This is a genomic window from Streptomyces sp. NPDC054872, assembly GCF_053610705.1.
The window spans coordinates 8,641-61,919 of record NZ_JBSGYY010000034.1 but is presented as its reverse complement, the minus strand read 5'-3'; the positions used below and the strand labels follow the sequence as shown (position 1 = coordinate 61,919).

Annotated in this window: 60 protein-coding genes (1 of these 60 running past the window's edge); 35 read left to right on the top strand and 25 right to left on the bottom strand. The window is 70.3% G+C overall.

Annotated elements, in window-relative coordinates:
• The 6 genes from ACWGIH_RS32595 to ACWGIH_RS32570 all read right to left on the bottom strand — a co-directional run.
• On the bottom strand, window positions 1–1,381 hold the 5' portion of the coding sequence (locus ACWGIH_RS32595) for a sensor histidine kinase (RefSeq protein ID WP_453448843.1). It extends 26 nt beyond the left edge of the window; the window shows 1,381 of its 1,407 coding nt (coding positions 1–1,381); its start codon is at window positions 1,379–1,381; the stop codon falls past the left edge of the window.
• On the bottom strand, window positions 1,378–2,118 hold the full coding sequence (locus ACWGIH_RS32590) for a response regulator transcription factor (protein WP_453448844.1): 741 nt from the start codon (window positions 2,116–2,118) through the stop codon (window positions 1,378–1,380). The genes ACWGIH_RS32595 and ACWGIH_RS32590 overlap by 4 nt, the downstream gene beginning before the upstream one ends.
• A gap of 45 nt (window positions 2,119–2,163) precedes the next feature.
• Complete coding sequence (locus tag ACWGIH_RS32585; protein WP_453448845.1) at window positions 2,164–2,391, bottom strand: hypothetical protein; 228 nt, start codon at window positions 2,389–2,391, stop codon at window positions 2,164–2,166.
• Between the two features lie 35 nt (window positions 2,392–2,426).
• Window positions 2,427–3,446 carry a S1C family serine protease gene (locus ACWGIH_RS32580; protein ID WP_453448846.1) on the bottom strand — a complete coding sequence of 340 codons (1,020 nt, stop codon included), beginning with the start codon at window positions 3,444–3,446 and terminating at the stop codon, window positions 2,427–2,429.
• Between the two features lie 145 nt (window positions 3,447–3,591).
• Window positions 3,592–4,614 carry a LacI family DNA-binding transcriptional regulator gene (locus ACWGIH_RS32575; protein WP_453448847.1) on the bottom strand — a complete coding sequence of 341 codons (1,023 nt, stop codon included), beginning with the start codon at window positions 4,612–4,614 and terminating at the stop codon, window positions 3,592–3,594.
• Between the two features lie 23 nt (window positions 4,615–4,637).
• Window positions 4,638–5,462: a response regulator transcription factor gene (locus ACWGIH_RS32570; protein ID WP_453448848.1), complete on the bottom strand. Its 825-nt coding sequence runs from the start codon at window positions 5,460–5,462 to the stop codon at window positions 4,638–4,640.
• A gap of 233 nt (window positions 5,463–5,695) precedes the next feature.
• Between ACWGIH_RS32570 and ACWGIH_RS32565 the strand changes: the two genes are divergently transcribed.
• The 8 genes from ACWGIH_RS32565 to ACWGIH_RS32530 all read left to right on the top strand — a co-directional run bounded on the left by ACWGIH_RS32565 (window position 5,696) and on the right by ACWGIH_RS32530 (window position 10,901).
• Window positions 5,696–6,595 carry an alpha/beta hydrolase gene (locus tag ACWGIH_RS32565; RefSeq protein WP_453448849.1) on the top strand — a complete coding sequence of 300 codons (900 nt, stop codon included), beginning with the start codon at window positions 5,696–5,698 and terminating at the stop codon, window positions 6,593–6,595.
• On the top strand, window positions 6,589–6,843 hold the full coding sequence (locus ACWGIH_RS32560) for a MoaD/ThiS family protein (RefSeq protein WP_160505846.1): 255 nt from the start codon (window positions 6,589–6,591) through the stop codon (window positions 6,841–6,843). Before ACWGIH_RS32565 ends, ACWGIH_RS32560 begins: the two co-directional genes overlap by 7 nt.
• 8 nt (window positions 6,844–6,851) lie before the next feature.
• Window positions 6,852–8,036: a hypothetical protein gene (locus ACWGIH_RS32555; protein WP_453448850.1), complete on the top strand. Its 1,185-nt coding sequence runs from the start codon at window positions 6,852–6,854 to the stop codon at window positions 8,034–8,036.
• A gap of 138 nt (window positions 8,037–8,174) precedes the next feature.
• Window positions 8,175–8,924 (top strand): LmeA family phospholipid-binding protein, encoded by a 750-nt coding sequence (locus ACWGIH_RS32550; RefSeq protein WP_453448851.1) that lies wholly within the window; start codon window positions 8,175–8,177, stop codon window positions 8,922–8,924.
• 203 nt (window positions 8,925–9,127) lie between these two features.
• Entirely contained in the window at window positions 9,128–9,208 is an 81-nt protein-coding gene (locus ACWGIH_RS32545; protein ID WP_351007875.1) for a putative leader peptide, read from the top strand.
• Window positions 9,209–9,363: 155 nt separating this feature from the next.
• Window positions 9,364–10,209, top strand: coding sequence for a sulfurtransferase (locus ACWGIH_RS32540; protein ID WP_363213164.1), 846 nt, complete (start codon window positions 9,364–9,366; stop codon window positions 10,207–10,209).
• 52 nt (window positions 10,210–10,261) lie between these two features.
• Entirely contained in the window at window positions 10,262–10,549 is a 288-nt protein-coding gene (locus tag ACWGIH_RS32535; protein ID WP_453448852.1) for a DUF1416 domain-containing protein, read from the top strand.
• 91 nt (window positions 10,550–10,640) lie between these two features.
• Window positions 10,641–10,901, top strand: coding sequence for a DUF3099 domain-containing protein (locus ACWGIH_RS32530; RefSeq protein ID WP_190083710.1), 261 nt, complete (start codon window positions 10,641–10,643; stop codon window positions 10,899–10,901).
• Here ACWGIH_RS32530 and ACWGIH_RS32525 read toward each other — a convergent pair.
• Complete coding sequence (locus ACWGIH_RS32525) at window positions 10,895–11,257, bottom strand: DsrE family protein (RefSeq protein WP_453448853.1); 363 nt, start codon at window positions 11,255–11,257, stop codon at window positions 10,895–10,897. The two genes, ACWGIH_RS32530 and ACWGIH_RS32525, sit on opposite strands and share 7 nt — an antisense overlap.
• A gap of 263 nt (window positions 11,258–11,520) precedes the next feature.
• On the opposite strand from ACWGIH_RS32525, the gene ACWGIH_RS32520 reads away from it, so the two are divergent.
• The 3 genes from ACWGIH_RS32520 to ygfZ are packed head-to-tail and all read left to right on the top strand — an operon-like array spanning window position 11,521 to window position 13,574.
• A complete protein-coding gene (locus ACWGIH_RS32520) occupies window positions 11,521–12,093 on the top strand; it encodes an FABP family protein (RefSeq protein WP_351168407.1) in 573 nt (190 codons plus the stop codon).
• Window positions 12,094–12,124: 31 nt separating this feature from the next.
• Entirely contained in the window at window positions 12,125–12,574 is a 450-nt protein-coding gene (locus tag ACWGIH_RS32515; RefSeq protein WP_453448854.1) for a Fur family transcriptional regulator, read from the top strand.
• Between the two features lie 34 nt (window positions 12,575–12,608).
• The gene (ygfZ, locus tag ACWGIH_RS32510) at window positions 12,609–13,574 is read left to right on the top strand and encodes a CAF17-like 4Fe-4S cluster assembly/insertion protein YgfZ (protein WP_453448855.1); all 966 of its coding nucleotides are present in this window, start codon (window positions 12,609–12,611) and stop codon (window positions 13,572–13,574) included.
• 54 nt (window positions 13,575–13,628) lie between these two features.
• Here the strand turns inward: ygfZ and dtd are convergent, their stop codons facing one another.
• Window positions 13,629–14,066: a D-aminoacyl-tRNA deacylase gene (gene dtd, locus ACWGIH_RS32505; protein WP_453448856.1), complete on the bottom strand. Its 438-nt coding sequence runs from the start codon at window positions 14,064–14,066 to the stop codon at window positions 13,629–13,631.
• A 190-nt stretch (window positions 14,067–14,256) separates the two neighbouring features.
• Between dtd and ACWGIH_RS32500 the strand changes: the two genes are divergently transcribed.
• Both ACWGIH_RS32500 and ACWGIH_RS32495 read left to right on the top strand, forming a co-directional pair.
• The gene (locus tag ACWGIH_RS32500; protein ID WP_453448857.1) at window positions 14,257–14,877 is read left to right on the top strand and encodes an RsiG family protein; all 621 of its coding nucleotides are present in this window, start codon (window positions 14,257–14,259) and stop codon (window positions 14,875–14,877) included.
• A gap of 62 nt (window positions 14,878–14,939) precedes the next feature.
• Window positions 14,940–15,917 carry an asparaginase gene (locus ACWGIH_RS32495; protein ID WP_453448858.1) on the top strand — a complete coding sequence of 326 codons (978 nt, stop codon included), beginning with the start codon at window positions 14,940–14,942 and terminating at the stop codon, window positions 15,915–15,917.
• 140 nt (window positions 15,918–16,057) lie between these two features.
• Here ACWGIH_RS32495 and ACWGIH_RS32490 read toward each other — a convergent pair whose 3' ends face one another.
• Complete coding sequence (locus tag ACWGIH_RS32490) at window positions 16,058–16,243, bottom strand: hypothetical protein (protein WP_363213156.1); 186 nt, start codon at window positions 16,241–16,243, stop codon at window positions 16,058–16,060.
• Between the two features lie 213 nt (window positions 16,244–16,456).
• Between ACWGIH_RS32490 and ACWGIH_RS32485 the strand changes: the two genes are divergently transcribed.
• Window positions 16,457–17,362: a FadR/GntR family transcriptional regulator gene (locus tag ACWGIH_RS32485; protein WP_453448859.1), complete on the top strand. Its 906-nt coding sequence runs from the start codon at window positions 16,457–16,459 to the stop codon at window positions 17,360–17,362.
• Window position 17,363: 1 nt separating this feature from the next.
• Here ACWGIH_RS32485 and ACWGIH_RS32480 read toward each other — a convergent pair whose 3' ends face one another.
• A complete protein-coding gene (locus ACWGIH_RS32480) occupies window positions 17,364–17,552 on the bottom strand; it encodes a hypothetical protein (RefSeq protein WP_453448860.1) in 189 nt (62 codons plus the stop codon).
• A 125-nt stretch (window positions 17,553–17,677) separates the two neighbouring features.
• Here ACWGIH_RS32480 and ACWGIH_RS32475 point away from each other — a divergent pair, with 125 nt between their 5' ends.
• Window positions 17,678–18,571: a winged helix-turn-helix domain-containing protein gene (locus ACWGIH_RS32475; protein ID WP_453448897.1), complete on the top strand. Its 894-nt coding sequence runs from the start codon at window positions 17,678–17,680 to the stop codon at window positions 18,569–18,571.
• Complete coding sequence (locus tag ACWGIH_RS32470; RefSeq protein WP_453448861.1) at window positions 18,520–19,308, top strand: HAD family hydrolase; 789 nt, start codon at window positions 18,520–18,522, stop codon at window positions 19,306–19,308. Before ACWGIH_RS32475 ends, ACWGIH_RS32470 begins: the two co-directional genes overlap by 52 nt.
• Here ACWGIH_RS32470 and ACWGIH_RS32465 read toward each other — a convergent pair.
• Complete coding sequence (locus ACWGIH_RS32465) at window positions 19,299–19,493, bottom strand: hypothetical protein (protein WP_453448862.1); 195 nt, start codon at window positions 19,491–19,493, stop codon at window positions 19,299–19,301. The genes ACWGIH_RS32470 and ACWGIH_RS32465 overlap by 10 nt on opposite strands.
• A gap of 183 nt (window positions 19,494–19,676) precedes the next feature.
• On the opposite strand from ACWGIH_RS32465, the gene ACWGIH_RS32460 reads away from it, so the two are divergent.
• The gene (locus tag ACWGIH_RS32460) at window positions 19,677–20,555 is read left to right on the top strand and encodes a winged helix-turn-helix domain-containing protein (RefSeq protein WP_453448863.1); all 879 of its coding nucleotides are present in this window, start codon (window positions 19,677–19,679) and stop codon (window positions 20,553–20,555) included.
• Between the two features lie 321 nt (window positions 20,556–20,876).
• On the top strand, window positions 20,877–22,967 hold the full coding sequence (locus tag ACWGIH_RS32455; protein ID WP_453448898.1) for a phosphotransferase: 2,091 nt from the start codon (window positions 20,877–20,879) through the stop codon (window positions 22,965–22,967).
• Here ACWGIH_RS32455 and ACWGIH_RS32450 read toward each other — a convergent pair.
• Both ACWGIH_RS32450 and ACWGIH_RS32445 read right to left on the bottom strand, forming a co-directional pair.
• Window positions 22,948–23,694 (bottom strand): ABC transporter permease, encoded by a 747-nt coding sequence (locus ACWGIH_RS32450; RefSeq protein WP_453448864.1) that lies wholly within the window; start codon window positions 23,692–23,694, stop codon window positions 22,948–22,950. The genes ACWGIH_RS32455 and ACWGIH_RS32450 overlap by 20 nt on opposite strands.
• Window positions 23,687–24,661 carry an ABC transporter ATP-binding protein gene (locus ACWGIH_RS32445; RefSeq protein WP_453448865.1) on the bottom strand — a complete coding sequence of 325 codons (975 nt, stop codon included), beginning with the start codon at window positions 24,659–24,661 and terminating at the stop codon, window positions 23,687–23,689. The genes ACWGIH_RS32450 and ACWGIH_RS32445 overlap by 8 nt, the downstream gene beginning before the upstream one ends.
• Window positions 24,662–24,791: 130 nt before the next feature.
• Here ACWGIH_RS32445 and ACWGIH_RS32440 point away from each other — a divergent pair, with 130 nt between their 5' ends.
• A complete protein-coding gene (locus ACWGIH_RS32440; protein WP_453448866.1) occupies window positions 24,792–25,595 on the top strand; it encodes a TetR/AcrR family transcriptional regulator in 804 nt (267 codons plus the stop codon).
• A gap of 58 nt (window positions 25,596–25,653) precedes the next feature.
• Here the strand turns inward: ACWGIH_RS32440 and ACWGIH_RS32435 are convergent, their stop codons facing one another.
• A complete protein-coding gene (locus ACWGIH_RS32435; RefSeq protein ID WP_453448867.1) occupies window positions 25,654–26,382 on the bottom strand; it encodes a TetR/AcrR family transcriptional regulator in 729 nt (242 codons plus the stop codon).
• Window positions 26,383–26,530: 148 nt separating this feature from the next.
• Between ACWGIH_RS32435 and ACWGIH_RS32430 the strand changes: the two genes are divergently transcribed.
• From ACWGIH_RS32430 to ACWGIH_RS32420, 3 genes are all read left to right on the top strand, one after another.
• Window positions 26,531–28,606 carry a HelD family protein gene (locus ACWGIH_RS32430; protein ID WP_453448899.1) on the top strand — a complete coding sequence of 692 codons (2,076 nt, stop codon included), beginning with the start codon at window positions 26,531–26,533 and terminating at the stop codon, window positions 28,604–28,606.
• An 82-nt stretch (window positions 28,607–28,688) separates the two neighbouring features.
• On the top strand, window positions 28,689–29,003 hold the full coding sequence (locus ACWGIH_RS32425) for an ArsR/SmtB family transcription factor (protein ID WP_453448868.1): 315 nt from the start codon (window positions 28,689–28,691) through the stop codon (window positions 29,001–29,003).
• 29 nt (window positions 29,004–29,032) lie between these two features.
• Window positions 29,033–29,917, top strand: a complete 885-nt coding sequence (locus tag ACWGIH_RS32420) for an SRPBCC family protein (protein ID WP_453448869.1) — start codon at window positions 29,033–29,035, stop codon at window positions 29,915–29,917.
• Here the strand turns inward: ACWGIH_RS32420 and ACWGIH_RS32415 are convergent.
• Together ACWGIH_RS32415 and ACWGIH_RS32410 are read right to left on the bottom strand one after the other, a co-directional pair.
• Window positions 29,914–31,389, bottom strand: a complete 1,476-nt coding sequence (locus ACWGIH_RS32415; protein WP_453448870.1) for a peptidoglycan D,D-transpeptidase FtsI family protein — start codon at window positions 31,387–31,389, stop codon at window positions 29,914–29,916. The genes ACWGIH_RS32420 and ACWGIH_RS32415 overlap by 4 nt on opposite strands.
• A gap of 91 nt (window positions 31,390–31,480) precedes the next feature.
• Window positions 31,481–32,416, bottom strand: a complete 936-nt coding sequence (locus ACWGIH_RS32410; protein ID WP_453448871.1) for an NAD(P)-dependent oxidoreductase — start codon at window positions 32,414–32,416, stop codon at window positions 31,481–31,483.
• A gap of 131 nt (window positions 32,417–32,547) precedes the next feature.
• On the opposite strand from ACWGIH_RS32410, the gene ACWGIH_RS32405 reads away from it, so the two are divergent.
• Together ACWGIH_RS32405 and ACWGIH_RS32400 are read left to right on the top strand one after the other, a co-directional pair.
• The gene (locus tag ACWGIH_RS32405; RefSeq protein ID WP_453448900.1) at window positions 32,548–33,537 is read left to right on the top strand and encodes a helix-turn-helix domain-containing protein; all 990 of its coding nucleotides are present in this window, start codon (window positions 32,548–32,550) and stop codon (window positions 33,535–33,537) included.
• 11 nt (window positions 33,538–33,548) lie between these two features.
• The gene (locus ACWGIH_RS32400) at window positions 33,549–34,010 is read left to right on the top strand and encodes a pyridoxamine 5'-phosphate oxidase family protein (RefSeq protein WP_453448872.1); all 462 of its coding nucleotides are present in this window, start codon (window positions 33,549–33,551) and stop codon (window positions 34,008–34,010) included.
• Window positions 34,011–34,055: 45 nt separating this feature from the next.
• On the opposite strand, the gene ACWGIH_RS32395 is transcribed toward ACWGIH_RS32400, so the two are convergent.
• The 3 genes from ACWGIH_RS32395 to ACWGIH_RS32385 form a co-directional block, all read right to left on the bottom strand.
• A complete protein-coding gene (locus tag ACWGIH_RS32395) occupies window positions 34,056–34,472 on the bottom strand; it encodes a VOC family protein (protein ID WP_453448873.1) in 417 nt (138 codons plus the stop codon).
• Between the two features lie 10 nt (window positions 34,473–34,482).
• Window positions 34,483–34,935 carry a helix-turn-helix domain-containing protein gene (locus tag ACWGIH_RS32390; RefSeq protein ID WP_453448901.1) on the bottom strand — a complete coding sequence of 151 codons (453 nt, stop codon included), beginning with the start codon at window positions 34,933–34,935 and terminating at the stop codon, window positions 34,483–34,485.
• Window positions 34,936–35,018: 83 nt separating this feature from the next.
• Window positions 35,019–35,597 carry a hypothetical protein gene (locus tag ACWGIH_RS32385; RefSeq protein WP_453448874.1) on the bottom strand — a complete coding sequence of 193 codons (579 nt, stop codon included), beginning with the start codon at window positions 35,595–35,597 and terminating at the stop codon, window positions 35,019–35,021.
• Window positions 35,598–35,991: 394 nt separating this feature from the next.
• On the opposite strand from ACWGIH_RS32385, the gene ACWGIH_RS32380 reads away from it, so the two are divergent.
• The 3 genes from ACWGIH_RS32380 (at window position 35,992) to ACWGIH_RS32370 (ending at window position 37,540) form a co-directional block, all read left to right on the top strand.
• Window positions 35,992–36,435, top strand: a complete 444-nt coding sequence (locus tag ACWGIH_RS32380) for a helix-turn-helix domain-containing protein (protein ID WP_453448875.1) — start codon at window positions 35,992–35,994, stop codon at window positions 36,433–36,435.
• A 33-nt stretch (window positions 36,436–36,468) separates the two neighbouring features.
• Window positions 36,469–37,074, top strand: coding sequence for a hypothetical protein (locus ACWGIH_RS32375; RefSeq protein ID WP_453448876.1), 606 nt, complete (start codon window positions 36,469–36,471; stop codon window positions 37,072–37,074).
• A 124-nt stretch (window positions 37,075–37,198) separates the two neighbouring features.
• On the top strand, window positions 37,199–37,540 hold the full coding sequence (locus tag ACWGIH_RS32370; protein ID WP_453448877.1) for a DUF2516 family protein: 342 nt from the start codon (window positions 37,199–37,201) through the stop codon (window positions 37,538–37,540).
• A gap of 53 nt (window positions 37,541–37,593) precedes the next feature.
• Here ACWGIH_RS32370 and ACWGIH_RS32365 read toward each other — a convergent pair whose 3' ends face one another.
• From ACWGIH_RS32365 to ACWGIH_RS32355, 3 genes are all read right to left on the bottom strand, one after another.
• Window positions 37,594–38,934: a SpoIIE family protein phosphatase gene (locus ACWGIH_RS32365; protein ID WP_453448878.1), complete on the bottom strand. Its 1,341-nt coding sequence runs from the start codon at window positions 38,932–38,934 to the stop codon at window positions 37,594–37,596.
• A 266-nt stretch (window positions 38,935–39,200) separates the two neighbouring features.
• Window positions 39,201–40,250 carry an NlpC/P60 family protein gene (locus tag ACWGIH_RS32360; protein ID WP_453448879.1) on the bottom strand — a complete coding sequence of 350 codons (1,050 nt, stop codon included), beginning with the start codon at window positions 40,248–40,250 and terminating at the stop codon, window positions 39,201–39,203.
• Between the two features lie 216 nt (window positions 40,251–40,466).
• Window positions 40,467–41,264 carry a class I SAM-dependent methyltransferase gene (locus ACWGIH_RS32355; RefSeq protein ID WP_453448880.1) on the bottom strand — a complete coding sequence of 266 codons (798 nt, stop codon included), beginning with the start codon at window positions 41,262–41,264 and terminating at the stop codon, window positions 40,467–40,469.
• Between the two features lie 208 nt (window positions 41,265–41,472).
• Between ACWGIH_RS32355 and mshA the strand changes: the two genes are divergently transcribed.
• The 4 genes from mshA (at window position 41,473) to ACWGIH_RS32335 (ending at window position 45,508) form a co-directional block, all read left to right on the top strand.
• Window positions 41,473–42,819, top strand: coding sequence for a D-inositol-3-phosphate glycosyltransferase (mshA, locus tag ACWGIH_RS32350; protein ID WP_453448881.1), 1,347 nt, complete (start codon window positions 41,473–41,475; stop codon window positions 42,817–42,819).
• On the top strand, window positions 42,812–43,315 hold the full coding sequence (locus ACWGIH_RS32345; RefSeq protein WP_453448882.1) for a YbjN domain-containing protein: 504 nt from the start codon (window positions 42,812–42,814) through the stop codon (window positions 43,313–43,315). Before mshA ends, ACWGIH_RS32345 begins: the two co-directional genes overlap by 8 nt.
• Before the next feature lie 117 nt (window positions 43,316–43,432).
• Entirely contained in the window at window positions 43,433–45,151 is a 1,719-nt protein-coding gene (locus ACWGIH_RS32340; RefSeq protein ID WP_453448883.1) for a glycosyl hydrolase family 28-related protein, read from the top strand.
• A gap of 141 nt (window positions 45,152–45,292) precedes the next feature.
• Window positions 45,293–45,508, top strand: a complete 216-nt coding sequence (locus tag ACWGIH_RS32335) for a hypothetical protein (RefSeq protein WP_453448884.1) — start codon at window positions 45,293–45,295, stop codon at window positions 45,506–45,508.
• A 61-nt stretch (window positions 45,509–45,569) separates the two neighbouring features.
• Here ACWGIH_RS32335 and ACWGIH_RS32330 read toward each other — a convergent pair whose 3' ends face one another.
• On the bottom strand, window positions 45,570–46,331 hold the full coding sequence (locus tag ACWGIH_RS32330) for a phosphoglyceromutase (protein WP_453448885.1): 762 nt from the start codon (window positions 46,329–46,331) through the stop codon (window positions 45,570–45,572).
• 208 nt (window positions 46,332–46,539) lie between these two features.
• On the opposite strand from ACWGIH_RS32330, the gene ACWGIH_RS32325 reads away from it, so the two are divergent.
• Window positions 46,540–47,805, top strand: a complete 1,266-nt coding sequence (locus tag ACWGIH_RS32325) for an MDR family MFS transporter (protein WP_453448886.1) — start codon at window positions 46,540–46,542, stop codon at window positions 47,803–47,805.
• Here ACWGIH_RS32325 and ACWGIH_RS32320 read toward each other — a convergent pair.
• Window positions 47,795–49,783 carry an Ig-like domain repeat protein gene (locus tag ACWGIH_RS32320; RefSeq protein ID WP_453448887.1) on the bottom strand — a complete coding sequence of 663 codons (1,989 nt, stop codon included), beginning with the start codon at window positions 49,781–49,783 and terminating at the stop codon, window positions 47,795–47,797. The genes ACWGIH_RS32325 and ACWGIH_RS32320 overlap by 11 nt on opposite strands.
• A gap of 250 nt (window positions 49,784–50,033) precedes the next feature.
• Between ACWGIH_RS32320 and ACWGIH_RS32315 the strand changes: the two genes are divergently transcribed.
• Window positions 50,034–50,192, top strand: coding sequence for a hypothetical protein (locus ACWGIH_RS32315; protein WP_453448888.1), 159 nt, complete (start codon window positions 50,034–50,036; stop codon window positions 50,190–50,192).
• Between the two features lie 130 nt (window positions 50,193–50,322).
• Here ACWGIH_RS32315 and phoU read toward each other — a convergent pair whose 3' ends face one another.
• Window positions 50,323–51,003, bottom strand: coding sequence for a phosphate signaling complex protein PhoU (gene phoU / locus ACWGIH_RS32310; RefSeq protein WP_453448902.1), 681 nt, complete (start codon window positions 51,001–51,003; stop codon window positions 50,323–50,325).
• Window positions 51,004–51,286: 283 nt separating this feature from the next.
• Here phoU and ACWGIH_RS32305 point away from each other — a divergent pair, with 283 nt between their 5' ends.
• Together ACWGIH_RS32305 and ACWGIH_RS32300 are read left to right on the top strand one after the other, a co-directional pair.
• On the top strand, window positions 51,287–52,546 hold the full coding sequence (locus ACWGIH_RS32305; protein ID WP_453448889.1) for a sensor histidine kinase: 1,260 nt from the start codon (window positions 51,287–51,289) through the stop codon (window positions 52,544–52,546).
• Window positions 52,543–53,223, top strand: a complete 681-nt coding sequence (locus ACWGIH_RS32300; protein ID WP_018527980.1) for a response regulator transcription factor — start codon at window positions 52,543–52,545, stop codon at window positions 53,221–53,223. The genes ACWGIH_RS32305 and ACWGIH_RS32300 overlap by 4 nt, the downstream gene beginning before the upstream one ends.
• Window positions 53,224–53,279: the final 56 nt, after the last annotated feature.

Genomic DNA, 53,279 nt, shown 5'->3' with positions numbered 1-53,279 from the left:
CCCCCGGCAGGCGGACCGTCGCCACGGTCCCGCCGCCCTCAGCGGGCCGGAGCTCCACCTGGCCGCCCGCCTGGTGCACGGTGCGGGCCACGATGGACAGGCCGAGGCCCGAACCGGGGAGGCTGCGGGCCGACGGGGAACGCCAGAACCGGTCGAAGACGTGCGGGAGTTCGTCGGTGGGGATGCCGGGGCCGTGATCGCGGACGGTCAGCGCGCCTTCCTTCAGGGCCACCTCGACGGCGGAGCCCGGGGGCCCGAACTTCACCGCGTTGTCCAGGATGTTCACGATGGCCCGCTCGAGGGCCGCCGGCTCGGCGCGTACGTACCAGGGGGCGAGGTCCGCCTCGAAGGTCAGCTCGGGGCCGCGCAGCCGAGCCCGTTCGAGGGCCGCGTCCACGATGTCGTGCAGGGCGACGACCTGCACCTTTCCGCCCTGTCCGCTGTCCGTCCGCGACAGCTCCTGCAAGTCGCCGATCAGCGCCGCCAGTTCGGTCATCTGGGCCGTCACGGACGCGAGCAGCGCCTTGCGGTCGTCGGGCGGAATGGCCCGGCCGGTCTCCTCGCTGCGGGCGAGCAGCTCGATGTTCGTACGGAGCGAGGTGAGGGGAGTGCGCAGCTCGTGGCCCGCGTCGGCGATGAGCTGCTGCTGGAGGTCGCGGGACGAGGCGAGCGAGGCGGTCATGGAGTTGAAGGAACGGGAGAGCCGGGCGATCTCGTCGTCGCCCTCGGCGGGGATGCGGAGATCGAGGTCTTCGGTGCGGGCGACGTGCTCGACGGCCGCGGTCAGCTCGTCGACCGGGCGCAGGCCGGTGCGGGCGACCCAGAGGCCGGCGGCGCCCGCGCCGATGACCCCGATGCCGGCGACGAGGGCAAGGACCAGGACCAGGTTGTCGAGGGTGTCGTCGACCTCGTTCAGGGGGCGGGCCACCGAGACCGCGCCGGTGACACCCCGCAGGGGATAGGTGTAGACGCGGTACTCGGAGCCGTCCGACGCGATGCCGTTGTGCACGGTCGCGCGGGACCTGCCGTCGGCGACGGCCGTGTCGGCGGCCGTCACCTTGACGGACTGCTCACCGACGATCAGGCAGTCGTTGCCCTTGGGATCGACCACTTGGATCGTCTGCTTGATCAGGTCGGGCCGCTGCGCGATCTCCCCCGGCTGCTCGCTGCACCGGCTGGTCTGGATCGCGTTCAGGACCTCCCCGGAGGAGAGCTGGGCCTCCCGCAACGCGCTGTCCAGCGAACTCACCAGCGCGTTGCGCACCACGAACCAGCACACGACCGCGGCCGCCGCCACCGCCAACGCCACGGCCGAGGCGACCAGCATCGCAAGCCGCGAGCGGAGCGGCATCGCGCGATAACGCCGCACCAGCCCCGTCACTCGCCGCCCCCGCCCGACCCCGGCCGCAGCACGTACCCCACACCCCGCACCGTGTGGACGAGGCGAGGCTCGCCCCCGGCCTCCGTCTTGCGGCGCAGGTACATGACGTACACGTCGAGGGAGTTGGAGGACGGCTCGAAGTCGAAGCCCCAGACCGCCTTCAGGATCTGCTCCCGGGTGAGCACCTGACGCGGGTGCGCGAGGAACATCTCGAGCAGGGTGAATTCCGTGCGGGTCAGCTCCACCGTGCGCGCCCCGCGGGTGACCTCCCGCGTCGCGAGGTCCATCCGCAGGTCGCCGAAGGCGAGCGTGTCGCCCTCCGCGGCCTGCCCCGCGCCGGCCGCGTACGAACTGCGGCGCAGGAGCGCCCGGATGCGGGCGAAGAGCTCGTCCAGCTCGAACGGCTTGACCAGGTAGTCGTCGGCGCCCGCGTCGAGCCCCGTCACGCGATCGCCCACCGTGTCGCGCGCGGTGAGCATCAGGATGGGCGTCAGGGAGCCGGTCGCGCGCAGGCGGCGGGCGGCGGTGAGGCCGTCCATGCGGGGCATCTGGATGTCGAGGACGACCAGGTCGGGGCGGTAGGCGGCCGCCTTCTCCAGCGCGTCGGCGCCGTCGACGGCGACCTCCGTCCCGTACCCCTCGAAGGCGAGACTGCGCTGCAGCGCCTCCCGCACGGCCGGCTCGTCGTCGACGATCAGGATGCGCAGCTGTTCGCGGTCGCCTTCGGCGGGGCTCATCGGCTCGGTACTTCCTCGGGTGCGGGGTGGTGGACGGGGCCGGTATCAGCCTCGCACGCGCGCGCGGGGCTTGCGGCGTGCGGCGGGCCGGGAGGACGGTGCCTTGGCCGTGGCCACTTCGGGGGCGCGGGCCGCGGTGGCGCCGTGCAGTTCCCCGGCCACGGCGAGCGGGAGGCCGAGTCCCGCCGGATCGGTGTCGGGCAGGCTGCCCCAGCCGATGGTGGCGGCCAGGGCGTGCCGGGCGCGGTTGACGGTGATCAGGGGTCCGGGCATGGCGGCCTCCAGGTGCTCCGGGGGAGTGGTCGGGGTCAGTCGGTCGAGCCGGCCCGCAGGGTGTCCAGGTCGGCCTTGACCGTGTTGATCGGGATGGCGAAGCCGAGGCCGACGCTGCCGGAGCCCGACTCGGAGCCGGCCTGCGACGAACTGGGCGAGTACATCGCGGAGTTGATGCCGACGATGTTGCCGTTCATGTCGATGAGGGCGCCGCCGGAGTTCCCCGGGTTGAGCGAGGCGTCGGTCTGCAGGGCCTTGTACGTGGTCTTCGAGGAGCCGGTGTCGCCGTTGAACTGCTCGCCGCCGTACTCGAAGGGCCAGTTGCCGCCGCCCTGCTGTTGCTGCTGCTGTCCCTGGTCCTCGTCCGCCGAGACGGTGACGTCCCGGTCGAGGGCGGAGATGATGCCGCTGGTGACGGTGCCGGTCAGGCCCTCGGGGGAGCCGATCGCCACGACGTCGTCGCCGATCTTGACGTTGTCGGAGTCGCCGAGGCTCGCGGCCTTGAGGCCGGAGGCGTCCTTGAGCTTGATCAGCGCCAGGTCCTTCTTGCTGTCGGTGCCGACGACCTCGGCGTCGTACGTCTTCCCGTCGTTCGTCGTCACCTTGACCGACGAGGCACCGGAGATCACGTGGTTGTTCGTGATGATCTCGCCGTCATCCGTGATGATCACGCCGGAGCCGGTGGCCTCGCCCGAGCCGGACTTCGCGCTGATCTCCACGATGCTGGGGCTGACCGCCTCGGCGACACCGGAGACGGTGCCCTTCTGGCTGGTGGGCACGACGTTGGTGTTGGTCGCGCTGCTCGACGTGCCGTCCTTGCCGGTCAGCTCCTGGAAGGCGTACGCGGTGCCGCCGCCGACAGCGGCCGCCGCGATGGCGACGGCGGCGAGCAGGGCCATGGGTCCCTTGGCCCTGCGGCGCGGGGGCCTCGGGGGCTCTTCCGGTGCGAAAGCGGGCGGGGGCGGATATGCGCCCTGCGTACCGCCATGGTGAACAGGCGCTGACGACTGCTGCTGCTGGGGGTACTCGCCGCTGTGGCGGAAGGTGTCGGTCATGGGTTCAAGGCTGCGCGGCGTTCATGAGAGGCGGCTGAGTGCGCCCTGAGAACACCGGTAGAACCTCGTATGCCCGTTATAAAGACGACCGGTGATGAAAAGGCGGCCGGCGATGAAGGCGACCGGCGCCCGGGGTGGTGGTGGCTCAGCTGCAGCCGCAGGACTGCCGGACCACGAGACGGGACGGGAACAGCTTCAGCCGCTCCCGGCGGGACCCCGCCACCCGAAGCCCGTCGTCCAGGACGAGGTCGACCGCGGCGCGGGCCATCGCGGGCCGGTCCGAGGCCACCGTCGTCAGCGGCGGGTCCGTCAGACCCGCCTCCTTCACGTCATCGAACCCGGCGACGGCCAACTGCCCCGGAACATCGATCCGCAGCTCACGCGCGGCACGAAGAATGCCGATCGCCTGGTCGTCGGTCGAGCAGAAGATCGCCGTCGGCCGGTCCGGCCGGGCCAGCAGCTCGAGCGCCATCTGATACGCGTCGTACCGGTTGTACGGAGCCTCGAAGAGCCGCCCCTCCACCGAGCGCCCGGCCTCCCCCATGGCCCGCCGCCAGCCCTCGACGTGGTCGGAGACGGGGTCACCGACGGTCGGGGTCTCGGCGGTGCCGCCGACGCACGCCACGTACTCATGGCCGTGTTCGAGGAGATGCCGGGTGGCGAGCTGCGCGCCGCCGAGGTCGTCCGTGACGACGGCGACGTCGTCGATCGCCTCGGGACGCTCGTGAAGCAGCACGACCCGCGCGTCCCACGCGTCGATCTCGGCGGCGGCCGAATCCGTCAGACCATGGCTGACGAGGATGAGCCCGGAGACCCGCATGCCGAGGAAGGCCCGCAGATAGTGGGCCTCGCGCTCGTCCACGTAGTCCGTGTTGCCGACGAGCACCATCTTTCCGCGCTCGGAGGCCGCCTGCTCCACGGCATGCGTCATCTCCGCGAAGAACGGCTGCCGCGCGTCCGGCACGATCATGCCTATGAGGTCGGTCCGCCGCGACGCCATGGCCTGGGCGACCCGGTCGGGCCGGTACCCCAGCTCCTTGATCGCGGCGAGTACACGCTCGCGCGTGGCCGGGGCAACCGGCCGGGGTCCGTTGTTGATGACATAGCTGACGACGGCGGTGGAAGTACCCGCAAGTCGCGCCACGTCATCCCGAGTCACCTTGGCCACGCGCGGAGTCTACGCGGATGGAACTACCGCTGGGCAGGGCGTACGGCAGCTTCCTTCGGCTCGGACTCGGCGGCGGACGCGGCAGGCGCCGCCGCCCGCGTCGGGATCTCCCGGTGCTCGCCCTCGACCGGCGGAGTAGCCGCCTTCGCCTTCTTCTCGTCGGCAGCCCGTTCGACCTTCTCCGGGGTGACGAAGCGATAGCCGACATTCCGGACGGTGCCGATCAGCGACTCGTGCTCCACCCCGAGCTTCGCGCGAAGGCGCCGTACGTGGACGTCGACCGTCCGCGTGCCGCCGAAGTAGTCGTAGCCCCAGACCTCCTGGAGCAGCTGGGCCCGCGTGAAGACGCGCCCGGGGTGCTGCGCCAGGTACTTGAGCAGCTCGAACTCCTTGAAGGTCAGGTCGAGGACCCGGCCCTTCAGCTTCGCGCTGTACGTCGCCTCGTCCACGGAGAGATCGCCGTTGCGGATCTCCATGGGGGAGTCGTCCGCGGTGATCGACTGGCGGCCCATCGCGAGCCGCAACCGCGCCTCGACCTCGGCGGGGCCCGCCGTGTCCAGAAGTACGTCGTCGATGCCCCAGTCGGCGGTGACGGCCGCGAGGCCGCCCTCCGTGACGACGAGGACGAGTGGACAGCCGGGCCCCGTGGAGCGGAGGAGCTGGCAGAGGCTGCGGACCTGCGGGAGGTCACGCCTCCCGTCGATCAGGATGACGTCGGCACCAGGGGTGTCGACGAGGGCCGGGCCTTCGGCGGGGGCCACCCGCACGTTGTGCAGCAGCAGGCCGAGGGCGGGAAGCACCTCCGTCGACGGCTGAAGGGCATTGGTGAGGAGCAGCAGAGAACTCATCGCGCCCCACCTGCCTGGGTCGTCTTACGGTTGTGCACGTTTCGCTCGCCCATAACGTCGGTTCCTCCTCGGTCCCTGCGAGGACGTTTACGGCACTGCTTCGTACTGTTGCTGCCGTGATTCCGGGGCCCGCGCCCTGGGCCCTGGCGCGCTGTCGTCGACAACGCGTCTGAAAGCACGAAAGGACCCGGGGGCTTCGCTGCCCGGATCCTCTGCCAAGGAGAATAGCCCACATGAGTCCCGGTCCGGCAGGTCAAGTCGCGCGATCTTCTGTGCGGCCGATCACTCGCGTTCAGCGGAGCGCAACACTCCGTACACAGGACGGAGTCACGATCGACGCCCGCTACGAGCCCGGTCCCGACCCCGGGACCGGCCTCGCGATCGTGATCGCGCACGGCTTCACCGGAGACCTGGACCGGCCGCACGTGCGGCGGGCCGCCGCGGTCTTCGCCAAGGTCGCGGCCGTGATCACGTTCTCCTTCCGGGGGCACGGGGCGTCCGGCGGGCTCTCCACGGTCGGCGACCGCGAGGTGCTCGATCTGGCGGCCGCGGTCGAGTGGGCGCGGTCCATCGGCCACGCACGCGTGGTGACGGTGGGCTTCTCGATGGGCGGTTCCGTGGTGCTCCGGCACGCGGCCATCGCCGGAGCCGCGCACGGGGGGCGCACGGAAGCGCGGGTTGACGCGGTCGTCGCGGTGAGTGCCCCGGCCCGCTGGTTCTACCGGGGGACGGCGCCGATGCGGCGGCTGCACTGGGTGGTGACGCGGCCCGCGGGGCGCGTGGTGGGCCGGTGGGGTCTGCGCACGCGAATCCACCCGCACGAGTGGGACCCCGTCCCGCTGTCGCCGGTGGAATCGGTCCCGCTGATCGCGCCCACGCCCCTGCTGATCGTGCACGGCGACCGTGACCCGTACTTCCCCGTGGATCACCCCCGGATGCTGGCCGCCGCCGCGCGGGGCGGGGCCGAGCTCTGGCTGGAGACCGGCATGGGGCACGCGGAGAACGCGGCGGACGACGCCCTGCTCGGTCGGATCGCCGAGTGGGCCACGGCATCATGGACGTCGGCAACCGCCGAAGGACCGGCGTCCGCCGACGCAACGGCATCCGCCGAAGGAGAGGAGCTGCCATGGTGAACGGCACCATTCGTTACTGGGCCGCGGCCAAAGCAGCCGCAGGTGTCGCGGAGGAGCCGTACGCCGCGACGACGCTGGCCGAGGCGCTGGACGCGGCGCGCGAGCGACACCCCGGTGAGCTGGTCCGCGTACTGCGGCGATGCTCGTTCCTCATCGACGGCGACCCCGTGGGTACCCGTGGGCATGAGACGGTACGGCTGGCCGAGGGCGGCACGGTCGAGGTGCTCCCGCCGTTCGCAGGAGGGTGAGCAGCGATATGAGCGATCCGCGTCATGAGGGGTACGGGGAGCATCAGTACGGGGACTACGACCCGTACCGGCAGGGGTATCCCCCTGAGCAGGTGCAGCAGCCTTACCCGCCTGAGCAGCAGTATCAGTACCCGCAGCAGTCGGCTTACCCGCAGCAGCCGTACTCCCAGGACGCCTACACCCAGCAGTGGGAGGGTCAGACCTGGGACACGACGATCCAGCCCTCACCTGTGGTGGACGTGACGGAGACCGCTTACCTGCCCCCGCAGTCCTATGGGCAGCCCGTGCCTTCGGAGCCGGCCCCCGCCTACTCCGAACCCGGCAGCCTTGGTGGCCATGCCCACCCGTCCCGTGCGGGACGCCTGCCCATGGCCGGTGCGGCTCCCGAACCCGACTCCGCCACCTACGGCCCCGCCACCACCACCGGTAACCCCCGTGTCACCGACGCCCAGCGGGCCCGTGCCGAAGGGCGGTCGCCGGTGATAGAGCCGGGGATCCAGCCCGCCGCGCTCACCGCCGTGCTCGGGCTGCTGCTCGCCGGGACCGCGGCCGTCGGGCAGTACGCCCTGCTCGTGCCCCTCATCCTGCTGCAGGCCGTCACCGCCGCCGGATGGTTCAGGCTCAACGGGATGTGGCCCGCCCGGCAGGGCATCGCGCTCGCCTTCCTGGGCGGTGTCGTCGCCGACATCGCCCTGCTCGCCACCGGCAAGGAGAACGCGCCCGCCGCGATCCTCGGCACCCTCGGCGTCTGGGTGCTGCTCGTCCTGGTGCTCCAGCTGCGCAGCCGCGCCTCCGCCGACGAGCGGATGGCGGGGCTGATGGCGACCGTCGCCTCCGCCGCGCTCGCGATCATCGCGACCGGGCATCTCGCGGCTTCGGACGACGCCGTGACGGTGGGCGGCATCGCCGTCGCGGTCGCCGTGATCGCCCGCGCGCTGCCCCTGCCGACGCCCGCTTCCGTCGTCGTCGCGCTGCTCGCGGCCGCCGGAGCGGGTATCGCCGTCGGCGGTGCGACCGACTTCGGGAGCAAGGGCGCGCTGCTCGGCCTCGGCGCCGGCGTCTGCGCGCTGATCGGCCACCGGGTCGCCAGTTACGACTACCCGTCGCGCTTCGTGCACATGACGGCGGGCGTGGCCCTGCCGCTCGCCGCCGCGGCCCCGGCCGTCTATCTGCTCGGCCGTGCCATCGGCTGAGCTCGCAATCCGATCGGCGTGGGCTGATCGTCACAGCTGATCGACAGGTCCCCGGCCGGGCACTCCGGCCGGGGACCTGTCCTTTAGGCTCGCGACAACGACAGCCAAGCGGGGGTACAAGGTGGGGGAACACCGGACATGAAGCGCTCCGTACGAATACTTCTGATCGTCCTCGTGATCCTGGGGGGTCTCTTCGTCGGCGCCGACCGCTTCGCGGTGAACTTCGCCGAGGACGAGGTGGCGGAGAAGCTGCGTACCAGCGAGGGGCTCAGCGAGACGCCCGACGTCTCGATCAAGGGCTTTCCCTTCCTGACCCAGGTCGTGGGCGGCACGCTCGACGACGTCGAGATCGGCATCGAGAACTACGACGCCGCCTCCGGCTCCGACAAGATCCGCATCGCCGATCTCGACGCCCGCATGCAGGGCGTCGAGTTCTCCGGCGACTACAGCTCGGCCACCGCCGACAAGGCCACGGGCACCGCCCGGATCTCGTACGACGAGCTGCTGAAGCAGGCCCAGGGCGAGCCGGTTGAGCTGCCGCTCGGCGCCACCGGCAAGGTGGTCGGGCTCTCGGACGGCGGCGGCAACAAGATCAAGGTCGAGGTCGAGGTGAGCAAGGGCGGCGCGAAGCTGCCCAAGCCGGTGCACGTGCTGAGCTCGGTGTCGGTCGAGGGCGACACGATCAAGGTGAACGCCGACGAGATCCCGAAGAAGTTCGAGGTCATGGGTGTCTCGATCCCCCTCCCCGAGGGCATGGTCCGCGATGTGACCGACTTCGAGGAGAAGGTCACCGGCCTGCCGGGCGGCATCAAGATCGACGGGGTGGAGCCGGCCCAGGACGGCGTGGACATCTCGGTCAAGGGCACGAACGTGAAGCTCGCGGGCTGAGGTCCAAAAACGGCCGCCCGGAGCGGCCGTTCCGCAGTACGAGACGAAGCCGTCCGCGCGATGGATGCGGCAGGAGCGAGCACCGCTCCCCGCCCCCGCGCGGGCGGCTTTTTCGTTGATCGCATCCCACATCATGGATGATCCCGTCTCACCATCCGACACCCCGGTGACACGGCCGCCCTCGCGTCCTTACGATCGGACGCATGCAGCGACAGGCGGACCTCACGAAGCGGCGGGCAGTAGACCTGTGCCGCGTCGCCGCCATGCTCTGTCGCACCTTCTGAGCGGGAGCTCCGACTCCCGTATCCCCCGGCCCGTTGACTCCGTCACGGCCACCCCGTGCCGCGTACGACGCGCCACCGCGCGATCACAGCCCGTACGCGGCATCCCCTCGCACAGCACCGCAGCCCCGCCGTAACTGCCCCGGAGGAGAAGAAGTATGAGCCGCAGCGACGTCCTGGTAGACGCCGACTGGGTCGAGGCCCACATCGACGACCCGAAGGTTGCCATCGTCGAGGTCGACGAAGACACCTCCGCGTACGACAAGAACCACATCAAGAACGCGATCCGCATCGACTGGACCGACGACCTCCAGGACCCGGTCCGCCGCGACTTCGTCGACCAGGAGGGCTTCGAGAAGCTCCTCTCGGCCAAGGGCATCGCGAACGACACCACCGTCGTCCTCTACGGCGGCAACAACAACTGGTTCGCGTCCTACGCCTTCTGGTACTTCAAGCTCTACGGCCACCAGGACGTGAAGCTCCTCGACGGCGGCCGCAAGAAGTGGGAGCTCGACTCCCGCGACCTGGTCGACGGCTCCGAGGTCCCCAGCCGCCCGGCCACTTCCTACAAGGCCAAGCCCCAGGACGCCTCGATCCGCGCCTTCCGCGACGACGTCGTCAACGCCATCGGCTCGCAGAACCTGGTCGACGTGCGCTCGCCCGACGAGTTCAGCGGCAAGCTGCTCGCGCCGGCGCACCTTCCGCAGGAGCAGTCGCAGCGTCCGGGCCACGTCCCGTCCGCGCGCAACATCCCGTGGTCGAAGAACGCCAACGACGACGGCACCTTCAAGTCGGACGACGAGCTCAAGGCCCTCTACGAGGACGAGCAGGTCGACCTCGCCAAGGACACCATCGCGTACTGCCGCATCGGTGAGCGTTCGGCCCTGACCTGGTTCGTCCTGCACGAGCTGCTCGGCCAGACCAACGTCAAGAACTACGACGGCTCCTGGACCGAGTACGGCTCCCTCGTCGGCGTGCCGATCGAGCTCGGCGCCAACAAGTAACCCTCCTGACCCCCCCGGCAGTGACCAGCTGACCAGCTAAGGACGAACGCATATGTGTGGAGCGAAGGCCGGCGGCCCCGACGCCTCGACGATCAAGCCCGGCGAGACCACCATCCAGGGCCAGGTGACCCGCGACGGCGAGCCCGTCAGCGGCTACGTGCGCCTGCTCGACTCGACCGGCGAGTTCACCGCCGAGGTCCCCACCTCGGCCACCGGCCAGTTCCGCTTCTACGCGGCCGAGGGCACGTGGACGCTGCGCGCCCTCATCCCCGGCGGCACGGCCGACCGCACGGTGGTGGCCCGGACGGGCGGCCTGGCGGAGGTCGCGATCGCCGTCTGACGGCAGCGGATCACTGACGGCCGGAGGGCCGCACCCCAGGGGGTTGGACGCCACCGGGTCGGGGTGCGGTCCTCCGGCTTACGCTGGACGTATGTACGCGCGAAGGCGGCACGCCTACTTCGCCATGATGGGGACGTGCATCGCCCTCTTCGTCCTGGCGTGGGGCGTCGTCAGGCTCTGGTCCATCCCCGTCGCCGTCGGGATGTGTGTCGTGGCGATGGTGATCCCGCCGGTCGCCGCCATGGTGGCCAACCGGCGCGGCGCCGATGACCGCTGGTGGGACGACCCCTCGGGGGACTCGAAGTCCGACGAGTGGTGGGACGAACTGGACGGGAAGCGGCGCCGTCAGTAGACGAGCGCCTGGGTGCCGTCCGTCATGGCCTCCTGCACGAACACCTGCGCGCCCGCGATCCGTACTCCGTCGAGCACGTCCTTCTCGGTGATCTCGCGGCGCGCCGCGCACTGCGTGCAGAGGGTGATCCGGCCCGCGGCCACGATCGAGTCGATCAGGTCGGGGAGCGGTGCCGCGTGCGGCAGTTCGAACTCCGCCGCGCGGCCCGGCAGCGCGAACCACGCCGCCTCCCCGGTCAGCCAGAGCGAGACCTCCACTCCGCTGGCCACGGCCACGGCCGCCACCGTGAACGCCTGCGAGCAGCGCTCGGGGGCGTCGGCCCCGGCGGTCACCTTGATCACGAGCTTCTTCGCCATGGCCGCATCGTAGGGCCATCCGCGCGGTCACCCGTAAGGCCACCTCGCAGAGAGCCGCGGGCCGCGCACGACTACAGTGGGAGCGGCTCTGATACCTGCCCCAATAGCTCACCGAGGAGCACCCCGTGCTTGAGGCCTTCTTCTCCGCCCTGCTGGTCCTGGTCTGCATCGGCGTTCTCGCGTTCGCCGGACTGTCCGTGAAGAAGCTGTACCAGGGTCAGCGCTGAGCCCCGTACGCCACCTAGAGATCGCCTGAGCATCCCATGATCGAGATTCCGTCCGACCTGCACCCCGACCTCGTGCCCCTCGTTTGGCTCCTCGGCAACTGGGCCGGCGCGGGCGTCACCGACTTCCCCGGCGCCGAGAAGGCGAATTTCGGCCAGGAAGTGTCCTTCACCCATGACGGGCGGGACTTCATCGAGTACCACTCGCACACGTGGGTGCTCGACGCCGAGGGCAACAAGGTGAAGCCGCTGGAGTCCGAGTCGGGCTTCTGGCGCATCGACAAGGACCGCAAGGTCGAGACCGTGATGGTGCGCGACGACGGCGTCGTCGAGGTCTGGTACGGCGAGCTCGCCGACCAGAAGCCGCAGATCGACCTGGTCACGGACGCGGTCGCCCGCACGGCGGCGTCCGGCCCGTACACCGGCGGCAAGCGTCTCTACGGGTATGTGAAGGGCGACCTGATGTGGGTCGGCGAGAAGCAGACCCCCGAGGTGCCGCTGCGTCCGTACATGTCGGCGCAGCTGAAGAAGGTCGTCACGCCCGAGGACGTCGCCGAGATGGCCAGGGGCCTGGGCGATCTCCCGGACGACGGCATCGCCTTCTTCAAGTAGGCCGTTTGCCCCGCTGGCCTAGACTGCCTGTGTGGCGAGCACCGATTCCGACTGGAAGAGCGACCTGCGACAGCGCGGCTACCGTCTGACGCCGCAGCGCCAGCTGGTCCTCGAAGCCGTCGACACCCTTGAGCACGCGACCCCCGACGACATCCTCTCCGAAGTGCGGAAGACGGCGTCGGGGGTCAACATCTCCACGGTCTACCGCACCCTGGAGCTCCTGGAGGAGCTGGGTCTGGTCAGCCACGCGCATCTGGGGCACGGTGCGCCGACGTACCACCTCGCGGACCGTCACCACCATCTGCACCTGGTGTGCCGGGACTGTACGAACGTCATCGAGGCGGATGTCTCGGTGGCCGCGGAGTTCACCGCGAAACTGCGGGAGACCTTCGGTTTCGACACCGACCTGAAGCACTTCGCGATCTTCGGACGCTGCGAGAACTGCTCCGGCGCGAAGTCCGAGGGCCCCGGCAAGGAATAAGCGCGCCCGCCACCGGGTCGTAGTGTGGGTGAACATGAAGAGCCCCCTCCTGTCCCTGCCCGGCGCCGTCCCCGCCGAGGGCGTGGACGAAGGCGTCGCCGCCCACTACGGCGACCTGTTCCGCGAGCAGCGCGCCCTCGCCGACGGCACCGGCCTCGTCGACCTCTCGCACCGCGGCGTCGTCACCGTCTCCGGACCCGACCGGCTGAGCTGGCTGCACCTGCTGCTCACCCAGCACGTGACGGAGCTGCCCGTCGGCCAGGCCACCGAGGCGCTGATCCTCTCCGCGAACGGCCACATCGAGCACGCCCTCTATCTCGTGGACGACGGCGAGACGGTGTGGGCGCACGTGGAGCCCGGCACGCAGGACGCGCTCGTCGCGTATCTGGAGAGCATGAAGTTCTTCAACCGGGTCGAAGTCGCCGACCGTACGGACGAGTTCGCGGTCGTGTATCTGCCGGCCGGTTCGATCGCCCCGGTCCCGGAAGGCATCGTTGTACGCGAGACGCCGCACGGCCGGGACCTCTTCCTGCCGCGTGCGTCCCTGGAGTCGTACGCCGAGGAGAACGGCCCCGCGATCGGCATCCTCGCCTACGAGGCGCTGCGCGTGGAGGCACACCGGCCGCGGCTCGGCTTCGAGACGGACCACCGCACGATCCCGCACGAGCTGGGCTGGATCGGCACGGCGGTGCATCTGCAGAAGGGCTGCTACCGCGGGCAGGAGACGGTCGCCCGGGTCCACAACCTGGGCAAGCCGCCCCGCCGCCTGGTCTTCCTGCACCTGGACGGCAGCGAGGTCCACCTGCCGGTGGCCGGTACGGAGCTGCGCCTGGCCTCGGAGGGCGAGGAGGGCCGCAAGCTCGGCTTCATCACGACGGCGGTACGCCACCACGAGCTGGGCCCGATCGCGCTGGCCCTGGTGAAGCGGAACGTGCCGCTGGACGCGGCGCTGAGCGCGGGCGGTACGGCGGCGGCCCAGGAGGTCGTGGTCGAGCCGTAGAGCTTCGGGGTAATCGGGTGGGTGGGCGGGTAAGAATCCGCCGCGAAGCGGCGGTCACATCTCGAGCAGCACAGTGAACGGGCCGTCGTTCGTCAAAGCCACCCGCATCTGTGCGCCAAAGCGCCCCGTCGCCACCGTCGCGCCCAGCGAGCGCAGTTGGGCCACGACCTCGTCGACGAGGGGCTCGGCCACATCGCCGGGCGCGGCGGCGTTCCAGGTGGGCCTGCGGCCCTTCCGGGCGTCGCCGTACAGCGTGAACTGGCTGACGACGAGCAGCGGCGCGTCGATGTCCGAGCACGACCTCTCGTCGGCCAGCATCCGAACGGACCACAGTTTGCGGGCCAGTTGAGCGGCCTTCTCCTTGGTGTCCTCGTGGGTCACGCCCACCAGGACGCACAGTCCCTCGCCGTTGATCTCGCCGACCGTCTCGGGGCCGTTCTCGCCCTCGACGACGACGCTTGCCCCGTCCACCCTCTGCACCACAGCACGCATGAGGCCCATCATGCCTGCTCGGCCGCCTGCTCCGAACGGCCGTGCCACGCCGCCGGATGCGCCGCCCAGGGGGTGTCCTGAACCCCCCATCTGGGGCCGATTGGGGGCACTCGCTCACATAGCGGCCACCGGGGGTGGCACCATGCTCACACGCGGTGCACCGCGCCGGTCGAGGGGACGGTAGAGCCACATGAGCACACCAAGTACGGGACAGCCGCCCGGATCTGTGTCGCTGACCCGCATGAGCGTCGCGCGGCGTACGAACGCGGCACGCCCGCCCATGCAGCGCACGGGCAGTGCGGTGCTGTCCGGGCAGCCCGCGCACGACCTCGCCGCGCTGCTCCTGCGCGAGCTGCGTGAGCTGCGCAGGGAGGCCCAGCAGAACGAGGCGGATCTGAGCTATGTCCGGCGCCTGCTGCAGGGCCGGATCGACATTCTGCGGGCCGAGGTGGCGCGCCGTAAGGACCCGGCGGCGCCGGAGCCGGAGGGGCCGCTCGTGCACCGGCTCTCGGAGATCCTCACGGACGGCCCTGCCCGGCACCGCTCGTCGGCCCGGCATGTGACCCTTGGCACGCCGCACAGCGTGGAGGTCGGCCTCCTGGCGACGGAGATGCTCGCCGAGGTCGAGCTCTCCGACCTGGACGCCCGTACGGACGACGAGCTGCACACGGCCATGGGGCGCCTCGTCCGCTACGAGCAGCAGGTTTCCCGGCGCCGCCAGCAGCTGCAGCACACGGCGGACGATTGCAGCGCGGAGATCGCCCGCAGGTACCGTGAAGGTGAAGCACAAGTAGACGACCTGCTCGCGTGACCCGGTGATCCCGGCCTTCGCGGGCGGCCCGTGACGCCACCCCCGCCCCCGGAAGGCCGAAGATGACCTCCACGTCCGCCGAGTCCGCCGCCACCCCTGTCATATCCCCGGTCCTCGCCGAGGTCGTACGTTCAGGCTTCGTCGAGGGCCGTCACAGGGGAAGCCTGGTGCTGCTCGCGGCGGACGGCAGTGTGGATCTTGCGATGGGGGACGTGACGGCCCCCGTCTTCCCGCGGTCGGCGAACAAGCCGATGCAGGCGGCCGCGGTGCTGCGGGCGGGGCTCGACCTGGCGGGCGAGCGCCTCGCGCTGACCGCGGCGAGCCACTCCGGTGAGGTGTTCCACCGGGACCTCGTCCAGAAGATGCTGGCCGAGCGCGGCCTGACGGCGGCGGACCTGCAGTGCCCGCCGGACCTCCCGCTGGACGCGGTCGAGGCCGAGACCTATCTGGCAGCGGGTGCCGTTCGTGACCGGGTCACGATGAACTGCTCCGGCAAGCACGCGTCGATGCTGGCGGTGTGCGAGCTCAACGGCTGGCCCACGGATTCCTACCTGGACCCGCAGCATCCCCTTCAGCAGATGATCCTCCAGGTGGTGGAGGAAGCGGCGGGGGAGCGGGTGGCGGCCGTCGGCACGGACGGCTGCGGGGCGCCCCTGATGGCGATCTCCCTGACCGGCCTCGCCCGCGCCTTCCGGCACTTCGTCCTCGCTCCCGAGGGCTCGGCGGAGCGCCGGGTCGCGGACGCGATGCGGGCCCACCCGGAGTACGTGGCCGGCACGCGCCGCCCCGACACCTGGCTCATGCGGGAGATCCCGGGTGCCCTCTCCAAGATGGGCGCCGAGGCGGTCCAGGCGTTCGCGCTGCCGGACGGCCGTGCGCTCGCCTTCAAGGTGGACGACGGGGGGATACGGGCCCTTGGCCCGGTCCTGGCCCGTGCGCTGCGCCTGGCGGGCCTGGAGGAGGATGTGCTCGCCCGGGTCGGGCGTGCGCCCCTGCTCGGCGGTGCGGCCGAGGTGGGGGAGATCCGGGCGGCGTTCTAGCCCGCGGTCCCGCGCCCCGCCGCGGATGCGCTCGTAGGGCTGATGGTGCTGATGCGCTCGGGCGCTGGTGCGCTCGTGGTGCTGATGGCTGACCGGACTCCCGGCTCCCCTCCGGATGGGAGCCCGGTCAACCAGCTCTGTCAGCCCGACTGGGCGAGCAGCAGGACGAGGAGCGCAGCCCCGACGCCGCTGATTTTGGTGCTCTTGGCCTTGATGCCCACGGTCAGCAGGACGAAGGCGACGATGCCCAACGGTCCGTACTTCCACTGGATGAGCTGCTCGAATCCGATGGCGAGGGCGGCGATGACGATGGCGATGAGCGGCATGACGTTCCCCCTTTCGGAACGGGGCATGCGGACCCCGTCCCATCCGGTCGGCGGCCATCCGGTGGCGGACTACTGGCGGCCAACCCCTCGGGGTTCCTGCCAGGTTGCCTAAGTTGGCTACCAACTTCACCTGAGTTATCTCCGCGATGGCTCGATTTATAACCACCTTGCGAGCAACTCCCCAAAGATGGCGCGAAGTTGTACTGTTTGGTTGTGAGCCCGGAACCTGCACCCGTCAACGGGACCAAGAGGTCACCTAGGTCGCACCACGAGGTGGCCGACGAACTGCGCGACCGGATCAGGTCCGGTGCGCTGCGGCCGGGCCAACGCATGCCGACCCAGGCCGAGCTCGCCGACGAGTTCGGTGTAGAGCGCGGCGCGATACGCGAGGCACTGCGCACCCTGCAGAGCGAGAAGCTGCTGGCGAACGTGTCCAAGGGGAGCCCGGCCACGGTCGCGGTCACCTCGAAGCAGGCGCTGTCCGGGCCCGGTGGCGTACAGCCGCAGCCCACCATGGTCGGCCTCGCCCCGCGCATCGCGGCGGCGTTCGAGGCCCCCCATGTCGAGATCGACGCGCTCTGTCTGACCTCCATCTCGCTCACGATGGCGATCGGGGAACCGCTCCGGCAGATTCACGCCGGACAGCGGAAACCGGCCAAGGTCGACGTCCGGGTGCTGCTGCCGAGCCGCAACATCGACCTCGCCTTTCCGGCGCCGGTGGACAGTGGGGACGACGAGGGCGGCCAGGTGCACAGGCGCTGGCTCGACCAGCGGAACGCGCAGGGCCAGGTGCTGCGCCACAACTTGCGCGCGCTGCGGGCCTCGCACGGCATCGACGTACAGGTCTCCTTCCGCGCGCTGCCGTTCACGCCGCCGGTGAAGCTGTATCTGCTCAACGGCTCGGAGGCGCTCTTCGCGTACTACACCCTCACGAAGCAGAGCGAAGAGATCGACCACGAGTACCTGGAGATGTACGACGCCCAGGGCGCGCAGTCGATGCTCTTCCCCTTCCACCAGGGTGACGGCCTGCGGGACACGACGTTCGTGGAGCAGTCCCATCTGTGGTTCAACGCGCTGTGGAGCACGATCAGTCAGGACCTGGAACTGGCGCGCGGCTAGCTCAGAGGGCGGGGCCGGTCATCGTCAGCGCGAGGACGACGGCTCCGATGGAGCTGCAGGTGGGGCTCTTCGCCTTGATGCCGACGGTCAGGAGCAGGAGCCCGATGATGCCGACGGGTCCGTACCGCCACTGCACGAACTGCTCGAAGATGACGACGGACGCTGCTGCGAGGAGGGCGAGGACGGCCATGATGGTTCCCCCTTCTGCCATCTCAGATGAGTTGGCAACCAACTTCACTTGAGTTGTCCCCACTTGGTCCCACAACATAAACAACTTCGAGACAACTGCCCTGAGATGGCGCGGAGTTGTATCGTCTGGTCGTGACCCAGGAGAACGTTGCAGTGAACGGCAGCAGGAAACTCACTCCCCAGGACATCGCAGACACCCTTCGCGAACGCATCCGCACCGGCGACCTCAAGCCGGGTGACCGCCTCCCCACGCAAGCGGTGCTCGCGGAGGAGTTCGGCGTGGAACGCGGGACGGTGCGGCAGGCGCTGAGGACACTGCAGGACGACGGCCTCCTCGCCAACGTGAGCAAGGGCAGCCCCCCGCGCATCGCGGCGGAACCGCCGGGACCTTCATCGGCGGGCTCGGAGCCCCAGGCCTCGATGGTGGGCCTGGCACCACGACTGGCCGACGCGTTTTCGGAGCCGCAGGTGCGGATAGATGTGGTGTCGTACACGGCGGAGACACTGATCCTGGCGCTCGGTGATCCCCTGCGGCGGATCCATGAGGGCCGCATCCGCCCGGAGTCGATCAACGTCCGCATCCTGCTGCCCAGCAGTGACATCGACCTCGCCTTCCCCAGACCCGTCAACGGCCAGGGGGACGTGGACGGCCGGGTCCATCAGCGCTGGCTGGCACTGCGCAACACCCAGGGGCAGGTCCTGCGCCACAACCTGCGCGCGCTGCGGGCCTCGCACGGCATCGACGTGGACGTCTCGTTCCGCGCGCTGCCGTTCACGCCGCCGGTGAAGCTGTACCTCCTGAACCAGCGGGAGGCGCTCCTCGCCTACTACACGATCGAGCGCAGCATGCTGGACTTCGGCAGCGCGGAGCTGGAGGCGTTCGACGTGTCCGGACTGAAGTCGCCGCTGTTCTCCTTCGAGAAGAGCGCGGCCCCGCGGGACGCCGCGTTCGTGGACGAGTCCCAGAAATGGTTCGACGCGCTCTGGGCAACCATCGCGACGGAGCTGACACTCTCTTAGTGACTCCTGATACGACACAGGCTGAGTGGATGGCAGAAGAGACCGAAAAACTGCGGGAACTGATCGAACGCGCCCGCTACGTGCTCTTCGACTTCGACGGCCCCATCTGCCGGCTGTTCGCCGGGCACTCGGCGGAACGGATCGCGGGTGATCAGGTCCGCTGGCTGGAGGAGCGGGGGCTGCGGGGCCTGCTGACCAAGGAGGAGCGGGCGCAGCCCGACCCGCACGCCGTACTGCGGGCGGTCGACCGCAGGCACCCCGGAAGCGATCTGGTGGCCGAGCTGGAGGAACGGCTCACGCATCAGGAGCTGACGGCGGTCGCCTCGGCGTGGCCCACCCAGTACGCGGACCCGCTGATCATGACGTGGCACGCGAGCGGCTCCCGCCTGGCCATCACCACCAACAACTCACCCCGTGCGGTGACCCGTTACCTCGAAGGCCGGGGCCTGAGCCATTGCTTCGCCCCGCACATCTACGGCCGCACCCAGGACCTCCATCTCCTCAAGCCCCACCCGCACTGCCTCAACCGCGCCCTGAGCGCGATGGGCGCCGAGCCCTCGGCGGCCCTGATGATCGGCGACACCCCCACGGACCATCAGGCGGCGCAGGTGGCCGGAGTGCACTTCTTGGGCTACGCGCGTAACGAGCGCAAGGCGAAGCTGCTGAAGGACGTGGGCGCGGCTTGCGTGGTGAGTTCGCTGGAACCGGTGCTGCAGGTGCTGCGAAGTCAGGCCTGAGCCATGAGCAGCAGGAAGATCACCGCCGAGAACGACAGGCAGGTCTTGTCCTGCGCCCTCAGTCCGATGCCGAGCAGGAGCAGGGCGAGAATCCCCAGGCTGCCGTAGGAGGACTGGAGCAGCTGTTCGATGACAAATTCGATGCCGAAGCCGATCGTGGCCGAGAGCAGTTGGTAGAAGATCACGGGACCCCACCCCTCTTCGCTTGCTGGGCGAGCCAGCGAAGCGATCAACTTTCCGTCCAATTGGACTGGTTGACTTGAGATTGGTGTGCCCTGGCCGATTGATCCCTTAACCAACTCCCGTACGGAGCCTCCAATTTGACTGGAAGCGGTTTGTCAGGGGTCGGGCAGAGGTACGTTCGCCCTGTGGTCGGCGAGCGGACCGGTGAGGGTGGCGGCAGCGAGTTCCAGCGGGTCTCGGACGCGCTGCACTCCCGCTTGGCCGACGGGACGTACCCGTTGCACAGCCTGCTTCCCACGCAGCGCGATCTCGCGAAGGAATTCGAAGTCTCCAGGGACACGATCCAGCGGGTGCTGAAGGAACTCATCAGTGAGGGCCTTGTCCGTTCCAAACAGGGAAGCGGATCGCGGGTGGTGAAAGAGCAGCTGGCCCACATGAGCTCTGGCGGGCACCCCGGGAGCAGCACCGGCAGGGTCTCCCTCGGCCCGATCATCGGGGCGGCCTTCGAAGCCGCCCAGGTCACCCTGGACGTCTACACCCTCACGTCCGAATCGCTGGACGCGCACATCCGCGTACAGGCGGAACGTATACGTATCCAGGAGATCACCCCGGACCGCATAGCCGTCCGCATCCTGCTGCCCTCCGAGGATCTCGACCTCCCGTACCCCCGAGCCAAGGACGACCCGGACGACCCGCGCCCGCAGCAGCGCCTGCGCGACATCACGCGACGGCACACGGCATCACTGCGCAACGCGCTGCGGGACCTCCACACCGAGGGGCTGGTGGCGGAGGTGAGCGTGGAGGTGCGACGTGTGCCGCTGGCTCCGGCCTTCAAGCTCTACCTGCTCAATGGCGCCGAGGCCCTGCACGGCCCGTACGCGGTGATCGAGCGCCGCATCCAGCTGGACGACGGCGAGGAGATCGACGCCTTGGACGTGCTCGGCCTCGGATCGGCCCTCACGCACTACGTGCGGGCCGAGGACCCCGAATCGCAAGGGGCCCTCTTCGTCGGCAGCATGCAGGACTGGTTCGACTCCTGCTGGAGATTTCTCGCGAAGCCGTGAGCGAGGCGTCACCGGCTGGAGCTCTCGAACGTCACGACCCCTAGGAGTGGCGCTTACCTCATTGGGCCCACTGATTACCGCTCACGCGTCGTGCGCTCCCTCACACGCCACTAAGGTGTGCATCACTTTCGCCTCCCTCGCGTGACTATTCAGGAGCGGCCCGTGGTCGTGCCACCTTCGCCCCATGCCGTGCCCCAGGTATATGCGGAGAAGCACGAAGCCCGTGATGTGTACGACGCATTCGTCGACCATGCTCTGCGGCACGGGACGATAAGCGGCGGCCACCACAACCGGAACTACGTGCTTCCGCTGACGGAGCCCATGGCCGAGCTGGTCGACCGCTTCCCCGGGCGGGCGGTCACCGTGCGGATGAGGCGGCGGGAAGCGCTGCCCGTAGTCATCCGGACCTGGCAGGACGAGTCGGAGATCCTGCGGGCGATCAAGGGCGTGCTGCCGCACGTGCCGGAGTGCCTGGCCAAGCGCGAGGGCTCCGCGGTGCACAGCTATGTGGAAGGCGTGCCGCTCTCCAGCATCTGCCAGAACGGCAAACCGGTCGACTCCTTGTTGATCAAGGCACTGGCCGAACTGCTTGCGCAGATGACCCAGGTGCGCAGGGAGGCGCTGCCTCTGCTGCCGGCGGACTGGCCCCGTATAGACAAGGGCGGGCCGACCTTCCTGCGGACCCTCGCGCACCTCGCGGAAACTCAGATCCGTCAGTCCAATTGGCCGGAGTTCGGTGGGCTTTTCGCGGCCCTCGGCATTCCCGACGACGCGCTGCTCAGGCTGGCGGAACGCGTCCCCAGCATGGCCCGCCGCCCCTACAGCCTGCTCCACACGGATTTGCACCGCGACAACGTGATCGTCTCGTACGGCGGTGAGCCACCGCTGATCTGCGTTGACTGGGAGCTCGCCACCTACGGCGATCCCCTGCACGATCTGGCCACCCACCTCGTCCGTATGCAGTACCCGGAAGACCAGTGGGACGAGGTGATCGCCGCCTGGGTGGAGGCGATGGAGGCTCGCAGGCCCAGGGCGGTCAATGGCTGGTCCCGGGACCTTGACCATTACGTGGCCTTCGAGCGCGCTCAGTCCGTCTATCCGGACGTCATGCGCGCCGCCCAGTCGCTGGGGGACTCACCCGACCAGAAGAGTCTCGACCAGGCCGCCCGCGTGGTGCGCGAAGCCCTCGAAGCCGCGGCCGTCCCCCTGCAGCTGCCGGGAGTGCCGGACGAGGAGGAGATTCAGCGGGTCCTGTTCCGCTGGCGGGCCGCCCGCTTCGGGGGGCGGGCCGAGGGGCTCCGGCAGATCACCCCGATCTCCTGGGAGCCGAACGAGCGTGTCCCTGAGCACCCCGCTTTCCCCCGCTCCGCCGTGTTCGAGGCGCTGATCGCCGAGGGGGCCGCCCCGGCCTCCCGGGTCTTCAAGGGGACGGCCCACCTCAACACCGTGGTCAGAGTGGCCGGGATCCAGTTCCCGGTCGTGGTCCGGCGCAAACTGAGCTCGGCCGAGCGCCGCGAACGCAGCATTCTCAGTGAGCACGCGGTGCTGAGGGCCATCGAGGCCTCGGGCGAGCCGGTGCGGGCGCCCCGTGTACTGGCTCTGGGTGCAAGCAACTTGAAGGACGAGTTCGCGATCCACTCCTACGAGGGAGCAGGTTCCGGCGAGCTGCCCCCGGTGCACCCCGTGGACGGCCTGCGCCCCGCTGAGGCCGACCACCTGGTGGACCAGATGGGCGCGCTGGCCCGTATCGACACCCAGCAGTTGGACCCAACGATCGACAGGGCCAACTTCTACCCCTGGCTCTGCGACGAACTGGCCCGCCTGGTCAGGGATCTGCCGAAGGAGTCGCAGAAGCTGGCCAGGGAGCTAGGCCTGCCGGACAGCTTCCGCCTGTGGGAGCTCCTGAGCCGTCATCGACTGCGGCCACGCCGACCGGCCCTGCTGCACGGCGACCTCAACCCCTGGAACCTCGTGCGTCACGGCGATCGCAGCGGACTCACGGTCATCGACTGGGAGATGGCGATGATCGGGGACCCGCTTTACGACCTGGTCCGCCACATGCATCTCACGCCTGCCCGCCCCGGGATCAGGCAGCGCATGTTCGACCGCTGGAGGAACTGCCTCCCGGAAGAGTGCACGGCGGGATGGCGGGACGACTGGCCGGTCTACCGCTGGATCGAGGTGGTCCGTTCCGCATATGTGGACCTGGACCGACTGGTCACCGGCACGGGCCTGGACGCACCCAACGTGCAGCGCGCCGTGGACTCGTACGCGATGACTCTGGCGGCGGCGACGGCGTCCCTGGGGCTCCGGCCCAGCACGACGGCGAATCCCTACCTTGCCCGGGCGCTTCCGCATGGCCAGCAGGGAGCGGTGCGGGACCCCGTGGTGCTCAAGCCGTCCGCCACCTGAACAGCACCCCCGACGCCCCCACCGAAGCCGCCAGGATTCCCGTGCACCAGGTCAGGGCCACCCATGGCGTGGAGCCCACCGGTTGGTCGAGGAGCAGGCCGCGGAGGGATTCGATCACCTGGGTCACCGGCTGGTTCTCGGCGAAGGTCTGGAGCCAGGGCGGCATCGTCGACGTGGGGACGAACGCGCTGCTCGGGTACGGGAGGAAGCTAACGAAGAACGTGAAGCCGCCCGCCGCCTCCGGGGACTTGGCCAGGAGGCCCACCGCTGCCGACAGCCAGGACAGGGCCAGGATGAAGGCCAGGAGTACGGCTGCTGCCGCCAGCCAGCCGGACAGGGTCGCCGTCGGGCGGAAGCCGATCGTGAAGGCCAGCGCCAGGACCAGGGCCGTCGCCACCAAGTTGCGGGCCACCGAGGCGAGGACGTGGCCCGTCAGGATCTGGGCGCCGCCGATGTCCAGCGAGCGGAAGCGGTCGATGATGCCGCCCTTCAGGTCCTCCGTCACCGCGATCGCCGTGTTCGACGAGCCGAAGCCCGCGCAGAGGAGGAGCACTCCGGGGACCACGTACGTGACGTACGACTGGGTGTCCGTCTTGATCGCGCCGCCGAAGAAGTAGACGAAGATCAGCAGGATCATCACCGGGAGTGCCATGGCGGTGACCAGGGCGTCCACGTTGCGGCGGCTGATGTTGATCGCCCGGCCGGTCATGATCAGGGCTTCAGACATGGGCCGGCCCCAGGGTGGTGTGCGACGGGCCCGTGAGGCTCAGGAACACGTCGTCCAGCGTTGCCGTGCGCAGCGTGAAACTCGCGAAATCCGTGCGGTCCGGGTCCAGGTCGTCCAGCAGCGCTCGTACGTCCCCCGCCGTGCCGTCCGTCGGGAAGCCCAGCGTCAGGGTTTCGGGGGCGCGGTGCGTGGCCCGGTCGGTCAGGCGCAGGTAGGCCTCCCGGGTGGTGAGCCTCGCCTCCAGGCGGTGGCCCGGGATCAGGGACTTGAGGGACGAGGGTGAGCCCTCCGCCGCGATCTTTCCCTCGTGCAACACCGCCACGTGGTCCGCCAGTTGGTCCGCTTCCTCCAGGTACTGGGTCGTCAGGAAGACCGTCGTGCCGTGTGCCGTGAGGTCGCGCACCACCTCCCACATCTCGTGGCGGCTGCGCGGGTCGAGGCCCGTCGTCGGTTCGTCGAGGAAGATGACCTCCGGGTCGCCCACCAGGCCGGCCGCCAGGTCCACCCGGCGGCGCATGCCTCCCGAGTACGTGCGGACCAGGCGGTCGGCCGCTCCCGTGAGATCGAAGCGGGCCAGTAGCTCCACGGTCCGTGCGCGGGCCGCGGGGCGGGACAGGCCCGCGAGCCGCGCCATCATGCGGAGGTTCTCCGCGCCGGTCTGCGTCTCGTCGACCGCCGCGAACTGGCCGGTGAGGCTGATCGCGCGGCGGACCTCGCGACGCCCCGTACGGATGTCATGGCCCGCCACCCGCGCCGTGCCCGCGTCGGGCGTGGTGAGCGTGGTGAGGATCCGGACGGCTGTCGTCTTGCCGGCGCCGTTCGGGCCGAGGAGGGCGAATACGGTGCCGGGCGGCACGTGGAAATCGACGCCGCGGAGCACGGGGACGGAGCGGCGGGCGCCGGTTCCGGCTCCGTACGTCTTGGTGAGGGATGTCGCTTCGATGGCTGGGGCTCGTGTGGGTGGCACGCGGTTGACCTCTCCCGGCTTGCGTCGCGCTTTATTGCGCATGGTCTACGCATTACTGTGTAAGGGTTACGCAGAACTACGATGTGCGTCAAGAGGGGCGGGTGGACCGGGAACAGGGAGGCGGCGGCTCATGGCGGCGGACAGTGACGCGCAGGGTGACGTGCGAGGCGACGTGCAGGGTGACGCTCAGGACCAGGGCACGGGGCTCTCCGCGAGTCTCGAAACCGCCTGGGGGCTGCGGGAGCGGCCGTCGAAAGGGCCCAAGCCCGGCCTGACCCTCGAACGTATCGTCGACGCGGGCATCGCCGTCGCGGCGGCGGAGGGGATCGGCGCGGTCACCATGGGGCGGGTCGCCAAGGCGCTCGGCGTCTCGACGATGTCCCTCTACCGGTACGTCTCCGCCAGGGACGAGCTGTACGTCCTCATGCAGGACGCGGCGACCGGCGCCCCGCCCGAGATGCCAGCCGGCATCACGGGGTGGCGGGCACGGCTGGAGTGGTGGGCGCGGGCCCAGCGTGAGGTCTTCCGGCGCAACCTGTGGCTCGTGCGCATTCCCGTCACCTCACCTCCCGCCTCGCCCCACTCCCTGGAATGGATGGAGCAGGGGCTCGCGGCGCTCGACGACAGCGGGATCGACGAGGGCTGGAAGCTCTCCGTACTCATGCTGGTGGGCGGGTTCGTGCGCAACGAGGTCGCGCTCATGGCCGATCTGGACGCGGCCATGAGGGCGGGGGGCCGGGACCCCGACGAGGCCATGCGGCGGTACGCGCGCACGGTCGACGCCCTGACCTCGGCCACTCCCGAACGGTTCCCGGCGCTGCGGCGGACGCTCGCCGCGGGTGTCCTCGATGTCGCCGACGCGGAGGACACCGAGTTCGAGTTCGGGATCGAGCGGGTGCTGGACGGGGTGGCGGTGTTGGTGGGGGATCGGTGAGGTGAGGCCAGGGGAGGGGCAGCTCCGGGGGGCTTCCCTCATGTCCCTCCGGCGCCCCTCAGGCGTACCGCGTCAACCCCGACCGCAGTTGCCCGAAGGCCCTGTTCGCCGTCACCACCGCGTCCGGCCACACCGCGTCCGCACTCTCGCCCGCGTCGATGCGGCGCCAGTTCTCCATGGCGAGGATGCGTTGTACGGCGATGATCTGGCCGGCGGCCAGCCGCGCGGCCAGCGCCTCGCCGTCCGAGGCCGCCTCGCCGTCCGCCGCCGCGCTGGGCGCATCGCCGTTGCGCGCGGCCTCGCCGAGCGCCTCACCCAATGCCTCGCCCAGCGCCCTCTCCGACCGCTCCTGATACGCGTACAGCCGGGCCACCAGCGACGGTGTCCCGTACAGCAGGCGGTGGAAGGCCAGGACGTGGACGTTGTCGCAGAGGCCGGTCACCGGGTCCCGGCGCTCCAGGCCGTCGAGGAAGTGGCGCTGCAGGGCGTCCATGGGGGAGCGCTTCGCCGCCCGCCCGGTCACCACGCGTGCCGCCTCGTCCACGTGGTCCGCGAACCGGTGGAGTACGAGGTCCTCCTTGGCCGGGAAGTACCGGAACAGGGTCGGCTTCGAGATCTCCGCGGCTGCCGCCACCTCGGCGACCGGCACCTTCTCGAAGCCCTTCTCCAGGAAGAGCGCGATCGCCGCGTCGGAGACCGCCTGGTACATCCGCTGCCGCTTGCGTTCGCGCAGGCCGGGGCCACCGGTGTCCTTGCTGCCGCCCGTGGCCTCTTCTTCGTCCGTCATGGCGGGAGCCTATCCCATCGATGATTCGTGGTAACGAATGTGCCCCGTCTACAAATGCAATCCCACCACGAAAGTAACCAGGTAACTAATTTAACTCGGTTACATTATTCTGGGCCGTATGACGCCACTCGACAGGACGCCACTCGGCATGACGCCACTCGACGAAGCCCTGGCCCACGAACGCCGCTACCACGACAGCTGCCGCGCCGCCCTGACCGGCATGGTCGACGGCGCCCAGGAACAGGTCGTCAACGGAGCCGACGTCTCCGCGTCCGGCGCCGACGCCGAAGTCCTCGGCTACCAGTTCCGCAGCCACGCCAAAGCGATGCGCGAACTCCCCGAAGCCCCCCTCTTCTTCGGCCGCCTCGACTTCGCCGCCGACGGGCCCGAAGCCGCCGAAGCCGGTGATCACCGCGGGCAGAGCTACCACGTCGGCCGCCTCCGCATCACCGAACACCCCTCCGCGCCGCCCCTCGTCGTCGACTGGCGCGCCCCCGTTTCCCGCGCCTTCTACCAGGCGGGAGCCCGCGATCCGCAAGGCGTCGCCGTCCGCCGCCGCTTCGGCTGGGCCCCCGGCAGCAAGGGCGACTCCGGAGACCTCACGGGCCTGGAGGACGAGCCGCTGGCCGGCGGCACGCCACAAGGCCCGGCCACGGCCCCCGCGCGGAGCAGCAGCATCCTCACCGGAGAGATCGAGCGCCCCCGCGTCGGCCCCATGCGCGACATCGCCGCCACCATCCAGCCCGAGCAGGACGACCTCGTCCGCGGAGAACTCACCGCATCCGTCTGCGTCCAGGGCGCCCCCGGCACCGGCAAGACGGCCGTCGGCCTGCACCGTGCCGCCTATCTCCTCTACACCCACCCCCAGCGCGTGCAGCGCGCCGGACTGCTCATCCTCGGCCCCAACCGCACCTTCCTGCGCTACATCGCCGAGGTGCTCCCGTCCCTCGGCGAGACAGGCGTGCGCCAATCCACCGTCGCGGACGAGATCGCCAGGGCCACCGCGCCCGTGCGGGCCGAGGACGGCGAGGCCGCGGCGAGCGTCAAGCACGACGCCCGCATGGCGGAGGTCCTGCGCCGCGCGCTCCACGCGCGCGTCGCACCGCCCACCCGCCCCCTCGCGGTGCCGGACGGCTCGTACACCTGGCGGGTCGGCCTCGACGAACTGGAGCGGATCATCGCGGACGTGCGCGCCGAGGAACCCCCTTACGCGGTCGGCCGCGAGCGCGTACGCACGCGTGCCGTCCGGCACATCCAGGACCAGGCCGAGCGCCGCGCGGGTGCCGTGAACAACGCCTGGCTGCAGAAGATCTCCCGCGCCCGCCCGGTCTCGGCCTTCGTCGACGCGGCATGGCCCAAGGTCAAGCCGGAGGAGGTGCTCGCCGCCCTCCTCGCGGAACCGGCGGCGCTCGCCGCCGCGGCCGACGGCATCCTCACCCCAGATGAGCAGTGGGCGATCGGCTGGGAAAGGCCCCCGCGCTCGTACAAGTCGGCGAAGTGGTCCGCCGCCGATCTCGTCCTGCTCGACGAGCTCGCCGGACTGCTCGAACGGCCCGAAGGATACGGCCACATCGTCGTCGACGAAGCCCAGGACCTCTCCCCGATGGAGGCCCGCGTGATCGCCCGCCGTGCCGGCTTCGGCTCGCTCACCGTTCTCGGCGACCTCGCCCAGGGCACCACCCCGTGGGCGGCCCGCGGCTGGCCCGAACTCCTCGCCCACCTCGGCAAACCCGACGCCTCCATCACCCCGCTGACCACGGGTTTCCGCGTACCGAAGGCGGTCGTGGGGCTCGCCAACCGTGTCCTCGCCTCGCTCGACGTCGACGTACCGCCCGCCCGGTCGCTGCGTACGGACGGTGAGTTGAGGATCCGGGAGGTGCGGGCCGCCGACATCGACGCAGCCGCCGTCGACGCGGTGCGTGCCGCGCTGGACCGCGAGGGCTCGGTCGGCGTCATCACCGCCGACGCCGACACCGACCGGCTGCGCGCGGCTCTCGCGGCGGCCGGCATCGGGAGCGCGGGCCCGGACGACCTGGGCGCGCGCGTGACGGTGCTGCCCGCGTCCATGGCGAAGGGCCTGGAGTACGACCATGTCGTGGCCGTCGAACCCGCCGCCATCGCGGAGGCGGAGCAGCGCGGGCCGAGCCGCCTCTACGTGGTCCTGACCAGGGCGGTGTCCCGGCTCGACGTACTGCACAGCAGGCCGCTGCCGTGGGAGGAGTGAGTGACCGGTGGCCCCTGCCCGCCATGTCCTCCCGACCGTGCATTCCGTTGTGGTTATATAGCCGCAGGGTTATGTTCGGAGTATGCCCATACCGTTCGACGTCCTCGCCGAGCCCAGTCGCCGGAAGATTCTCGATCTGCTGGTCGAGCGCCCCCACCTGGTCGGTGAGATCACCGAGCGGCTCGGTCTGAGCCAGCCCGGCACGTCCAAGCATCTGCGGGTCCTGCGCGACGCGGGCCTCGTACGGGTGCGGCAGGACGCGCAGCGCCGCTGGTACGAGCTGCGGCCCGAGCCCCTCGCCGAGCTCGATGCCTGGCTCGCGCACTACCGGCACCTCTGGACGGGCCGGCTCGACGCCCTCGAACGGCACCTCGACGTCATGGACGGAGAGTCCTGATGAACGATGAACAGGGACGGTGACTCCTCATGAACCCGCACTCCGACACTCTCGACCCCGACGAGGAAGGCGACCGCAGCGTCCTGCGGATGGAGCGCCGCCTCGCGCATCCGCCCGCCAAGGTCTGGGCCGCGATCACCCGGCCGGAGCACCTCGCCCAGTGGTTCCCCTCCGAGGTGACCCTGGAGCTGCGGCCCGGGGGCGCGATGGGCTTCCACTTCCCCGGCGACGAGGGCCCCGGCATGACCGGCGAGGTCACCGACGCGGACGAGCCCCGACTCTTCGCCTTCAGCTGGGGCGACGACCACCTGCGCTGGGAGATCACCCCGGACGGCCCCGACGGCCGCGGCTCGCTCCTCACCCTCGTCCACACCTTTGGCGACCGCTTCGGCGCCCCGAGCTTCGCCGCGGGCTGGCAGCTGTGCATCTCGGCGCTCGGCCAGTTCCTGGACGGCGGGCAAGCCGAGGTGAGCCGGGACGTGGGCGAGCTGCACGAGGCGTATCTGGAGCAGTTCGACCTGGGCCACGGGCAGGTCACCGGCGAGGGCATCCGTTTCGAGCGGCAGCTGGTGCGGTCCGCCGACGCGGTGTGGGCCGAACTCTGCTCGGGCGAGGTCCCGTTGGAGGGCGACACGGCGCCGGACGGTTTCCTGGCGGACGGCGTCTCCGCGGGTCCGGTCACCGCGCTGCGGGCGCCGGAGTTCCTCACGTACGCCGTGCATCCCAAGGGTGAGGTGCGCTGGGAGTTCGGCGAGGGCACGGGTTACGGCACCCGGCTCGTCCTGACGCAGACCGGTCCCTTCGGGGGCGCCGGCGGCCCGGCGGCCACGGACGAGGCGCTCGCCGCCTGGCACGCCCGCATCGAACGTCTCGCGGGCCGGCTCCTCGAGGGGGACAAGGCCGCCGGTGACTAGTCGTTCAGGACCGCCTCCATGACGGCCTTCGCGATCGGCGCCCCGAGCTTGCCGCCCGCGATCTCCGAGCGCGGGATGTTCATGTCCTTCGGGTCGACGAAGACGGCGACCGCCACCGGGGACGAGCCGTCCTCGTTCTTGGCGTAGGAGACGAACCAGGCGTACGGCCGCTCGTCGTTGACGTCCGAGCCGTGCTGGGCGGTGCCGGTCTTGCCGCCGACCGTGACGCCGTCGATCTGCGCCTTGCTCGCCGTGCCCTCCTCGACGGTGTGCTCCATCATCTCCTGCACCTTGCCCGCGGTGTCCTCGGAGACGGCCTGGCTCAGCTCCTGCGGCTTGCCCTTCTCGATCGTCGAGAGGTCGGGGCCGCGCAGCTCCTCCACCAGGTACGGCTTCATCACCTTGCCGTCGTTGGCGAGGCCCGCGGCGACCATCGCCATCTGCAGCGGCGTACTGGTCAGGCTGCCCTGGCCCATGCCGGTCAGGGCGGTCTGCGGCTTGTCGAGGCTGTCCGGATAGCTGCTCGCGGACGAGCGCACGGGGATGAACTGCTGCTTGTTGAAGCCGAACTTCTCCGCCGTCTCACGCATGTCGTCGTCGCCGACCTTGAGCGCGGTGTCCAGGAAGACGTTGTTGCACGACCACTGCATGCCGACCTTCAGCGAGGCCTTGTCGCAGGGGGCGCCGGGCACGTCGTTGCCGATCGTCGTGGAGCTGAGCGGCAGCTTGTAGGGGGCCTTGGCGTCGGTGCGGTCGTCGATGTCGTCGATCACGCCGTGCTCCAGGGCCGCCGCCGCGGTGAGGATCTTGAAGGTGGATCCGGGCGGGTAGATCTCGCGCAGCGCCCGGTTGGAGAGCGGCTTGTCCTTGGTCTTGCTGAGCCGCGTGAACTCCTTGCCCTCCTTCTGCGAGATCCCGGCGAAGACGGAGGGGTCGTACGAGGGGGTGCTGGCCATCGCGAGCACCTTGCCGGAGCGCGGGTCGAGCGCGACGACCGCGCCCCGGGCGTCGAGGTCCACCAGGCCCTGGTAGGCGGCCTTCTGGGCCTTGGGGTCGATGGTCGTGATGACATCGCCGCCCTTGCGCTTCTCGCCGGTCAGCATGTCCAGGGTGCGGCGGATGAAGAGGCGGTCGTCGTCGCCGCTGAGCACGTCGTTCTCGACGCCCTCAAGGAAGGTCGCGCCCTGGGCCTGCGAGAAGTAGCCGGTGACCGGCGCGTACATGGGGCCTTCCTTGAAGACCCGCTGGTACTTGAAGTCGGTGCCGCTGACTTCCTTCGAGCCGGTGATCGGCTTGCCGCCGACGATGATGTCACCGCGGGGGTGTGAGAAGGCCTCGATCTGCACGCGGCGGTTCTTGTCGTGCTTCGCGAGTGACTCGCCCTCGGCGAACTGCACCCAGGTCGCCCGCAGGAGCAGGGCCAGCGTCAGCACCCCGCAGAAGACGGCTATGTGGCGCAGCGGCTTGTTCATCCGGTCCCCCCAAGACCCGTGACACCAGGTGGTGATGACGTTTCATCATGCGCCTGGAGCCACGGATCTCCTGCCTGTTGTTGCCGAATGGTCACACTTGCATCGTGTCCCGCCGATCCCCGCGCAGAACCTCGATCACGCTCGCGTAGCTGTCGGAGCCGTGCCCGGCGGCACTCGCCCGCTCCATGGTGGCCTTCAGGAGTTCCGGCAGCGCGTTGTCGACACCGCGGTCGGCCGCCGCGTGGATGAGGTGCCCGATCGCCGCGATCTGTACGTCGACGGTGGCGTCGTCACCCGGGTAGTGCCCGGCGTCCACCTGGGCCGCGTAGGTGTCGAGGAAGCCCGCGACGGCGTGCCGCATCCAGCGGATGGCGACGGGCGTGAAGTCGGTGGCCCTGGTCGCGTCCGCGCCGACCATGGCCGTGCCGTGCAGCCAGCCGGTGAACGTGGACCACATCAGGCCGAGCAGGGCGGCGTCGTAGAGCGAGGCGCGGCCCGGTTCCGTGCCCAGGTACAGCGGGTCGCCCAGCGCGGCGAGGGTGGCGCGGTGTGCGTCGAAGACCTCGGCCGAGCCGCTGTAGAGGAACATCATCTCCGGGTCGCCGACCCCCGGGGGAGTGGTCATGATCGCCCCGTCGAGATGACCGAGCCCCAGCGACTCGGCCCACTTCGCCGCCTCGACGGCTTGCTCCGGGGAGCCGGAGGTGACGTTGACCAGGGCCTTTCCGGCGAGGGAGGCGGCGACCGGGTCCAGGACGGCGTGCAGGGCGCCGTCGTCGAGAACGCAGGCGAGGATCAACGGGCTCGCGGCGACGGCCTCTTCGGGGGTCGCAGCGAGACGGGCGCCCCGCGCGAGAAGGGGTTCGGCCTTGGCGGGGGTGCGGTTCCAGACGGTGGTGGGGTGGCCGTTCTCCAGGAGGGCGGCGGCGAGGGCGGCGCCCATGTTGCCGAGCCCGATGACGGTCACGGGGGCCTTGTGCGCTGCGTACGTACTGTCTGCGGCGGTGTTCTCGTTCTCTGCGTTCATGCGGACCACGCTCGCAGCGGGCGGACGCGCCGGACAGTGACAGGGGTGACGGCGGCCACCAAATTCCTGCCACGCGCCGAGGGGCCCCGCCACGGCCTACGCTCACCGTCATGAGCGCTGGTTCCGTGGCCCTGGTCGTGACCGAGGAGATAGCGATCCCGTCCTGGGATCTGTACGAACTGAGCATCCCCTGCACGGTGTTCGGCAAGCCGCAGCCGGACCTCTCGGACCACTGGTACGACTTCCGGCTGTGCGGCGCGTCCGGAGGCGAGAGCGAGGCCGGGGGCACCGGCGGGGCGGACTTCGGCCTGACGGTGCGTACCCCGTACGGCCTGGACGACATCGTCGGGGCGGACACCGTCATCGTCACCTCGGTGCCGGACGCCTGCGTGGAGGAGGGCCACCCGCTGCCCGACGGCCTGACGGCGGCGCTGCGTCGCGCGTACGACGAGGGCGCCCGCATGGTCTCCCTGTGCACCGGCGCCTTCGCGCTCGCCGATGCGGGGCTCCTTGACGGCCGCAGGGCCACCGCGCACTGGATGCACACCGCCCAACTCGCCGCGCGGTACCCGAAGGTGGAGGTCGACGACTCCGTCCTCTACGTGGATGACGGCGACGTCCTGACCAGCGCGGGCGTCAGCGCGGGCCTCGACCTGTGCCTGCATCTGGTCCGCCGCGACCTGGGCGCGCACGTCGCCAACCAACTGGCCCGCCGCATGGTCGTACCCGCTCACCGCCCCGGCGGCCAGGCCCAGTTCATCGACCTCTCGGTGCCCGCGACGGACGACGAGGGTCTCGGGCCCGTCCTTGACTGGGCGCGCGCCCGCCTCGACCGCCCCCTGACGGTCGACGACCTGGCGCGCCGCGCCGCTATGAGCCCGCGCACCCTCTACCGACGGCTCCAGGCGGCCACCGGCACGACCCCGCTCCAGTGGCTGCTCAACCAGCGCCTGGCCCGCGCCCAGAGCCTCCTCGAATCGACCGGCGCCCCGATCGACAAGGTCGCCGAACTGAGCGGTCTCGGCACGGCGAACAACCTCCGTCACCACTTCCTCAAGCAGGTGGGGGTGTCACCGGGGGACTACCGCAGGGCCTTCGGGGCGGGCGCGGCCACCGGCTAGGGTCTGCGCTCATGCGGAACACGGAGATCGTTCGTCGCGAAGGACCGGAGCGCAGACGCGAGACGCTGGAACGCCTCGGCCGGGAACGGGACATCTGGCTTTCGACGTCCCACCCGGAGCACGGGCCCCACCAAGTGCCCCTGTGGTTCTGGTGGGACGGCGGCGCGCTGTGGATGTGCACCGGCGGGACCTCCGCGACGGTCCGCAACGCCCGGCATGAGCCGCGGGTGCGCCTCGCCCTGCCGGACACCGCCGATGTGGTGCTCGTACAGGGCGAGGTGGAGTGCTTCCCGGCCTCCGGCGTCCCGCGGGCCGCCGGGGACGGGTTCGCCGCCAAGTTCGGCTGGGACCCGCGCACGGAGGAGGGCTCCTTCGTGTATCTGCGCGTGACCCCGCGAACGGTGCGTGCCTGGCGCGGCGAGCACGAGCTGACCGGCAGGGTCCTCATGCGCGACGGGGCATGGCTGGCGTAGGCGTCCGCCCGCCCCCGGGGCTGCTTCCTCTGTCTGCCCCCGGGTCTACTTCCCGCGCGGCTGGTTGAACCGCAGCATGTTGCCCGCCGGGTCGCGGAAGGCGCAGTCGCGGACGCCGTACGGCTGGTCCATCGGCTCCTGGAGCACGTCGGCGCCCGCGGCACGGATCCGCTCGAAGACGGCGTCGACGTCGGAGGTGCGGAAGATGACGCCGCGCAGCATGCCCTTGGCCATCAGCTCGGCCACCGCCTGGCGGTCGGCGTCCGACGCGTTCGGGTCGGCGAGCGGCGGTTCGAGGACGATCTCCACGTCCGGCTGCGCGGGGGAGGCGACGGTCACCCAGCGCATCCCCTCGAAACCGACGTCGTTGCGCACCTCCAGACCGAGCACGTCACGGTAGAAGGCGAGCGCCTTGTCGTGGTCGTCGACGGCGATGAAGCACTGTGCGAGGTTGATTTCCATGCGTACGACGCTACGTACCGGCGTCGGGTTTCGCTTCTCCGTTCCTGACCGGTCCGTTGTTCCTGACCGGTCCGTTCTTGACCGGCCTGGTGTGGATCTTGGTGACGCAGGCGGGGATGGCGGCGCTCCGGCTGTGATCGCGGGCGCGGTACGCGCTCGGGCTCTCGCCGACCAGTTCGGTGAACCGTGAGCTGAAGGAGCCGAGCGACGTACACCCGACCGCCATGCAGACCTCCGTCACGGACAGGTCCCCGCGCCGCAGCAGCGCCTTGGCCCGCTCGATCCTGCGGGTCATGAGATAGCTGTACGGCGTCTCGCCGTACGCGGCGCGGAAGCTGCGCGAGAAGTGCCCCGGCGACATGAGGGCGGCCCGGGCCAGCGCCGGGACGTCCAGGGGCTCCGCGTAGTCGCGGTCCATGCGGTCGCGGGCCTTGCGGAGCCGGACGAGGTCGGGGAGAGACACAGACACACGACAAACGTTACCGACCGCCGGGAAAGGCGGCCGGTAACGCATGCGGAAGGGAGGGGGAGGGGGGAGCGCGGAGGTCAGGCCGCGGGGCAGAGCGCGGCGGGGGTCACGGCGGCGGCGTGCATGGGGTGCACAGGATGCGTGGTGGGCGCGTGGTGCGTGGCGGGCGCGGTGCGGGCCGGTGTCTTGGTGTCGGCCGCGGCCTGCTTGCTGTCGCCCACGGCGGCCTGCGAGCGGCTGCGGGCGAAGACGACCAGCCGCAGCACGGCGAACCGTGCGACGCCGGCGAGCGCGGAGGCCGACAGGTAGACGACCTGTTCGAGCACCGCGCCGGGCGCCGCCACCAGCAGCTGAAGGGCCAGCATCGCCAGGCAGGTCACCGCGTACGCGGCCGCCGCGGACCCTGCCGACTGCGCGTGCTGGCGCCCGGTGGCCCGCCCGCCCGCGCCGAAGGTGAAGCGGGCGTGCAGTTCGGTGGCCAGGAGCGTGGACACCACGGTGATCAGGGCGTTGGCCAAGGCCCAGGGGATCCAGGAGGACAGGGCGGCGACGGCGAAGCTGGAGGCGACCCCCACCCCGCCGCCACAGAGCACGAAGCGGGCGAAGGCGGTGAAGGCGCCGGGTGCCGCCGACTGCTGACGCTGTGCTGATTCCATGATCCGATCCCCTCCCTCGCTGCTTCAGGCGGCGCGTTCTCCGCTTCAGTGGTGCCATCGTGGCACACCCTTGGTGCCACGTCGAGTGATTTTTGGTGCCAGGGGTGGTGTCGTTGGCGCCACGGGGTGTTGGTCGCCTGTGAATACGCAGGTCAGGAGCTGACCGGCCGCGTAGCCAACGGCCGCGAAATCTCCGGAAACTTCACGCGACGGGCGGGGCGGTGAGCAGGGATGGCGCCGAGTGGCACCTCTTGGTGCCACGGCCGATGTCATGGTCGGCGCCATGTTGTGGAGCGTCCGCGCGGCGGCATGCCCGGCCGTGCGATCAGTGGTGTGGCGCACTTTTGCAAGCAGCCGCTTGCAATAGTTAGCAAGGAGCGTGCAGTATCGACGCATGGCATCACTCAACGTCGGCAATCTCGGGGAGTATCTGCGCGAGCAGCGGCGCAACGCGCAGCTCTCGCTCAGGCAGCTCGCCGAGGCCGCCGGGGTGTCCAATCCGTATCTGAGCCAGATCGAGCGCGGCCTGCGCAAGCCCAGTGCCGATGTGCTGCAACAAGTGGCCAAGGCGCTGCGGATCTCCGCCGAGACGCTGTATGTCCGGGCCGGGATCCTCGACGAGAAGGAGCGGGACGAGCTGGAGACGCGCGCCGTCATCCTTGCCGACCCCTCCATCAACGAACGGCAGAAGCAGGTCCTGTTGCAGATCTACGAGTCGTTCAGGAAAGAGAACGGCTTCGAGGTCTCCGGGTACGCGGACGACATGGACGCCACCGCTGACGGCCCCCGCACGGCCGACGGCAGTGATGCCGGCACCAAGGACCACCCCACAAGCTGACCGAGCTGAAGCGAATCCGGGAGGACCATCGCCATGGCCATCAAGGACGACCTGCGCAACACCCTCACCGACACCACCCCCGCCTACTTCGTCGTCGGCACCGCCGACCTGGCGTTCCAGCAGGCGAAGAAGGTGCCGGGCGCCATCGAGCAGCTGATCGCCGAGGCGCCGGCCCGTATCGACGCCGTGCGCAACACCGACACCAAGGCCGTCCAGGACAAGGCGGTCGCCCGCGCCAAGGAGGCGCAGGAGACCCTTCAGACGAGGTTCACCGAGCTGCTCGGCACGCTCGACACCGACCTGAAGAAGCTGAGCGAGAGCGCCCAGGGCTTCGCCCTCAGCTCGGTCGGCGTCGCCGCCGAGTACGCGGTGAAGGCCCGCGAGAAGTACGAAGAGGTCGCCGAGCACGGCGAGCAGGCCGTGCGGACCTGGCGCGGCGAGGCCGCCGAGGAGATCAACGAGCTGGCGGTGGCCGTCGAGCCGGACGCCGAGGAGAAGCCCGCCGCCTCCGACGCGTCGGTGACGTCGGACTCCGGCGAGCCGAAGGCCGCCGTCGCCCCGGCGAAGAAGCCGGCCGCCAAGAAGGCCCCGGCCCCGCGCAAGCCCGCGGCGAAGAAGACCACGCCGCCCGCCAAGTAGGCGCGCGGTACGGCGGTTGTCGTGTGAAGGGCCGGGCACTCTCGAAGTGCTCGGCCCGTTCTCCGGGTAGCGGGTACGGTGTCCGCGTACTCAAGAGCCGAGACTGGTGGTGGACGTTGTGCTGATGCAGGGGTTCGCAAACTTCATGTGGCTGCTGTCGTTGGCGCTGATCGTCTTCAGCGGCTTCGCGCTCGTCGACGCGGCCGTGCGGCGTGAGGACGCCTATCGCGCGGCGGACAAGAAGACCAAGCCGTTCTGGCTGATCATCCTCGGGCTCGCCTTCATCGTGAACCTGATCTTCAACATCCTGTCGTTCCTGCCGATCATCGGGCTCATCGCGACCATCGTCTACATGGTCGACGTACGCCCCGCGCTGCGACAGATCACCGGCGGGGGCGGCGGCCGCGGACGCCGCGGCGGCTCCAGCAGCGACGGTCCCTACGGTCCGTACAACGGCGGCCGGTAGCCGACCGCGCGGCAGGGGCCGTCAGCGGTCCCGGTCGAGCAGCAGTACGACCGTCAGCGGTCCCGGTCGAGCAGCAGTACGGCCACGTCGTCGGTCAGATCCCCGCCGTTGAGTTCACGCACCTCGTTCACCGCGGCCTCCAGGAGTTCGTCGCCCCGCAGGCCCGCCGCGATCTGGCGGCGCAGCATCTCCACCATGCCGTCCTGGCCGAGGCGCTGGTTGCCCTCGCCGACGCGCCCCTCGATCAGCCCGTCCGTGTAGAGCATCAGGCTCCACTTGCCGCCGAGCTCCACCTGGCGGCGCGGCCAGCGGGCGTTCGGCAGGAGTCCGAGCGCCGGGCCGTTCGTGTCGTACGGCAGCAGCTCGGCGAGGTGGCCGTCGCGCGCGATCAGCGGTGACGGGTGCCCCGCCAGGCAGAGCCCGGCCCGGCGGCCGTCCGGGGCGATGTCGACCGTGCAGAGCGTCGCGAAGATCTCGTCGTCGGCGCGCTCGTGCTCAAGGACCTTCTGCATCGTGCTGAGCAGCTCGTCGCCGCACAGACCCGCGAAGGTCAGCGTCCGCCAGGCTATGCGCAGCTCGACCCCGAGCGCCGCCTCGTCCGGGCCGTGGCCGCAGACGTCGCCGATCATGACGTGCACGGAGCCGTCAGGAGTGCGCACCGTGTCGTAGAAGTCGCCGCCGAGGAGCGCGCGCGAACGCCCCGGACGGTAGCGCGCGGCGAACCGCAGCGGTGAGCCGTCCAGCAGTGGCGTCGGCAGCAGGCCGCGCTCCAGACGGGCGTTCTCCTGGGCCCGCAGGCGCGACTCCGTCAGCTGGCGCTGGGCGGCGTCCGCGCGCTTGCGCTCCACGGCGTACCGGATGGCGCGGCTCAGGAGCCGCCCGTCCAGCTCGTCACGGAAGAGATAGTCCTGGGCGCCGACCCGCACGGCCTCCGCGCCGCCCTCGGTGTCGCCGCTCGCGGTGAGCGCGAGGACGGCGTGCCGGGGCGCGAGGCGCAGGACGTGCTTGAGCGTGGCGAGCTCGTCCGCTTCCTCCTCCGGGGTGCTTGCGGGGCCCGCGAGGGCCAGGTCGAGCAGGATGCAGTGCACGTCGTCGGTGAGCAGCCGCTCGGCCTCGGTGAGGTTGCGGGCGGTGCGGACCCTGATGGGCTTGCCCGCGGAGTCGAGCATCTGCGGGACGCTCAGGGAGCCCACCGGGTCGTCCTCGATCACCAGGAGGCTGAGGCCGGGGCCGCTCGCCTGCTGGGCCGGGTCCCTGGGCATCGGCAGATGCCCCACGGGGGCGGGTACGGGTTCGGGCGCCTGCACGGGTGCGGGCGTCGGCGTCGGCAGAGCGTGAGCCTGTCCGCCTTCCGCGGCCGGGATCGCTCTCTGCCGCGGTATGGGTGCGGGCATGGCTTCGGTTTCCTTCCCTCCCCCCGAGGGCATGGTGGATCGACGGTCGAACGCTCCACCGACGGGGACCATAGCGGTAGGCGAGCCCCGATTGGAATGGCGCGCGGCAAACAGCCACCGTCATATGCCGCATCAAGGACCGCAATTGGGCACGACAGCCTCCGACAGGGATGACGAACATCACGCCCGGAGGGTTGAGAGACGTGCCCGGGGTGCGGTGGGTCACATGACGTGGCCCACAGGAGGGCGGCCGGGACTCCGAAGGCCTACTTGTCGGGCCGCACGACCCCGAGAATCTTCATCGAGCCCGCGCCCGCGACGGTGACATCGCGGCCGGGCCGCGGCGCGTGCACGATCGCGCCGTCACCCACGTACATCCCGACATGGCTGGCGTCCGCGTGGTAGATGATCAGGTCGCCGGGGCGCATGTTCTTGATGTCGATGCGCGGGAGCTGCTTCCACTGCTCCTGCGACGTACGTGGAATTCCCTTGCCGGCGGCGGCCCAGGCCTTGGACGTGAGGCCGGAGCAGTCGTACGACGAGGGACCCTCGGCGCCCCAGACGTACGGCTTGCCGATCTGCTCGGTGGCGAACTCGACGGCCTTCTTGCCCGGGCCGGTCGCCTTGCCCTTGATGTCCTTCAGGACGCCCGAACTCACCCACGCCGACTGCTTCTTGAGCTGGGCCTCCTCCTCGAGCTTCCTGAGGCGCTCCAGCTCCTTCTTCTCGAGCTTGGACTCCAGCTCCTCGGCGGCCGCGATCTTCTTCTTGATCTTCTTCTTCGACGCGGCCTTCGCCTTGCGGTTGGACTCCAGCTTCTTCCACTGGGCGGTGGCGTCCTTGGCGTAGATCCGCAGGTCCTCCTGCGTCCGCTCCATCTCCGTCATCATGCCCTTGGTGGCCTTCTGGCCCTGCCGCATCCGGCCGGCGCCGTCCAGGAACTCCTGGGGGTCCTCGCTCAGCATCAGCCGGGCCTCGGAGGAGACCCCGCCGCTGCGGTACTGGGCGCGGGCGGCGGCGCCCGCGCGGGACTTGAGCTTGTCCAGCTTCTGCTGGCCCTTCGTGATGGAGCGGGCGAGCTTCACGATCTGCTTGGACTGCTTCTCGCTCTTCTCCTCCGCCGCGTTGTACGCGTCCGTGGCGACGCCCGCGTCGTGGTAGAGCTTCTCGAGCTCCTTGCGCAGCTCCTCAAGGGATGTGGTGCTGCCGGGCGTTGGCTTCGCCGGACTCGCGTGGGCCGTGCCCGGCGCGCTCAGCACCACTGCCGCGCAGATCAGCGCCAGGCCAGCCACAGTCGAACTCCGCTTGCCGGTCACGTCCGCCTCCCCCAAAGCTGATTTACCGTCAGTAACATACGAGTGCACCGGGGATGGTGCCATGCCGACGCGCAATGCGACAGAGCGCGGCGGCAACTCCGACCCCCACCGCCCCATGTGACGAACGGCACTCGTAGATCGTTCCCTCCGCGGCGCGCCGCACGCGGAGTTCACCCGCCGCCGCCTCACGAATTCACCCGGAGGCACCCCGCGCGTTCACCCCTGGCGCGGCGCCAACGCTTCCCACCGCACCGTCACTTCGCCCTGCCGCCACCGCGCGGGGCGGTCCGCCACCGGCCAGTCCGCGGCCAGGGCCCGCACCGTCCTGATCCACCGCTGCCGGGCGCCGTACGAGGCGTAGGGCGCCGCGGCGGCCCAGGCGCGGTCGAAGTCGCGCAGGAACGCGTGCACCGGCTCGCCCGGCACGTTCCGGTGGATCAGCGCCTTGGGCAGGCGCTCGGCGAGGTCGGAGGGCCGGTCGAGCGAGCCGAGGCGCGTCGCGAAGGTGACCGTGCGCGGACCCTTTGGCCCGAGCGCGACCCAGACGTGCCGCCGCCCGATCTCGTCGCAGGTCCCCTCGACGAGCAGCCCGCCGGGTGCGAGCCGCCCGCACAGCCGCTCCCACACCGCGGCGACCTGTTCCTCGTCGTACTGCCGGAGCACGTTCGCCGCCCGGATCAGCGTGGGCCTGCCGGGCAGCGGGACCTCGAAGCCGCCGTGCCGGAAGGAGAGACCTTCCCTCTCGTACGGCTTCGCGGCCGCGACCCGTGCCGGATCGATCTCGACGCCGACCACGCGCGCGTGCGGGGCGGCGGTCCTGAGCCGGACGAGCAGCTCCACGGCTGTCCAGGGGGCGGCCCCGTAGCCGAGATCGACCGCGACGGGGTCGGCGGAGCGCCGCAGTGCGGCGCCGTGCGTGGCGGCGATCCAGCGGTCCATGCGGCGCAGCCGGTTGGGGTTGGTGGTCCCGCGCGTCACCGTTCCCACGGGGCGGGAAGGGGTGCGGGAGGCCATGGGGAAAGGGTATGCGCCCTGGTGACGGGGGTACGCGGCGAGTGCCGCGAGGGCAGGGGTCGGGGCCCGGACGGCAATGGGTTGAGCCTTGTCCGGTAATGATTTGGCAAAGAGGAAATGGAGTCGCCCCTTCCGATGTTCTCCCTGCGGAGGACCGTGCACGCCCTCCCTTGAGACATGCCCGCGCGCGCACAAGGAGGACCGCCACGTGAGCCAGTACGTGACCAGGCTCGGCCGTCGCTCGCCGGCAGCGCCCGGCAGACTCCGGCTCCCGGTCGGCAACCGGCGCCCCCGCCGGGTGGCCATGCTCAGCGTGCACACGTCCCCGCTGCACCAGCCGGGCACGGGCGACGCGGGCGGCATGAACGTCTACATCGTGGAGCTGGCCAAGCGTCTCGCGGCCATCAACATCGAGGTGGAGATCTTCACGCGCTCGACGACGGGCGCACTGCCGCCCGCCGTCGAGCTCGCTCCGGGCGTCCTCGTGCGCCATGTCGACGCGGGACCCTACGAAGGCCTGGCGAAGGAAGAGCTGCCCGCCCAGCTCTGCGCCTTCACGCACGGCGTGATGCAGGCATGGGCGGGCCACCGCCCCGGCCACTACGACCTGGTCCACTCCCACTACTGGCTCAGCGGCCACGTCGGCTGGCTCGCCGCCGAGCGCTGGGGCGTGCCGCTGGTGCACGCCATGCACACCATGGCCAAGGTCAAGAACGCGGCGCTGGCGGAGGGCGACACCCCGGAGCCCGCGGCACGCGTGATCGGCGAGACGCAGATCGTGCGCGCCGCCGACCGGCTGATCGCGAACACCTCCGAAGAGGCCGACGAGCTCGTACGCCACTACGAGGCCGAAGTGGGCAAGGTCGCCGTCGTGCACCCCGGCGTGAACCTCGACCGCTTCCGCCCCGCCGACGGCCGCGCGGCGGCCCGCCAGCGCCTCGGCCTCCCGCAGGACGCCCTCGTCCCGCTCTTCGCGGGCCGCATCCAGCCCCTCAAGGCGCCCGACGTCCTGCTCCGCGCGGTCGCCGTGCTCCTGGACCAGCGCCCCGACCTGCGCAGGCACATCGTCGTCCCCGTGGTCGGCGGCCCGAGCGGCAGCGGACTCGCGAAGCCGGAGGGCCTGCAGAAGCTGGCCGCGAGGCTGGGCATCGCGGACGTGGTCCGCTTCCAGCCTCCGGTGGGCCAGGAGCAGCTCGCGGACTGGTTCAGGGCGGCCTCGGTCCTCGTGATGCCCTCCTACAGCGAGTCGTTCGGCCTGGTGGCCATAGAGGCCCAGGCGGCGGGCACCCCGGTGCTCGCCGCGTCGGTGGGCGGTCTGCCGGTCGCCGTACGCGACGGGGTGACGGGCTTCCTGGTCGACGGCCACGAGCCGGCCCACTACGCGCGCGTGCTCCGCGATTTCGCCGAGACCCCGCACCTCGTGGACCGCATGGGTGACGCGGCCGCACGGCACGCGCAATCCTTCGGCTGGGACACGGCCGCGTCCGCCACGGCGGACGTCTACACGGCGGCGGTGCACGAACACCGGCGTCGCGTACGCTCGCATCATGGCTGATCAGACGGACGCAGCGGCGATCGGGATCATCGAACAGACGCTGAACGAAGCGGAACTGGAGTGGGAGAGCCCGCAGAGCGGCTCCTTCGTCGTGACCCTTCCGGGCACCCGCAAGCTGTCGACGACGCTCTCGCTGCGGGTCGGCAAGCACGCGCTGTCGCTGACGGCGTTCGTGATCCGGCACCCCGACGAGAACCACGACGCGGTGCACCGCTGGCTCCTCGAGCGGAACCTGCGCCTGTACGGCGTGAGTTACGCGATCGACTCCCTCGGCGACATCTATCTCACCGGCAAGCTCCCGCTCTCGGCGGTCACCCCCGACGAACTGGACCGCCTGCTCGGCTCGGTCCTGGAGAACGCGGACGGCTCCTTCAACACCCTCCTCGAACTGGGCTTCGCCTCCGCGATCCGCAAGGAGTACGCGTGGCGCGTGTCGCGGGGCGAGTCCACGCGCAACCTTGACGCGTTCACCCACCTGACCCAGCCTCAGGGCTAGCCCGTCGGCTTAGATCCGCCCTCGCAGGACGTCTTCCCCCGTACGGGGCGCCAGTGGCATGCTCGCGGCCATCGCAGACATGAATGACGTTCACATCCATGGAAGGTGGCGGCGGGCATGGGCTTGGGCAGGGGTACGGCCAGGGGCTCGGAGGCGGATACGGGTGAGGAGCACCCCAGCAGACGTGGCGTACTCGGCGGTGCGATCGCCGTGGCGGCCGTTGCCGCGTCCGGTGGGACGGCTTGGGCGAAGCCAGGCGAGACTCCGTGGGCGGAGCCAGGCGAAACGCCCGTTCTCTGGCGGGAGTTCAGGGCAACCCCGTACACGCACCCCCAGATCCCCTACATAGCCCGGGCGGGCGCCCGCTCCGGCACCCGCCGTCTTCCCCGCCCCGCGGTAGTGGCGAACGCCCGGGACCACGGGGCCAGGCCGGACGGCACGCGGGACGCGGCACCGGCGATCAACCGCGCCCTGGCCGAAGCGGGGGAGCGGGGCGGCGGCACGGTGCTGCTCCCGCCCGGCAGGTACCGCATCGACGGCATCATCCGCATCGCCCACGACAACGTGGTCCTGCGGGGCGCGGGCAGCAACCGCACCACCCTCCACGCGACGAAGAACCTCACGGAACTGATCGGCCCGTACGGCTCCCGCTACGGCGGCGACAAGTCGAGCTGGTCCTGGGCCGGCGGGCTCATCTGGCTCTGTCCGCAGCAACGTTGGGAGTCGCTGACGACCGCCATCAAGGCGAAGGCGTGGCCTTTCGAGGGCTGGACGGGCAACAAGCGGGACGAGTGGGAGACCCTCACGGCGGTCGCTCCCGCGAGCCGAGGCGACCACACCCTGCGGGTCAAGGACACCTCCCGCCTCCACAAGGGCGACCTGGTGCTGCTGCGACTGGCCGACGACGCGGGTCACACGCTCCTGGAGCACATGGCGGGCGGCGGCCCCGGCGCCGAGGCGTACACCTGGGACGACAAGACGAAGCTGACGTCGTACGTCCCCTACGAGTGGCCGGTCCGCATCACTTCAGTAAAGAAGAGCACGGTCACCCTGGAACGCCCGCTCCCCCTGGACGTACGCGAGGAGTGGGACCCACGCCTGACGACCCACGTGAAGGCGCTGACGGGCGCGGGAGTCGAGGGCCTGACGCTCGAAGCCGTGGAGACCCCGCAAGCGCCCCACCTCCTGGACGAGGGATACAACGGGGTGACGTTCCAGTGCGCGTACGACTGCTGGGCGGACGACATCGTGGTCCGCCACGTGGACAACGGCTTCGGCCTGGTGAGCGCATCGGCGTGCACGCTGCGCCGCACGCGGGTGGAGGGCAGGGGAGCGCACCACCCGTACTTCTGCCGCGAGGGCTCGCACGACAACGTGACCGAGGACTTCCACATAGCCCGGCGCACGGCCCCGGCCCCGTCGGGCACCCAGCTCCACGGCATCAACGTGGAGGGCCTCTCGTCCTGCAACGTCTGGTCCCGGGGCGTGATGGAGATGGGCACGTTCGACAGCCACCGGGGCATGCCCTTCGGGAACGTCCGCACGGACATCACGGTCGACAACAACGGCCGCCACGGCGGAGACGCGAGCGCGGGCCCCCTCTTCGGGGCCCGCTTCACTCACTGGAACATCCGCGTCACCAACGGCCGCGCGGGCCTGATGAAGATCGACGGCCTGGCGCCGTACAGCGCCACGGTCGGCATCAACGAGGTCCGTGAGTTCGACCAGATCGACGTACCGGACTTCTCCGGAGACCTGCACTCACGACTGGAGCTCTACGGGACGACGGACGCGGTGCGGCCGAGGAACCTGTACGAGGCACAGAGGGAGCTGTAGCCCCGTGCCCCTGGCAAGTCCGCCGATCCGGCCCCGGATGGGCGCTTTGCCGCCAACCCCGCCCAACTGAGTGCTCCCGGCATGCGGTTCGGGCTACACAGGAGAACTGGGACGTTCTTGCCTGATGGGGGGGACTGGCCAGTGGTACTGACGATCAACGTGGCGGTTCTGCTGGCGGTCATCATCATCGTCCGCTTGCGCAGGCGCACACAGGCCCGCAAGCGGACCGACGAACAGCTGACGGTGGTCATCGTCCTGGTCTTCGGCGTCCTGATCGCCCCCACCGCCTTCGGCCAGTGGATCCTGGACGCGGTGGGCGAACTCGCCCAGGGAATATCGGACGCGGGCAGCCCGTGAACCACTGGAAAACGCCCCTTGCCCGCACCAGAAGTGCGGGCAAGGGGCGTGATCACGGGACTTACTTCTTCTTGCCCTGGTTCTTGACCGCCTCGATGGCCGCCTTCGCCGCGTCGGGGTCGAGGTACGTGCCCCCGGCCTTCACCGGCTTGAACTCGGCGTCCAGTTCGTACGCCAGCGGGATGCCCGTCGGGATGTTCAGGCCTGCGATGTCCTCGTCCGAGATGCCGTCCAGGTGCTTGACCAGGGCGCGCAGCGAGTTGCCGTGCGCGGCGACCAGGACCGTCCTGCCGGTCAGCAGGTCCGGGACGATGCCGTCGAACCAGTACGGGAGCATGCGGACGACGACGTCCTTGAGGCACTCCGTCTGCGGGCGCAGCTCGGGCGGGAGCGTCGCGTAGCGCGGGTCCTCGAACTGCGAGTACTCGGCGTCACGGTCCAGCGGCGGCGGCGGGGTGTCGTACGAGCGGCGCCAGAGCATGAACTGCTCCTCGCCGAACTCGGCGAGCGTCTGCGCCTTGTCCTTGCCCTGCAGCGCGCCGTAGTGACGCTCGTTCAGGCGCCACGAGCGGTGCACGGGGATCCAGTGGCGGTCCGCGGACTCCAGCGCCAGCTGGGCCGTGCGGATCGCGCGCTTCTGGAGCGACGTGTGGACCACGTCGGGGAGCAGGCCGGCGTCCTTGAGCAGCTCACCGCCGCGGACCGCCTCCTTCTCGCCCTTCTCGTTGAGGTTGACGTCCACCCAGCCGGTGAACAGGTTCTTCGCGTTCCACTCGCTCTCGCCGTGGCGGAGGAGGATCAGCTTGTACGGTGCGTCGGCCATGCCCCTGAGCGTAATCGAACCGCCGGGTGCCCCGCGCGTCCGCCCGGACCCCGGACGGCGTGGCCGCGGGGGCGGCGACAGTTGACGGGTTCTGCTAATCCACTGGCTCTTTCCGGGCCCCGAGTCGTAATGTTCGCTCGATGCCAGAGACACTTACATAAGTAGTCGGCGGCACTTACTCATCTGCCTGATCCTGTGGGGGACCCGAATGCCACTCGCCGCCCTGAGACGCGCCGCCAAGGAGTCCGTCTCCGGTCTTCCCCGCGAGTTCTGGTGGCTGTGGACCAGCACCCTCGTCAACCGCCTCGGCGCCTTCGTCGCCACCTTCATGGCGCTCTACCTGACCCTCGACCGCGGCTACTCCGCCACGTACGCCGGTCTCGTCGCCGCCCTGCACGGACTCGGCGGCGTCGTCTCCTCGCTCGGCGCGGGCGTGATGACCGACCGGCTCGGGCGGCGGCCCACCCTCCTCATCGCCCAGGCCTCCACCGCCCTGTCCGTGGCGCTCCTCGGCTTCATGAAGGACCCCCTGGCCATCGCGGCCGTCGCCTTCCTCGTCGGCATGGCGAGCAACGCCTCCCGCCCCGCCGTCCAGGCGATGATGGCCGACATCGTCCGCCCCGAGGACCGGGTGCGGGCCTTCTCGCTCAACTACTGGGCCATCAACCTCGGGTTCGCGATCTCCTCCATGGGCGCCGGGTTCATCGCCGAGTTCAGCTACCTCGCCGGGTTCCTCATCGAAGCCGTGATGACCATGGTCTGCGCCGTCGTCGTCTTCATGAAGCTGCCGGAGTCGCGGCCCGTGCGGACCGCCCTGGAGAAGGAGTCGGACCCGGACGTCGGCCTCGGGACCGTCCTGCGCGACGGGCGCTTCATGGGCGTCGTCGGGCTGTCCTTCCTCGTCGCCCTGATCTTCCAGCAGGGCTCCGTGGGACTGCCCGTCGCCATGGGCGAGGCCGGGTTCACGCCCGCCGACTACGGTCTCGCCATCGCCGTCAACGGCGTCCTGATCGTCGCCCTCCAGATCCCCGTCACCCGGTTCATCGAACACCGCGACCCCCAGCGGCTGTTGATCGTCTCCGCGCTGCTCGCCGGCTACGGCTTCGGGCTCACCGCCTTCGCCGGGTCCATCGGCGTCTTCGCCCTGACCGTGTGCGTCTGGACCCTCGCCGAGATCGTCAACGCTCCCACGCAGACCGGCCTGGTCGTACGCCTCTCGCCGACCCATGGCAGGGGCCGCTACCAGGGCATGTACGTCCTGTCGTGGGCCGTCGCCTCGCTCGTCGCCCCCCTGATGTCCGGCCTCGTCATCGACCGCTTCGGCGCCGAGTGGCTCTGGGGCATCTGCGCGGTCATCGGCACGGTCGCCGCGCTCGGCTACTGGTCGCTGATGCGGGGACTCCCCGCCGAGGAGATGGCGGCCACTTCCCGGACCGCCGCCCCCACCGCCCCCGCCCCGCGAACTACCGCGTGAAGTTCAGGTACCGCCACGCCCCATGCGTCGTCGAGTTCACGTTGTCCCCCGACGACCCGTTGACGTACGACGCGCGGATCCGCGCCCGGATGCCCGACTCGCCCGGAGCCTCAAGACGCACGGAGGACGTGCCGTCGGTGCCGAGCCTGAAGTACTCGGGGCTGCCCGCCGAGTTCCAGCGGCCGTTCGCGTACACCTCCATCTGCATCCGGTGCTTGCGGCCCTTGTAGTACGACATCGTCGTGGTCAGGACCGGGTCGGTGTTCCTGTGGAAGTAGTGGTACGTCGTGGATCCGATCTTCCCCGTCTTGTAGTGCTTGGCGACCGACGTGGAGACCTTGACCTTGGCGTACGCCGTCGATGTGGCCTTCTTCGACGCGTACCGCGCATCGCCCGCGAAGACCGCCGTGACCTTCGTGTCGCGCTTCATGTCCACGGTCGCCGACAGATCGCCGCGGGCGTTCACCACGCCCTTCTTGACCAGCCTGTTGGGCTTGTCGGAGCCATACGGGTCGGCCCAGATCTCCACGGTGCGGTTCTTGTACGTGGTGCCGAGGCGCGCGGTGAAGGAGACGTCGGCGCCGTAGCCGTACACGTTGCCGTTCTTGTTCAGGGTCAGCTTGGGCGTGCTCCGCGAGACCTCCACCGTGTCCGACGCGGAGGCCGCCGCCCGCGTGGCGTCACCCGCGTACGCGACCTTGTACGTCACCTTGCCGCCCGCGGGCGGAGTGTCGGTGAGGGAGAAGGAGCCGTCCGCCTTGGTCTGCGCCGTGGGCAGCTTCTTGCCGTCGGGGGACTCGATGTCCGAGCGCGTGACGGCCAGTTCGGTCCCGGCCGGCAGCGGCGCCGTGTCGGTGATCTTTCCGCTGACGGTGAGGGACTTGGCCCGCGGCGCCTTCTCCGGGGCCGTGACCGTGAGCTCCGGCAGGGACTTGTCCGGCTCGGTCAGGACCCGCAGCGAGAAGACACCCTGGCTGTTCTCGGAGACGGCGAAGAGCCTGCTGCCGTCCGGCGTCCAGGCGAGGCCGCCTTCGGCGAGGGCGTCGCCGCCGCTGCCGCCACCGGTGTTCGGGAACTCGTACTCCCGGACCTTGGACCACTTGCCCTGCTGGTAGATGTGCACGTCGGGCCCGTACCAAGAGGACGTGCCCGCGGCCACGGTGCCGTCCGGCGCGATGTCCACGGCGGCGCCGTAGTCCCCCGAGTTGTAGCGGCCCACCGGGGAGAGGTCCTCCGTGGAGTACACCGGGTGGTAGTACGGGGCGCCGCTCGCCGTGACGATCTGGGTCCCGTCCGGGGAGACCGCGATGTCGTCGAAGAAGCCGCCCTCCACCGACTTGGTGACCCGCAGCTCCGGCTTCGGTCCCGACACGTCGTACACCGTCAGGGAGTCGTTGCTCGTCACCTTCTCACCGGCGACGAGGACCCCCGAGTCCGGGTCGGAACCCAGCTCGGGCGCGGCGTAGAAACTCGCGTCGCCGTCCTGGCCGAGCGCGACGACGGGCTCGGCACTGGAGAGGTCCAGCGAACCGATGCCCCCCTCGGCGTCGGGCCCGTAACCGAACCACAGCTTTCCGCTCGCCAACGCCAGCGTGCGCGGCTTCTCGGCACCGCCCAGCGAGTAGCTCGCGCTCTGGGCGTACGAGGACGTGTCCACGGCGACGATGCGGTTGAGCCCCGCCACCGCCGCGTACACCTGGCCGGAGTCGGGCGACAGTGCCAGTCCTTCGACGTCCGGCAGCCCGTCCAGGGTCGCCTTGACCGTGCCCGAGTAATCCGTGACGACGATCTTGCCGTCGGCCGGGTCGGAGACGTAGACGCGCTGGTGCGCCCCGTCCACGAGCACGTCGGCCGCCGACTTCACGCCCAGGATCTTCGCCGAGTCAGCGGCGGCCGGACCGGCCCCCGTGGCGACCAGGGCCGCCGAGCTGAAGAGGACCGCGAGCGCTGTCGCGGTCGAGATGGTGCGCGTACGCACGGTATGTGACCCCCCACATAAGAAAAGCCCAAGGCAGTCGCCCGGGCCTCGAACCCCCCGTAACAGCGGCAACACAGTAAGGCATTGCGGTGAAGGTTGTGGAGGGAGTTTCGCGAGTGGTCACGCGGCGCGCCTTCCGGCGCGACCCCCGACGCGACGGGCCCGCCGTACGCGCGTGTGCGCCGTTGGTGCGCCCCTTCCTCTGGGAAGGGAACGGGCATCAGGCAGTACGCCTTCGAGGAGGAGACCCATGGCCGAGTCCCCCATCACCGAAACCGTCCCCGAGCAGTCGGCGAAGACGCCCGGCCTGCCCGAGCTGGTGCTCCTTGGCTCCTGCGGCTGCGGCTCGGGCTGCGGCTGCGGCTGTCAGTCGGGCGGACCGTGCCAGTGCGGCGGCTGCTGCGGCTGACCCTGAACGGCGCCGCACAGGACTGTGCCCCGCACGACCTGACCGTGCGGGGCACACCTCTGTTGCGCGGGAACTCGTCCCGTACGAAGCATTCGCGTACGGGACAGCAACCGTCGCGTACGGAACAGCCTCAGGCGCCCTCCACCGGCGTCCCCGTCGGCTGGATCTCGTCCGCGTGCTCGCCGGTGACCAGGTAGACGACCCTCTTCGCCACCGAGACGGCGTGGTCGGCGAAGCGCTCGTAGTAACGGCCGAGGAGCGTCACGTCCACGGCCGTCTCGATGCCGTGCTTCCAGCGGTCGTCCATCAGGTGCTGGAAGAGCGTGCGGTGCAGCAGGTCCATCTCGTCGTCGTCCTGCTCCAGCTGGAGCGCCAGGTCGACGTCCTTCGTGATGATGACCTCGGCAGCCTTGGCCATCAGGCGCTGCGCGAGCTGCCCCATCTCAAGGATCGTCGCGTGCAGGTCGTGCGGAACGGCCGACGCCGGGAAGCGCAGGCGGGTCAGCTTGCCGACGTGCTGGGCGAGGTCGCCCGAGCGCTCCAGGTCGGCGCTCATCCGCAGCGAGGTCACGACGATGCGCAGGTCGGTGGCGACCGGCTGCTGCCGCGCGAGGAGGGCTATCGCGCGCGCCTCCAGCTCGTGCTGCAGATCGTCCACCTTCTGGTCGGCGGCGATCACGCTCTCCGCCATCTTCAGGTCGGCGTCGAGCATGGCCGTCGTGGCGCGCCCGATCGCGGACCCGACAAGGCGGGCCATTTCGACCAGGCCTTCGCCGATCGAGTCAAGTTCCTCGTGGTACGCGTCCCGCATGTGGATGTCCCTCTCTAGTACGTCCCGGGGGGTGACCCCCACGCTCCCACGGTGCGGCCCCGACGCGTCCGTTTCCGGCATCCCGAATGAACCGCCCCTGTCACCGAGGTGAACTGTGGGCGACGCGTGGTGCGCGCCCGGGAGCCACACCCGCACGGCCCGGAGTAACCCGTTCAGCCGAAGTGAACCAACACCGTCCCCACGGTGAACTCTGGGCGACGAGTGTTCGAGCGGGCACCCGGATGGCTGGGGCAGGTGCTCATCCGGCGCATAACCTGGAGGCATGGACGTGAACGCGGCGGTCGCCGCAGCGGCAGCGATCGCCGGGGTGTGCACCGGTGTCATCGCCATGCTGGCGTTCCGCTGGAGCGAGCGCGACCTGAAACGCCCCACCCGGACCTCCCTGCACACAGACCCCGTACTGCCACCCGGCGTCGACACGGTGCTCTCCGTGCTCCGCTCGTCCGCCGTCGTCCTCGACGAGGCGGACAGCGTCGTCAAGGCGAGCTCGGCCGCGTACGCCCTCGGCCTGGTCCGCGGCGGCAAGCTCGCCGTCGAGCCCATGCTCCAGATGGCCCGCGACACCCGCCGCGACGGCGAGATACGCCAGGTCGAGCTGGACCTGCCACGCCGCGGCACCGGCCGGGGCGAGGCCCTCGCCGTCTCCGCACGCGTGGCCCCCCTCGGCTCCCGCCTGGTCCTGCTCCTCGTGGAGGACCTCACGGAGGCCCGCCGCATCGAGGCCGTACGACGCGACTTCGTCGCGAACGTGAGCCACGAGCTGAAGACCCCGGTGGGAGCACTCTCCCTGCTCTCCGAAGCTGTCATGGACGCCTCCGACGACCCCGAGGCCGTCGAGCGCTTCGCGGGCCGCATGCAGATCGAGGCGACCCGCCTGACCAGCCTCGTCCAGGAGCTCATCGACCTCTCCCGGGTCCAGAACGACGACCCCCTGGAGGACGCCGAGCCCGTCCGTGTCGACGAACTGGTGGCGGAGGCGATTGACCGCAGCCGGCACCAGGCCTCCCACAAACAGATCACCATGGCCGCGGGCGGCACCGCCGACCTGCAGATATGGGGCAACCGCGGCCAGCTGGCGGCGGCGCTCGGCAATCTCGTCGAGAACGCCGTGAACTATTCGCCCGCACGTACCCGGGTGGGCATCGCCGCCCGCCGGGTCACCGCGCCGGGCGGCGATTTGATCGAGGTGGCCGTCACCGACCAGGGGATCGGCATCTCCGACAAGGACAAGGAGCGCATCTTCGAGCGCTTCTACCGAGTGGACCCGGCCCGCTCCCGGGCCACCGGCGGCACCGGCCTCGGCCTCGCCATCGTCAAACATGTGGCCGCCTCGCACGGCGGGGAGGTCACCGTGTGGAGCTCCGAGGGACAGGGCTCCACCTTCACCCTGCGGCTGCCCGAAGCAGCCGCGGCCCGCGACCGCGGACCCGGTCACGGCGGTACCGGCAGCGAAGCCGACGCCGTACGGCCCGACGAGACCACTGCGTACGAACCCATTCCTGCCCCGGAGGTCCTTCCGTGACCCGAGTGCTCGTCGTCGAGGACGAGGAATCCTTCAGCGACGCCCTGTCCTACATGCTCCGCAAGGAGGGCTTCGAGGTCGCCATCGCGGCCACCGGCCCGGACGGACTCGACGAGTTCGAGCGCAACGGCGCCGACCTCGTCCTGCTCGACCTGATGCTGCCCGGCCTGCCCGGCACGGAGGTCTGCCGACAGCTGCGCGGCCGCTCCAACGTCCCGGTGATCATGGTCACCGCCAAGGACAGCGAGATCGACAAGGTGGTCGGCCTCGAAATAGGAGCCGACGACTACGTCACCAAGCCCTTCTCCTCGCGCGAACTGGTCGCCCGCATCCGCGCGGTCCTGCGCCGCCGCGGTGAGCCCGAGGAGGTCGCCCCGCAGGCCCTGGAGGCGGGCCCGGTCCGCATGGACGTGGACCGCCACGTCGTCACGGTCTCCGGCTCCAAGGTCGACCTGCCCCTCAAGGAGTTCGACCTCCTGGAGATGCTCCTGCGCAACGCGGGCCGCGTCCTGACCCGCATGCAGCTCATCGACCGCGTCTGGGGCGCGGACTACGTGGGCGACACCAAGACCCTCGACGTGCACGTCAAGCGCCTGCGCGCCAAGATCGAGCCCGACCCCGGTGCACCGCGCTACCTGGTGACGGTGCGGGGCCTCGGCTACAAGTTCGAGCCGTAGCCGGCCCCCCAGTAGACGCCGCGGACAGACGGAAGGGCGGGAACCCGGTGCCGGGT

Coding starts and splice junctions, on each gene's coding strand:
- ACWGIH_RS32355 (WP_453448880.1), bottom strand. CDS start 41,264: ATGGCCTCCCGCACCCCTTCCCGCCCCGTGGGAACGGTGACGCGCGGG.
- ACWGIH_RS32345 (WP_453448882.1), top strand. CDS start 42,812: ATGGCTGATCAGACGGACGCAGCGGCGATCGGGATCATCGAACAGACG.
- ACWGIH_RS32555 (WP_453448850.1), top strand. CDS start 6,852: ATGAGCGATCCGCGTCATGAGGGGTACGGGGAGCATCAGTACGGGGAC.
- ACWGIH_RS32440 (WP_453448866.1), top strand. CDS start 24,792: ATGGCGGCGGACAGTGACGCGCAGGGTGACGTGCGAGGCGACGTGCAG.
- ACWGIH_RS32470 (WP_453448861.1), top strand. CDS start 18,520: ATGGTTCGACGCGCTCTGGGCAACCATCGCGACGGAGCTGACACTCTC.
- ACWGIH_RS32530 (WP_190083710.1), top strand. CDS start 10,641: ATGTACGCGCGAAGGCGGCACGCCTACTTCGCCATGATGGGGACGTGC.
- ACWGIH_RS32410 (WP_453448871.1), bottom strand. CDS start 32,416: ATGAACGCAGAGAACGAGAACACCGCCGCAGACAGTACGTACGCAGCG.
- ACWGIH_RS32480 (WP_453448860.1), bottom strand. CDS start 17,552: ATGGCCGTCCTCGCCCTCCTCGCAGCAGCGTCCGTCGTCATCTTCGAG.
- ACWGIH_RS32435 (WP_453448867.1), bottom strand. CDS start 26,382: ATGACGGACGAAGAAGAGGCCACGGGCGGCAGCAAGGACACCGGTGGC.
- ACWGIH_RS32520 (WP_351168407.1), top strand. CDS start 11,521: ATGATCGAGATTCCGTCCGACCTGCACCCCGACCTCGTGCCCCTCGTT.
- ACWGIH_RS32305 (WP_453448889.1), top strand. CDS start 51,287: ATGGACGTGAACGCGGCGGTCGCCGCAGCGGCAGCGATCGCCGGGGTG.
- ACWGIH_RS32525 (WP_453448853.1), bottom strand. CDS start 11,257: ATGGCGAAGAAGCTCGTGATCAAGGTGACCGCCGGGGCCGACGCCCCC.
- ACWGIH_RS32315 (WP_453448888.1), top strand. CDS start 50,034: ATGGCCGAGTCCCCCATCACCGAAACCGTCCCCGAGCAGTCGGCGAAG.
- ACWGIH_RS32455 (WP_453448898.1), top strand. CDS start 20,877: ATGGCCGAGCTGGTCGACCGCTTCCCCGGGCGGGCGGTCACCGTGCGG.
- ACWGIH_RS32560 (WP_160505846.1), top strand. CDS start 6,589: ATGGTGAACGGCACCATTCGTTACTGGGCCGCGGCCAAAGCAGCCGCA.
- ACWGIH_RS32430 (WP_453448899.1), top strand. CDS start 26,531: ATGACGCCACTCGACGAAGCCCTGGCCCACGAACGCCGCTACCACGAC.
- ACWGIH_RS32495 (WP_453448858.1), top strand. CDS start 14,940: ATGACCTCCACGTCCGCCGAGTCCGCCGCCACCCCTGTCATATCCCCG.
- ACWGIH_RS32415 (WP_453448870.1), bottom strand. CDS start 31,389: ATGAACAAGCCGCTGCGCCACATAGCCGTCTTCTGCGGGGTGCTGACG.
- ACWGIH_RS32420 (WP_453448869.1), top strand. CDS start 29,033: ATGAACCCGCACTCCGACACTCTCGACCCCGACGAGGAAGGCGACCGC.
- ACWGIH_RS32540 (WP_363213164.1), top strand. CDS start 9,364: ATGAGCCGCAGCGACGTCCTGGTAGACGCCGACTGGGTCGAGGCCCAC.
- ACWGIH_RS32450 (WP_453448864.1), bottom strand. CDS start 23,694: ATGTCTGAAGCCCTGATCATGACCGGCCGGGCGATCAACATCAGCCGC.
- ACWGIH_RS32490 (WP_363213156.1), bottom strand. CDS start 16,243: ATGCCGCTCATCGCCATCGTCATCGCCGCCCTCGCCATCGGATTCGAG.
- ACWGIH_RS32365 (WP_453448878.1), bottom strand. CDS start 38,934: ATGCCCGCACCCATACCGCGGCAGAGAGCGATCCCGGCCGCGGAAGGC.
- ACWGIH_RS32545 (WP_351007875.1), top strand. CDS start 9,128: ATGCAGCGACAGGCGGACCTCACGAAGCGGCGGGCAGTAGACCTGTGC.
- ACWGIH_RS32370 (WP_453448877.1), top strand. CDS start 37,199: ATGCAGGGGTTCGCAAACTTCATGTGGCTGCTGTCGTTGGCGCTGATC.
- ACWGIH_RS32380 (WP_453448875.1), top strand. CDS start 35,992: ATGGCATCACTCAACGTCGGCAATCTCGGGGAGTATCTGCGCGAGCAG.
- phoU (WP_453448902.1), bottom strand. CDS start 51,003: ATGCGGGACGCGTACCACGAGGAACTTGACTCGATCGGCGAAGGCCTG.
- ACWGIH_RS32400 (WP_453448872.1), top strand. CDS start 33,549: ATGCGGAACACGGAGATCGTTCGTCGCGAAGGACCGGAGCGCAGACGC.
- dtd (WP_453448856.1), bottom strand. CDS start 14,066: ATGCGTGCTGTGGTGCAGAGGGTGGACGGGGCAAGCGTCGTCGTCGAG.
- ACWGIH_RS32565 (WP_453448849.1), top strand. CDS start 5,696: ATGAGTCCCGGTCCGGCAGGTCAAGTCGCGCGATCTTCTGTGCGGCCG.
- ygfZ (WP_453448855.1), top strand. CDS start 12,609: ATGAAGAGCCCCCTCCTGTCCCTGCCCGGCGCCGTCCCCGCCGAGGGC.
- ACWGIH_RS32570 (WP_453448848.1), bottom strand. CDS start 5,462: ATGAGTTCTCTGCTGCTCCTCACCAATGCCCTTCAGCCGTCGACGGAG.
- ACWGIH_RS32590 (WP_453448844.1), bottom strand. CDS start 2,118: ATGAGCCCCGCCGAAGGCGACCGCGAACAGCTGCGCATCCTGATCGTC.
- ACWGIH_RS32550 (WP_453448851.1), top strand. CDS start 8,175: ATGAAGCGCTCCGTACGAATACTTCTGATCGTCCTCGTGATCCTGGGG.
- ACWGIH_RS32340 (WP_453448883.1), top strand. CDS start 43,433: ATGGGCTTGGGCAGGGGTACGGCCAGGGGCTCGGAGGCGGATACGGGT.
- ACWGIH_RS32535 (WP_453448852.1), top strand. CDS start 10,262: ATGTGTGGAGCGAAGGCCGGCGGCCCCGACGCCTCGACGATCAAGCCC.
- ACWGIH_RS32585 (WP_453448845.1), bottom strand. CDS start 2,391: ATGCCCGGACCCCTGATCACCGTCAACCGCGCCCGGCACGCCCTGGCC.
- ACWGIH_RS32580 (WP_453448846.1), bottom strand. CDS start 3,446: ATGACCGACACCTTCCGCCACAGCGGCGAGTACCCCCAGCAGCAGCAG.
- ACWGIH_RS32500 (WP_453448857.1), top strand. CDS start 14,257: ATGAGCACACCAAGTACGGGACAGCCGCCCGGATCTGTGTCGCTGACC.
- ACWGIH_RS32395 (WP_453448873.1), bottom strand. CDS start 34,472: ATGGAAATCAACCTCGCACAGTGCTTCATCGCCGTCGACGACCACGAC.
- ACWGIH_RS32385 (WP_453448874.1), bottom strand. CDS start 35,597: ATGGAATCAGCACAGCGTCAGCAGTCGGCGGCACCCGGCGCCTTCACC.
- ACWGIH_RS32325 (WP_453448886.1), top strand. CDS start 46,540: ATGCCACTCGCCGCCCTGAGACGCGCCGCCAAGGAGTCCGTCTCCGGT.
- ACWGIH_RS32425 (WP_453448868.1), top strand. CDS start 28,689: ATGCCCATACCGTTCGACGTCCTCGCCGAGCCCAGTCGCCGGAAGATT.
- ACWGIH_RS32375 (WP_453448876.1), top strand. CDS start 36,469: ATGGCCATCAAGGACGACCTGCGCAACACCCTCACCGACACCACCCCC.
- ACWGIH_RS32330 (WP_453448885.1), bottom strand. CDS start 46,331: ATGGCCGACGCACCGTACAAGCTGATCCTCCTCCGCCACGGCGAGAGC.